The following is a 57,671-nucleotide window of genomic DNA, read 5'->3' as shown; positions in this document are numbered from 1 at the left end:
ATCAGTTAATGAAATAAGCCAAGCTTCCTCTAAAATCACGGAACAAGACTTAGTGACTGCAAACAAATCTGCATATTTTTCCTTGATCTGTCTTGTCAATGGATTTTTAGACAGAATGCCGTAGGTTTTACGAAATAGTAGAGCTTTGCAATGCGTCAATAAATTCCGCAACAAATCTTCTTTATTTTCAATTTCAAAGTGCGAACTAACTTCAAAACGCCAGATAAACTCATCAATCGCTTCTTTTAATTGGACAAAATCTTGACTGGTTGCATGAATATCCCGATCTTTCCGGTAAGAAAGCAAAAGAACAGTTAAGAGTGAAATCTCAATATCATTTAGTTTCAAGCCAAATGTCGCCCCTAAATTGTTATTCAAATGTTTAGCTGCTTGATATTCAATCCGCTTGCGAATCAAGGTAAACTCACGCTTCAAATCTTCCTGTTCTTCTTCACTTAAAGCCATATTTCGACAACTCAACAGAAGATATGGCAAGACTTGCAACATAAATTTGATTTCATGGCGATTGATTTTCTTACCTAAATCTTGCTCTACATCTTGTACCCTTTGGTTAAGAAAGTCTTGTAAATCATCCGACAGAAGAATCTCATCACCAACAAAATTCCTTATCTTCTTTGTTAAAATCGTAACAAAACTATGATTCCCCTCTGCAAAAATGTGATACAAGAGAGAATGTACATATTGGATTTTATTGAGCGGATGACATTTCAAAAGATATCCTTGCGCTTTTGTGGATGTAAGGTTGACTTGATACTGCTCTGAAGCTAACTGATTGCGGATTTCGTTCAAATCATTAAGAACGGTATTCCGAGACACCTCGGTCAATTCCATCAGTTTTTCAATGGTGACACGCTTGTTTGCAACACAAATATACAGAACGGTCAACTGCATGCGCTCGGTCATGCTCATGACATAACTATAAGAATCGACTCCTTCCAGCAAGGATTGGCATAATTCCTTTTGCTGTGCAGTTAACACAATCCCTACTCTCGGACGACTGCTAATCATTTCACCAACCTCTGCCAAAGCGTCATTGATTTTTTCCAAATGATAATAAATCTTCCTCCGCGATTGATTGGTTGCCCGTGAAATCGTCATAATCGTTTCTGGCTCTTTCAACTGAATGAAGTATCTTAGTAAGTCACAACTTGTTTGGTCCAATAATATCATCATTTACTCCTTGAAAGGGATTGTAAATTATTATAACATCTTTTCACACATCTTCCTACGCAATTGAAACACCTCGTTATTATTTGGCTATCTTGAGTTTTTACGGAGACAAAATGAGAAAAGGAAGGCGTGGAACTGACCAGCATGACACTTTGCAATCATGGTGATCGTTCCACTCCTTAAGATATTTCTTATCATTGTTCTTATTATTCTTACTTTTTCTGTCCATAGTAAGCGTTTGGACCATGTTTACGCAAGTAATGTTTATCCATAATGTATTTTGGTGCTGGTTCGACACGTGGATTGATTTGTTCTGTGAGACGATTCATTTTCGCTACTTCTTCAAGCACAACTGCATGGTAAACAGCCTGTTCTGGATTTTTACCCCAAGTAAATGGTCCGTGATTGCGAACGACAATACCAGGAACGGCTACTGGATCCAATCCACGATTGGTAAATTCTTCAATAATAACTGTCCCAGTTTCTTTTTCATAGGCAGTATCAACTTCAGCTGCTGTCAAGGAACGTGCGCAAGGTACCGGACCATAGAAATAGTCTGCGTGTGTTGTCCCATAGAAAGGAATATCGCGCCCAGCTTGCGCCCAACCAACAGCTTCTGTTGAGTGCGTATGAACAATACCACCAACTTCCGGCCAAGCCTTATAAAGCTCAACATGTGTTGGTAAATCCGAAGATGGATTGAGATCACCTTCGACAATATTTCCATCCAAGTCCGTTACCACCATATTTTCAGGTGTCAATTTGTCATAGTCAACACCAGAAGGTTTAATAACAATAAGCCCTGCTTCACGGTCAACCTCGGAAACATTCCCCCAAGTAAATTTGACGAGTCCATGTACTGGCAGTGATTTATTAGCATCACAGACACGTTGGCGCATTTCTGATAATAATTTTGCCATTTCTATTTTAACCCCGCTTTCTCCATTAAAGGATAGAGGAACTCTTGTGCTTCTTTAATGGCCGCACGCGTTTCTTCTACCGTTTCACAATTTTCAGACCACATTTCAATTAAAAATGGGCCATTATAATTTGTTTTCTTCAAAACATCAAACATGGCTTCCCAATCTACACAGCCTTGACCAAATGGCACATCACGAAATTGACCTTTTGAACTTTCTGTGACGGCATAAGTATCTTTTAAGTGAATAGCTGCGATAGATTTGTGCCCAATGTAGAATTCACTCCAGAGATCATTGCCCCAAGCTGAGACATTTCCTGTATCAGGATAGACAAAAAGATAAGGAGAGTCAATTTCTTTTTCGACAGCTAGATATTTTTCGATCGAATTGATAAAAGGATCATCCATGATTTCAATTGATAGGATAACTTGCGCTTCTTCAGCCCAAGTACAGGCCTGACGTAAATTTTTGAGGAAACGTGCACGTGTTTTAGGAGACTTCTCTTCGTAGTAAACATCGTAGCCAGCCAGCTGGATATTACGAATACCAATGTCCTGTGCAAACTCGATACATTTTTCCATCATTTCAAGAGCACGCGCTTCTTTTTCAGGATCGTTGGATCCCAGTGGATAACGACGATGTCCGCTAAAAGTAATGGTGGGAATCCGCACCCCTGTCTCAAAAATTGCTTTAACCAGTTCTAGACGTTCTTCCTTGGACCAATCCAAACGTGCCAAACGCTCATCACTCTCATCAATGGATAATTCCACAAAATCAAAACCAAGTTCCTTGGCAAAGTTTAATCGTTCCAGCCACGTAAAATGTTTAGGCGTTGCCTTTTCATAAATACCAATTGGACGTGTCATAGGCCCTACCCCCAGATCCGTTTGATTTCATCTTTAAATGCACGTGCTGCCTCAGCAGGATTTTCTGCTTCCGTAATCCCACGTCCTGCGATAAAGGTGAAAACATCCACTCCTTCAAAGAGTTTCAAAGTATCAACACTAAGTCCACCAGTTACAGACACACGGAAGCCCATTTCAATGAGTTTTTTAACCTTGTTAAGGTCTTTTTCACCCCACGTTTCACCTGCAAGCAGAGCGTCACGTGATTGGTGATAAATAGCTTGAGAAATACCAGCATCAAGCCATTGCTGTGCTTGCTTAAAAGTCCAATCTCCATAGAGTTCTACTTGAATTTCGCCACGGTCACTACGTTCTTCTTTAATAGCTTTAAGAGCTGCTTTCATGGTAGGAATCGTAGCACAACAGATACAAGTCATCCAGTCAGCACCGCGTACGGCATTATTTTTAGCAACTGTCCCACCAGCATCAGCACATTTCGTATCGGCAACGATGATTTTATCTGGAAAAAGACTGCGTAAGACTTCTACCAACTCGCTACCCACCTGCAAGAGACAAACCGTCCCTGCTTCAATGACATCTACTTCATGGCCAACTGACACAGCCGCTTTAATGGCTCCTTGCAAATCAGAATGATCCAGTGCTACTTGTAAATTCGGTAATCGTTTTGTCATAATTTTTCTCTTTCTATTTTCTAATGGCTTAAATCAAACCAGTTACTAACTATCTAAATCTAATCCTTCTAAATATGGATTATTTTTTGATTCATCAATCATGGCGAACACTTCTTTCTCACTTTTACAGGCCTCTAGCCGCGCGATTGAATTTTCTAATTCAAACAAGGCAATAATCTGCGGAATAGCCACGCTAGTATGGATTTGTGAACTAGTTGCTGCAAGAGCCAACAAGACACTCACCCCTTTCCCATCCGAGAAAGTTACAGGCTCCTTCAACGTCACCAAAGAGAACGCATCTCTTTGAACACCAGCTTCTGGTCGTGCGTGCGGCATAGCCATACCTGGCATCAATATATAATAAGGACCGTACCCTTCTGTCGATTCGATGATAGCATCATAATATTCAGGCTTAACAGCTCCGCTTTCAATTAACGGGTCAACAGCAAGTTTGACCGCTTCTTGCCAAGTTGAAGCCGAAAGACCTAAACGAATGGAGTTGTTTTCAATCAATGCTTGCTTTAAATTCATTGCTTCTTCCTTTCGTAGAAAATGGGAACTTCAAACAGACTGCAAAGTAGAAAGCTAGCGCTAATAAAAGAGCACCCTGACTCCCATTTTTCTACGTTTTTAGTCCCACATATCTTTTTTAAGTGAATGAGGCTTGGACAATTGTCCAAAGCCTCTATATCAATTTCTTAAGCGATGAGACTGAGATAAATCTCAGCCACATCATTCCAGTACCTGTGATAGTTTTTCAGTAATTTCTTTATCGTCCATCAAATTATCTAGACCAATCAATTGACCGTTTGTCCGCCCATCCAATTCATGAATCAGATGCAGAGAAGCGATGACGATATCATAACCTGAAGCAAGGCTTTTTGCTTCACCTACACTGCATGAATTGACAGTAAAATCTGTTTGCCCCAGTTTACGTAGAGCATTTTCTACTTTCATCTTAATCACCATAGATGAACCCATGCCATTTCCGCATGCTGTTAATACCTTAACCATATTATTTTCCTCCGTTAATTAAATCTATTTTTATTCTTCTTCCGCTTGGACAGCACCACGGTAGTATGCTTCCTTGTCTTTTGCTTTGGCAAATTGCAACTGCGGAATAATCAGCAAGAATACACAAACAAGAATGTAACCTACAATGCCAAGATATTTGAAAAGATAACCAAAACCAAGCCAAGGGAATTCAAAGTCAATATTTCCATGGTAACCACCGTAAGAAGCCAGACCGAGAAGTGCCACACAGAGAGCACCAAGCGCTACTTGCAATACACCTGAAATAAAGGACAGGATAACCGCCGCTTTCCAGCCGCCGCGCTTATCTGCATAAACTGCAATCGCTGCATTATCAAAGAATACTGGAACAAAACCAGTGATAATCAGAATTGGATTCTTAAAGATAATTAAGAGCATAATGGTAATCAATTGACCAATTAAGCCAAAAGCAAATCCTGAAAGCACCGCATTTGGTGAACCAAAACCATAAGAAGCTGCAACGTCCACAGCCGGGAATGAACCCGGAAGCAATTTGTTAGAGATACCTTGGAAGGCATTCGTCAATTCTGCTACAAACATCCGCACCCCTTGCATCAAGACAAAGAGATAAACTGAGAAAGTAAAGGCTGTTTGAATGATATACATGAAAAAATCTTGCTTAGCAGGGTTGTAAACTGTACCTGATGTAATGACTTTTGCATTGGACATGATATCTGGCCCCAAGATTAGGAGGATTGATCCAAAGAAGACTAGCATCAAAGTTGCAGATGCAACCACTGTATCATGGAAAATAGACAGGAATTTTGGTAATTTCAAGTTATCAAGATTTTCTTCCTTCTTACCAAACTTACCTGCAACTTTATCCACAAACCAAATCGCAAATTGTTGTTGGTGACCAATCGCAAAACCGCCACCACCCGTTAAACGTTGTGTTGCTTCCACCGTCATATTGGAACTAACAGCCCAGTAAAGTCCACAGATAACACCGATTGCCAGCACACCCCAACTATTGCGCAATTGAGGAACAAGGAGAAGAACCATCAATGAAACAGTCGCTGCCTGCTGTACCATGATATGACCTGTAATGAACAGCGTCCGCACTTTTGTAATTTTCCGAAGAGCAACGAGCAGAATATTGACACCAAAACCAATCAACAGCGCCGTTGTTGCTGCTCCAACAAAGTTTGGAAATTCCTCTGCAATCTTTGTATTTGCCGCTGTTAATCCAAAGTAAGGGTCAATTACCGCTGCACCAATCTTAAACTTAAAGTTCAGAGCCGCTAAAATCGGACGGAAAGTTGTTACCAAACCTCCAGCCCCAACGTTCAGCAGCATATAACCAACTGTTGCTTTGATGAAACCGGCATAGACATCATGCGCTGGTTTTTTCAACAGAGCATAGCCAATTAGAACTAAAAGACCTACAAAGAAGGCCGGATTCTGCAAAATGTTTTGCGAGAACCAGTTCAGAATGTTTAAAATGATGTTCATTTTAACTCTCCTTTTTCTATTTTATTTGTTCTTTCTAAGTCTATTATAAGAGATGTAAGCGGTAACAAAAAGACCAAGAATTACACAAGCAACTGTTCACTCTTGGACCTGAAAATTAAGCACACTTAAAAAACGCCGGAAATCCGCTCCGGCGTTACCCTTCTGTTTATTTTTTAGTTTGATGCTCTTTCGCTTCTTTGATAACTAATTCATCATCTTTCAAATCTGCAAGAAGATGTTTCGCATCTAAATGATCAAGATGATAGTCTGTTACCTTATCACGGATTTGTTGCTCAATCACACGACGAAGCGGACGAACACCCATAACTTCATCATATCCCTCTTCTGCTAGATAATGTTTGGCCGCATCTGTTACTGTTAGCATAATGTCTTTCTTAGCAAGTGTTTGGTTGACCTCATCCAACATCAAGTCGACGATTTCAGCTAAATCTTCTTTACCAAGATGAGAGAATTCAATGACTGCATTGAAGCGATTCAAGAATTCTGGACGGAAGTATGGTTTTAAGCGATCGATAATCTTCCTATCCTTTTCCTCATCACCAGTAAAGCTTTCATACCCAAATCCAGCATTTGATGTAGCAATAATAACTGTATTCTTAAAGTTGACAGTATTTCCTTGTCCATCTGTCAGACGTCCATCATCTAAAACTTGTAGTAACAGCGTGATGACTTGCGGATCGGCTTTTTCAATTTCGTCCAGCAAGATGATAGAGTAAGGATTCCGACGAACACGTTCTGTCAACGTGTTACTATTGTCATCATACCCCACATAACCAGCTGTTGTACCAATCAATTTCGACACAGCTGTGCGGTCAGAGTATTCAGACATGTCCAAACGGATAATAGCTTCTTTAGTACCAAACATATCAAGCGCCAATTGCTTCGCTAGCTCTGTTTTTCCAACACCAGTTGGGCCAACAAAGAGAAAGCTACCAATCGGACGATTTCCTTCATCAAAACCTGCACGATTCCGACGAATAGCGCGCGCCACTGCTTCAACTGCTTCGTTTTGTCCAATGACTTTTGTCTTCAATCGCGCATTCATCTCTTTCAACCGTTCAATATCACTAGTCCCCATTTGGGAAACAGGAATGCCCGTCATACGTTCTACAGATTCTGCTACATCATTGACAGTTGCAGTCACCTTCATGTCTTCCGTATGATTTTCAATCTTTTTTTCTAGCTCTTCAATACGCATCTTGGCATTCAAAGCAGTTTCAAAGTCTTCTTTTTCAACCGCAGCTTCTTGCTTTTTCTTTTGCTCTGCAATTTCACGTTCCACTGTATGCACATCTGTAACAGGATGTTGAGCTGCTAAATGAGCCGCTGTCACATCCACCAGGTCAATCGCTTTATCCGGCAAGCTACGTTGCGGAATGTATTGAATAGAGAAATCCACGGCAGCTTTTAACACGTCATCTGGCAAGATGACATTGTGGTGTTTTTCGTATAAATCACGAATTCCTTGCAAAATCTTGTAAGTATCTTCTGCAGATGGGGCATTGACTTTTACTTCATTGAAGCGACGAGCTAGAGCTGCATTCTTCAAAATGGTATTTCGATATTCATCCTGAGTCGTCGCACCGATAACTGTCAGTTCACCACGAGATAAAGCCGGTTTCAAAATATCTGCTAAACCTTTTGATCCACTATCACCGCCTGTGCTTCCAGCACCGAGAATTTGATGAATTTCATCAAAGAAGAGAATGATATTGCCAGCCTCTTTCACTTCAGATACTAAATTTTGAATATTTTCTTCAAAACTACCACGATACTGTGTCCCTGCTTCTAAACCAGAAATATCAATAGAAACAATCTCTTTATTCTTAATGGCTGCAGGAACATCTCCATTAACAATCGCTTGCGCTAAACCTTCGACAACTGCAGTCTTACCAACTCCAGCGTCTCCGACTAATACTGGATTGTTTTTCGTCCGCCGAGAAAGAATTTCAGCCGTTTCTTGAATTTCCTTATTGCGTCCAATAACAGGATCTAACATATCTTGACGTGCTTCTTCTGTCAAATTACGCCCTAACTTCATTAAAATACCATCTTGTTTAAGCTCACCTGCTTGTCCTTGCATTTGTGATGCCTGACCTTCCGCTACTTGCTTCGGTAATTTACCTGTTGCACGATATTGTGCAAATTCTTCCGGTGTCACTTCACGTCCATTGATAAGATAACGCCGATTTTCACTGTTAAAACCGCCCATCCTTCCCATCAATTGATTGAAAAGATCATCCATATTATCAAAGTTGTTATAATTATTATTCATATCTGCACCTCGCTTATGTTTTACATAATTTTTGAAACTGCTTAAAATATAAGACAAAGTGAGCAACTCTATCTTTTGGATTTATATTTATCAAAGGCAGTTTAATAGTTTACATAATTTTTATTGTCTCCCAAAATAGAGATGAAATTCTTTTAGCAAAATACCTCTAGAAATTCATCTTGTTTTGGCGAGTGTAACGGATTTTGTCTCTTTCCGTTTACAATTGTAATTATACAGTGTTCCAAACAAAAAGTCAATAGATTTTTGTAAAAAATTACATAATTTTTGATATTTTGAACTATAATCTTAATAATAGTTTTTCTAATTTCATTTTCCACAATTTCACAAAAATTAACTTTTTAACTTTATGTCAATACTACAAAAAATCATCAAGTACTGTACTTGATGATTCTTTTCTCTATTCTACGGTAACAGACTTAGCTAAGTTCCGTGGTTTATCCACATCTAGTCCGCGTTGTAGTGTAGCAAAATAAGCTATCAATTGCGTTGGAACAACCATAGAAATCGGTGACAAATATGGATGAACAGACATCAAAATAATATCGTCTCCTTCTTTTGCTACATTTTCTTCTACAATGGTCAAGACATTTGCACCACGCGCCCCAACTTCTGATACATTCCCACGAGTATGCCGAGCCAATTGCTCATCAGAAGAAATCAAGGCTAGCACTGGTGTGCCATCTTCGATCAAAGAAATCGTACCATGTTTTAATTCTCCCGCAGCAAATCCTTCACACTGAATATAGGAAATTTCTTTTAACTTTAGACTAGCCTCCATGGCAACATAATAATCTTGGCCACGCCCGATATAAAAAGCATTACGTGTAGTAGCAAGTAAAGCACGCACTTTGTCATCAATACTATCCTTTTCAGATAGCGTAGCCTCAATAGCTTGCGCTACAATGGATAATTCGTGTACTAAATCAAATTGCTTTGCTTTTTCATTGCCGTTGGCATCTCCAACTGCTTTTGCTAGAAAAGCCAGAGTCGCAATCTGTGCCGTATAAGCCTTAGTTGAAGCAACAGCAATTTCTGGTCCAGCATGCAGCAACATTGTATGAGTCGCTTCACGAGACAAAGTGGAACCTGGTACATTGGTTACAGTCAAGCTTGGGATTCCCATAGCATTCGCTTTGACCAAAACCTGACGGCTATCAGCTGTTTCACCAGATTGGCTAATCAGGATAAACATTGGTTTCTTGCTCAGTAATGGCCATCTATAGCCCCATTCTGAAGAAATCCCTAATTCCACAGGTGTGTCCGTCAATTCTTCTAGCATCCGCTTGGTTGCAAATCCAGCATGATAAGAAGTTCCAGCCGCTAAAATATACAAGCGATCAGCCTCTTGAACAGCGTTTATAATAGCTGGATCGACAACTACTTGATCATTATCGTCTGTATATGCCTGAATCAGTTTACGCATCACTGTTGGCTGCTCATCAATTTCTTTCAACATATAGTAAGGATAGGTTCCCTTACCGATGTCGGACAAATCAAGCTCTGCCGTATAACTTTCGCGCTCAATAACATGACCATCATAATCTTGTACTTGAACACTGTCTTTTGTCACAATGACCAATTCTTTATCATGAATTTCCATGAATTCACTTGTTTCACGAATCATTGCCATAGCATCTGAGCAGACCATATTATAGCCTTCTCCTAAGCCAATCAAAAGAGGTGATTTATTTTTGGCAACATAAACTGTATCCGCATCTTCTGCATTCATTAAAGCAAAAGCATAGGAACCCTCAATGATGTGCAGTGCTTTTTTAAACGCATCTAATACTGTGAATCCGTCCTCTTCAACGAATTTTCCAATCAAGTGAACAGCAATTTCTGTATCTGTTTGACCTTTCAAATCATGTCCAGCAAGATACGTATTCTTAATATCTAGGTAATTTTCGATGACGCCATTATGCACTAAAACAAAGCGCCCAGTTTGAGAAGTATGCGGATGCGCGTTGCTTTCACTTGGCTTTCCGTGCGTTGCCCAACGCGTATGCCCAATACCAGCTGTTCCAGAGACATCAATGCCGATTTTTGAGTGAAGGTCAGCAATACGACCAACCGATTTGACTAAGCTGGATGTTTTCCCATTTGTCACAAAAATTCCCGCTGAATCATAGCCACGATATTCTAATTTTTCTAAACCTTGCATTAAAATATCTGTTGCATTTCGATTTCCAACTACTCCGACAATTCCACACATACTAATACTTATAACAATTAAAAATTGCTATATCCTCCTTTATTTTATAAATTGGTATAGGCTAATATAAGCTATACAAAACAAGCTAAGTCAGTATATACTTTTATTGTGAATTTGTCAACAACAAAATTGGTATAGTTCAAAAAAGAAGGGCGGTACAAGCAAAAGGCTTCAAAAGCAAATTTAGTTATCTTCTGTAAATAATGAAGCAATCTGCTCTATATGTTTTCTGTACAAGATCAAAGTATACTTTTACCATCGTCTCTTGAACATTCAATCTATGATCTAAATAATCTGCTACTTCATAACTAGAAATAAAAAGACTGGATAAAACCAGCCTTTTCTGCTATATGATTGCTCTAAGTTCAATCTTTTAACATTTCATTTTTTATTTTTAAATCGTTCAACATCACGAGCAATAACCAATTCTTCATCCGTTGGAATAACCAACACTCGAACCTTGGAATCTGGCATTGAAATATCTCCATAGTTACCAAAGACATTCTTTTCTGGGTCAAGTTCACAGCCAAACCAAGAAATTCCCTCAATAACTAATCGACGAATCGTCACAGAATTCTCACCAATTCCAGCAGTAAAGATAATGGCGTCTGCTCCGTTTAAAACAGCCAAATATTGACCAATATATTTTTGAATACGATCAACAAAGATGTCATTCGCCAACTGTGCTTTGGCATCACCAGCTCGCATAGCGGCATGAATATCACGCATGTCGCTGGATTTCTCAGATACCCCTAAGAGGCCTGACTCACGATTTAAAATACGATTAATATCTTCTGGTGTGTTAAAATCCTCTGTATGCTCTATCAAATAAGGAATAATCGCTGGATCAATATCTCCTGTGCGGCTTCCCATCATTACTCCCCCTAGCGGTGTAAAGCCCATTGAAGTATCAACAGATTTACCTTCTTTAACCGCTGTAATAGAAGCCCCATTCCCAATATGACAAGTAATCAACTTCAGCTCTTCTAGCGGCTTACCAAGTACTTTAGCAGCTTCCTTCGCAACATACTGATGACTTGTACCATGCGCTCCATATTTACGTACCTTATTTTCAGTATAATATTTAGTTGGTAATGGATAACGATAAGCTTTTTCAGGCATCGTCGTATGGAATGATGTGTCAAATACAATAACACTTGTAATATCCGGCAACAACTCTTTAAAGGCACGAATACCTGCTGCATTTGCTTTGTTATGAAGGGGCGCAAGAAGTGCTAACTCTTCAACTTTTTGAATCACTTCTTCGCTGTCAACAAGTGCAGATTCTTTAAAATATTCACCACCTGCAACAACACGATGACCAACACCCGTGATTTCATCATAAGATCGAATAATGTCAAAGCGCATCAAGTCGTCTAATAAAATTTTTACAGCTTGTGTGTGATCATCAATATCTAGAATTTGTTTCTCTGCTCGACCATCAAATTTGACCGTTGAAATAGAATCTTTGAGACCAATCCGTTCAATCAGCCCTTTGGCAATGACTTTTTCAGCTGGCATTTCGTATAATTGCCATTTTAAACTGGAACTTCCAGCATTGATTGAAATTGTTTTTGACATAAGTTACCTCTTTTAAGCGTTTTCATTTATTATATCAAAAACTTGTTTAAATTTCACTTTCTTGCCTCCAATTTTGGAATTTTTCGCTAAAAGTCAATAAGGCAGCTTGATTTTGTAAATCAGTCAAAGCATAAACAAATGACTGAATAGCTTGTTCGTCTTGCTTTTTGAGCACAAAAATTGTTTTGGCATACGCTGCATTTCCAAAAAGGGATTCCGGCAACGCAATCATTGCAACTATCTGAACATACTTTTGCAACCAATTTTTCAATAATTGACTCTGCCTACTAGTTAATAAATTATTTGGCGCAAGAAATATCGCATAACCGCCTGGTTTCAGATACTTGAGCGATTGTTCCATTAACAAATGATGGGCATAGGTATGCTCTTGCGTACTAGCCACTTCATAGCGCGATGCAATGTAATCATCCGGATAATAGCCAATCGGCAAATCGCTAACAATCACATCACTTTCTTTTAATACTTGTGGGCGCACTGCATCACCTTGTACAAAACTAACCTTTGCATCCATCACATCTGCTATGCTAGCTGATACATCAATTAACAAATCGTCCAATTCTAGTCCTAGGTAATCCACATTTTTCTTTGTATTATTGAGAATGGTCTCTGATAAATTCCCCATTCCGCTACCAATTTCCAAAACATCAATATGTTCTTTATTACTCAATTGGTCAATGAGAAATGTTACGATAAAACCAATAGAATCCGGAGTAAATTGATGATTGGCTTGCAAAGGCTCCGTTTGAGCCGCTTTCATCAGTAAAAATTGGTAGCTCCTGCGCCATTCTTCTTTACTTAATTTCAAAGAGTTTAGTATTTCATTATTTTTTTTGACAGTGGCTAGCTCTGTCTTTCCATCCAGATAAATCCCGTTTTGCTCTACCAAGGCATCATAAAAATTCGTTAAAAGATCATTTTGGATTTCTTGGATATTTTCTAACAGGAGCGTATAGGCCTGTTCAATTTTTTCAAAATTCATAGCATCCTCCGCTCCCTATCATACCAAAATTTCATTCTTTTGGCGAGCGAATCCCTAGTTGCTCACTAGTAGCTCCTGTCCCATTCTCGATTATTTGTCTCGGTTGTCATTGGTTAGTTTGGTCTTCTCAAACGGAAGACGAAATTGATAATGGCGACCTGTCTTCATTGTTACTGTCAGGATGAGCTCTTTCTCACCTTGTTGCTCTTGGACATGTCCTTTATCAAATTCTCTGTGTCTAGAATCTTCGTTTGCGATAACTGCCATTGCATACGCCTGTAGGCGTTCTCGGTTTAGAGTAAAATTTCTATGACTAGCGGTCTGACGATGAAGATAAAATTGCAAAAGCAAGCTAAAGACAGCTGTCATAAAAAGGGCATGGAGCATAATACCTGCTTTAACTTTTTGTTTCCACACGATAGATGAATTCCCTTTCCAATCCTCTCTTAAACAGTAATCGAATACGAACCAGCTCATTTTCCTGTGAAATTTCTGCTTTTTTCACATCATAAACCATGGGCTGATAACCTTTCCCATTCGCATTGGTTTTCCTGAAATCTTGTCCACTTGCTTTTCCAAATGCAATTACCTTACCATCTTGCTTCATGTATAAACGATTATTCTCCACTTTTTCAAATGAAGAACGCGTCAACTCCACTTCTAGTTGATCGGCAAACAAAAGCCATTCTCGCTGTTCACTGTGTTGTCGAGTTTGGACTTCAGAAGCCAGAAGACGCGTCATAGATTGAAATAGCAACACACTTCCACTGAGTACGAATAGGGCAATCAGAGCCTCTAAAAGTGTAAAAGCTTTTACTTTATTTGCTTTGAACACCAAAAATCAGCTCCTTCCCATGATAAACCCGAATATCTTGTTGGCTTTTTTCGACACGTACTTCAATACCGTTCATTGTTAAATGCCTTTGATTTGTTTGCAAGGCCATCTTCGCTACCCTTAAGACTTCTTCTTTTTTCAATAACTCATTTTCTAGTTTTCGAGACTGGTGAATTTGTCCCAACAACAGGGTTACAATTGTCGCAAAAATAGCTAACGCAAGCAGTGCTTCTAATAAAATTGTCCCTCTAACATATTGTTTTCTTAAATTTTCCATTTCCTAGATATAATTGATACATAATTGTCTGTCTTTTCGTCTGAAATACAATCTTACCAAGCGAGGAATTACCACCTGCCTTATCAAAACGAAGTGTTAAATCATCTGGAGCGTGAACCGAGCGAGGAATTGATAAAGAATTGTACCCATTAGAAATTCGCGCACGAGAAAAATTCATGTCCAATTGCCTTTGAGTAGCATTACTCAACTTCTGACTTTCTCGGTAAAAATGCTCAAACTCAAGAAAGAAAATCTGCTCTTCCACTTGTTCAAAAGAGGAACGGACAGCCCCTGACACAGCAAGTAATAAAAAACTCGCTACAAACAAAGTCAGCAAACTTTCCAAAATTGTAAATCCCTTAATCTGCAACAGAACGAGTTTCTTTTGTATGTTTCGCATAGTAAGCCTTATATGACGCTGCCTGCTTATCTGTAATCGTGCCTTCAGTGACTAATTTTGAAAGCGTTGCTTTTTCATTGCTATGATTGACCTCGAAAAGTTCCGCTTGGCTCTCTACAACTTTGACCACAGCTGCATTTCCTTTTTCTGTTACTGCTTCCTTTTGCTTGGTCAAATTCGGCACAAATAAGAGCATTAAAACACTAATGATTAAAAGCACAACCAACATTTCCACTAAAGTAAAAGCTTTAACCTTCAAATTTTTAATTTTTTTCACAATTGAACCTCCATATTTTGATAAATTGGCAGCAACATGGCTGCATACAACAATACAATCATCAACGCCACAAAGACAAATACTAATGGCTGAATGATATTCATCGCTTGATGAACACGTTTAAAAAACACCTCCCACGTTTTTTGAGCATAAACTTCTAATTCGCACCCCAATTTGGATTTCACTTCCCCATATTCGATCATCAAGCCCAATTCTTTTTTAAAAAATGGATAATGTTTAACTACTTGTGAAAATTCCTGACCATTTTGCAGTGCTACTTCTAAATCTTTTCCAATTTCTTGAAACATAGCAGAGCGCTGTCCTTGCATCATCCGGAAAATCTGACTGAGTTCTAAGCCTTGACCAATCATATTCCCCCATTCTCTCGCATAATAAGCTGTCAAATAGGTTTGAACAAAAGTGCCCCAAAAAGGAAGTCGAGACAACAAACTAAATACTCTTATTTGTGAGCTTTTTCTAAACCAATAAAAACCTATCGCAAACAAAACAAAAACAACTCCTACTGAACCCAGAAAAATTTGTGGTAAACGACTAATCAGTTGTGTTGCAATATTCTGACTCTCCAACTGCGGTAACAAATAATTGCGCAGCCCTAACATAATAAACACTAGAAAAATGAATAAAATAAATGGATAAGTCGCCACTTCAATTAACTTTTTCTTGACTTTTGAGATATTTTCCAAATACTCTTCAATTTTACTCAAACTGAGCGATAAATTTCCATGCAATTCTGCCAATGAAAGCTGTGTTACTACATTATCCGAAAAACCTAAACTTGCCATGATGTCTGAAAAAGGCTTTCCGGTTGCCAACCCCTCTTTCATCTTTTCCACATAGGCTTTTTCTAACAAAGCACTCCGTTTCAAAAAATCAATAATTTCTGCCAAGTGAAAACCACTAGAAAAAAGATTATTTAGTAACTCTACGACTTTTTTCTGCTTAACTGTGGATAATTTTTTCCGCTTTTGCCTGTTCAAGATTGATATGTCCTGCTGCATAAAGTTGATCAATTTGCCTATTCCATTCGCTTGGATCGTGTTCTTGATACCTTTCACTGACAAAATCCACTATTCCTCCTTTCGCAATTAGACGTTGGTAACAAATACCTTGCAAGACAATTTTCAGCTCTGCTTCTGTCACTCCCAACTCTAGCAATCGTTCATAAACGCCTCGCACACTTTTAGCATGAATCGTTGAAAAGACCGTCACTCCTGTCAAGCTGGCTCGTACAACCGCCCGTGCTGTTTCTGTATCTCGAATTTCTCCAATAATCAATAAATCTGGACGATGTCGAAGAGAAAGTTTAATCAAACTTTCATAAGTTAAGCCAATCGCTTCATTCAATTGCAATTGCAACATTCTGTCTTGCTTAATTTCAACAGGATCTTCGATAGACATGATTTGCTCATCGGCAAAACGTTCTTGAGCCAGCTGATGCATAAGAGTGGTTTTGCCACTCCCTACCGGTCCTGAAAAAAGATAAAGTCCACGTTGCTTGAGTCGTCCTTTCAACTCTGGAATTTGAGCAAACCAAAACTTCAACTCTGCTTTTTCATCATGCAATAAACGAATCACAAGACTTTCATATCCGCGATAATCCCCTACTGTTGACAACCGCAGTGACGTTTTCTTATCCCTGTATTGATAATCACAAGACCCTAGTTGGCTTCTACGTTTTTCACCAACATTCATCCCAGCGGTAAATTTGAAATGACTAATCACCGCTGCCATCTTTTCAAATGCATACTGTTGTATAAAACGTCGCTCATCACCAATTCTCATGTACAGTTCATAACTATTTTCCTTTGGGATAAAATAAATATCTTGAGCCTGTTTTTCCTTAGCTTGGCAAATAATATCTTGTGCAATGTTTTGAACCATATCCCCTCCTCACTTTATACTATTCGCAGAAGACAATAAAAAATGGTGAAAAATCACCATTTTTTAAATTATTTAAAAGTTATAGGACAAGCACAAGGAGCTCCTACATGATTTTGTTTATTATAGCCCGGTCGCAATTTCTCTTTCGGAATAACGTCATCGTTTTCTAACAGAGCAAGAGAATGATATTGCTGGATAGAATCGCCACATTCTTCACACCAGCGCAAATCTCCTACATTCCAAAAAATAGACATCAAATCACTTCGACTTTTATAAAAAGGAAAAGCAGCTGCCAACTTCAGCCATTGGTGCTTATAATACTTTAAAGCAGTATAATAGTTATCAAAATGTTGTATAGATACAATATTAGCTTCCCAGCCATCAAAAAACCACCAAGGCTCATCTTTACCATACATTTCAATCACACAATACATCTGCTTCGCCTCCCTTTGTCCTATTTATTATATCGAAAATCTTAAATTTTTTAAACAGATTTGCTCCATGTATAAAATTGTTCAGCATGATACTCTAAAGCAAGACAAGCTTTCGACTATCAGACTCACTTGCCATAATATAACGAAAAGCTACCTTGAAAGATGAAATTAGATTGACCACAAAAGAGGCTGAGAACTGTTTCCCAACCTCTTTTTCAATATTAATACAAATCAAGATAATTATCTACTTCCCATTGGGAAACAAAGGTTGCATAACTTGCCCATTCAATGCGTTTGGCTTCTACAAAACTTGTATAGATATGACTACCCAGTGCATTTTTTACAACTTCATCTTCTGTTAGTGCCTTCACCGCATTATGCAGAGTAGACGGAAGATCCGTAATACCTGCTTCTTTGCGTTCTTCTGCTGTCATCACATAGATATTTTCTTCAATTGGATCAGGAGCCTCAATTTTATTTTCAATCCCATGAAGTCCAACTTCAAGAAGGACAGCCATAGCAATATAAGGGTTTGCCATTGGGTCAACCGAACGCAATTCCAAACGAGTCCCCATACCGCGTGAAGCTGGCACACGAACAAGCGGAGAACGGTTCCGTCCAGCCCAAGCAATATAAACAGGCGCTTCATATCCCGGAACCAGACGTTTGTATGAGTTAACAGTTGGGTTCATAATCGCTGTATAATTGTAGGCATGTTTAATCAAGCCGCCAAGAAAATAATAAGCTGTTTGTGATAATTGCATCCCGTTTGGATCTGCTAGATCAAAAAATGCATTTTGACCATCTTGATCAAAAAGTGACATATTACAGTGCATACCTGAACCTGCAATACCAAATTTTGGTTTTGCCATGAACGTTGCGTACAGGCCATGCTTACGAGCAATTGTTTTAACAACCAGTTTAAACAACTGAATCTTATCACAGGCACGAAGTACTTCATCATATTTGAAGTCAATTTCATGCTGGCCAATAGCTACTTCATGATGACTAGCTTCTACTTCAAAGCCCATTGTCGTTAAAACATTGACAATTTCACGACGTGTGTTATCCGCAAGATCCGTCGGAGCAAGGTCAAAATAGCCCCCCTTATCATTTACCTCAAGAGTCGGATCACCATTTTCATCCAATTTGAAGAGGAAAAATTCTGGTTCAGGGCCCAAATTAAAGGATTTGAAACCAAGTTCTTCCATATGTCTCAAAGCACGCTTCAAGTTTCCACGCGGATCACCTTTAAAGGGAGTTCCTTCTGTTGTATAAACATCGCAAATTAGTCCTGCGACACTGCCATTTTCATCTCCCCAAGGGAAAACAGTCCATGTATCCAAGTCAGGATAAAGGTACATATCTGACTCATTGATACGCACAAAACCCTCGATAGAAGAACCATCGAACATCACTTTGTTGGACAAAACTTTATTCAGCTGTTCATCTGTCGCCGGAATTTCGACATTTTTCATCGTTCCTAAAACATCCGAAAACATCAAACGGATAAAGGTAACATTTTTTTCTTTCACTTCGCGACGAATGTCAGCTACTGTAATTGGCATGAGTATCTCCTTATAAAATCTTTAAAAATTGATGTTGGTCAATGCATACGACCAAATGGTGGAAGGGAAGAAGCAAAGCGACCTTGTTGCAAAATATCGTTATGAAGGGCCCGACGAACGTCTTTCTCACTCACCGGCTTCTTGTATTTCGCTTCGCGCTCAGCATATTTCCGTTTAATAGCAGCAATATTGTAACCTTCTGAAATGTAATCTTTAATTTCCAACAAGCGATCCATATCATTTAATGAATACATGCGCCGATTTCCTTCATTTCGGTCAGGCTTAATCAATGCTTGATCTTCATAATAACGAATCTGACGTGCCGTCAAATCTGTTAATTTCATAACGCTACCAATGGGAAAAACAGCCATATTGCGACGAAATTCCTTTTCCTTCATTGCAAATTCCTTTCTCATGCTCTATTATAGTCCGAAAAAATTTCTATGTCAAGGGCTTATGTTATATTTTCTAACATTATTTTTTGCTTTTTAATTTCACTACTTTTCGCAGGCGATCAACATCAGAATTAACCATCATGGCAACAAAAACCCCCATAAAGGTTTCAAATACTCTCGCAAATACATACAAAACAGTTTCTCCTGTCGGAATCGATAAGGTAATAATTAACATAGCAGAAACACCACCAATCACACCTGCTTTATTGTTCATCGCAACATTTGTCATAATCGTTAACATGGTACAAATAGGGACAATCAATAATGTTACCCAAAACTGTTCATGAAAAAGATAATTGATAAGAAAGAACAACAAGGCATAGAAACCACCAATACTATTCCCCAAAATACGAGAAGTTCCAAAATGAACACTCTTATCAAAGTCTTCACGCAAACTAAAAACAGCCGTCAAAGCACCAATCTGCAATCCTTTCCAGCCAAAAAGACCAAAGACCAGAAGAACAATAAAAACAGCGACACCCGTCTTAAAGGTTCGCAAGCCTAATTTAAATTTCGATTTATCAAATTTATACTTCTTGAAATAACCCATTCACATCTTTCCTTTTATCATTATTTTAACATATTTTCTCTAAAATTAGATATAAATATCTAGTTAATTGCTTTAAACAAAACAAAAAGAGTCGCAAAGGACTCTTAATTTTAAACTCACATATAAAGGTTATACTGGAATATAATCTTTCCTATACATTGCTACTTGAAAAGCTTAATTAGGATAAATGTAAGTCACCTTTCCATAAAATGTCGTTGGATCAAACCATCCACGATAATTATTAATTTGTTTTTGACGTTTGTAATTGGACTCTAAAACTTGGATAGCACGATTATTGGCTACAGCAGTTACATAGGCAACGTGACCATACTGGCCTCCATTCCAAACAGCGATAGCGCCAACTTGAGGAGTTGTTCCTATACGGAAGCCTGAATATGCAGCATTTGTAGCCCAGTCTTTTGCATTCCCCCACCAATTACTAGCCCAAGGTGCCAAGGATTTCACTCCCCACGTACATTGCCCAATTGGATAAGAATTTCCTGTTGCTGTAGGTGTATTTAAGACAACATTCTCTGTATCAGAATCCGCCCCAGAATTTGCATTTGTTGCTTGTGCAGTTGTGGCTTGATTGGATACTTGATATGTATTAGCTCTAGCTCCATTTACTTGCAGAACATCTCCTGGAAGAATGGTATCATAAATTGTTTTTCCATTTTTAGCTGCCAAATCATATGGACTCATCCCATATTTTGTTGCAATAGCATAAAATGAATCACCATACTGAACAGTATAAGTGTCAGCATTGGCTTGCTGGCTAAAAAAAGCTAATAAAGTAGCTGAAGAAAGACCTATAGCTAATTTTCCTAAATGACGATTTAATTGATTTGTTTTCATAAAGTACCCCTTCTTCTTTCCTAGTCTATAATACTTTATTTTTGTTGCAAGTATTTTAAACACGTATTTTAAACTTGTTACAAATTTAATATTAAACAAATAATAATCTAATTTTCTACTAAAGAAAACACTAGAAGAGAAATGTATCTTAACATTTTTTTATTTACTACTCTTCTCATCTTTGAGATTAAGCAAAAATCTCTCTTACTTTACTATACTACAATTATTGGCCCTATCATCTCAAACTACAATCTCCACCTATCCATTTAATATATCTGATTGGATTCATGATTGACTAGAGTTTTTAACAATTAGTCGCTCCAATAAGAATTGGTTTAACAAAAAGAGACTAAGATCCAATTTTCTTAGCCTCTTTTATTCTAATGTAGATAAATACTATTAATCTACTATTTTTCGTTACGTTTTAATTGACCTAAACCAAGCACACTAAGAAGAGCAATGACTCCTAAATATGGCATATAAGAACTATCAGTTGTTCCTGTTTGAGGAAGGGTAGCAGGTGCTGATGATAGCTTGTTAGTTAAGTAGCTCACTGGAGTTGGTCTTTTTGGAACTTCTGACCGAGGAGCTTGAGGAGTTGTAGTCCGAACAGTATTAGACGCATAGGCAACTTTATTTACTGTATTCACATAAGTATTTTCAAAAGTACCAGCTGCAATACGTTTCATTTGGATATAACTTTCAGCTTGGAAAGCTGAATCAATTGAAACAGAACGTAAAAAGTCTTCTTTGAACTTAATTGTGAGAGCACCTTTAGTTGCATCAACTTCCGCCGTCGTATGCTGAGTTAAATCAGTACCTGACTTGATAACAGAACCGTCTTTAAGAGTGATATCCACCTTGGCAAAAACTTTATACTGCCCAGTATAACGATCTCCTGTTTGATCGTAGTCATCATAGAAATTGTATTCAAAAAGTTCTTCTGAGTGATCTGCAGGAATAATGCCACCAATCAAACGGTAATTAAAGACTGTATTAAGTGGAATAGTCTGACCATCAACATTATTTGTATCAGCTGGATCAAGTGTTAAGGTCACATCTTTCTTAGGGTTAATCTTTGGAACATTATTGATAACGATATTAGACGCATAGCCATTACCAAAGTCAATTTGGTAAGCTTGATTTTCATAACTACCACCTGTTTGTCCCATTTGTTTTTTTACAACCATTGGTGATACAATCTTCAAATCAATTCCATTTTTGACATAGGTATCATAAAATTCTCTTGGATTATCGGCACGGAAAATTTGGAAAGCACCTTTAGGTCTAATTCCTGCCTTAGAAAGAACATCTCTAACTTCTTGAGGAGCTGCTTCCAAACTAGTATAATGATCCACACTAACACCAGTAACTTTATTGCCATTAGCATCTGTAATCTTCACCAAATCCTGACGCAATTCAAGCGCTTCTTCTGGATAATCATCTACATAGTAAAATCCTTTTTGAATGGTATCTGCTGAAGAGCGGTCATTCTTGTATTGATCCAAATCCCAAGTCAATTCATAATAATTCGTTGAACCGGCAAGAACTGTTTTACCATCAATAACAACGCCATTTTCATTCTTATTAACCTTAGTTGGTTTAATGTAATTATTATTTGGGTTATCTGGATCATTTGGCTTACCAGGAGTTGTCACCCGAACAACATTGGACTTAATACCATAAGCATCATTGACCGTGAGTGTGAAATTATTCTTATAAGTTGCACCATCATTAAGAACTTGTCCGACAACTGTTGGATAAATCGTTGCCACTGACTTAGTCAAATCAGCATTAAACGTAGCTAAAGTAGCTGCAGTTGCCTTGAAGGTGACTGTATTAGTTGCTTTATCATAAGAAACATCAAAGCCAGGACTGGCAGCTTTTGTAGCTTCAAGATTAAATTGATAACCAGATGGCAGGGGATCTACCAACACAAAGGAAGTCGTTTTAGCACGTCCAGCAGGGAGATCTGCTGTCTTCAGCTGGAACTTAACAACAGATTGTTTAGCCACCAGAGTTTTATCAATATCAACATCATTATTATTTTTAATTTCCTTGTTAACCTGTGGCTGTACAGCTAGTTTATAGTAACGAAAATGAACAGTTGGTACAGCTGGAGGTGTTGGAAGATTTTGATAAACAGGGTCAGTCGGCGGTGTTGGAATGGCCTCATAAGTTGGTTCAACAGGCTTATTTGGCTCTGGTTGATCTGGTGTTGGTGTCGGCGGTGTTGGTTCCTTTTCATAATTTGGAGCTACTGGTGCCGGGTTTAATGGTTTTTCCACTTCATAAGTAGGAGCTTGTGGAGCAGTTGGTTCAACTGGTGGTGTAGGATTTTCTTTGGTGATTTTCGGAACGTTGACGGCACGAATCTTACCATTAAGTGAGTACCAGATATTCGGTTTTTTACCAGTTTCTACTGCCATAACTGAATCAGAAGGAACTACCAAAGTAGCAGAAATAGCTCCTAATGTAATTGAATTATGTTGGCCTGAAATTTTAACCGCTCCCGCACCATACCAAGAATTTGGAGCATCTGAAGAATCCCATCCAGATCCTTCTTGCCCGTTTGGATACATTGTCCAACGTGATCCACCCTGTCCTTTTTTGAAGTTGAGTGTTTTAGTAGCATAAATTTTGCCATCTTTTTCATCAATAGATGAGCCTGAAATCCTAACAAACTTACCAGTATAATCCTTGGCCATCTCTATAGAATTATTTTCTCTATTTAGAGAAGCAACTGAGAGAAGGGCGTTGTCAAAGTTGATTGGTTGATCATTTTCGTCGTAGAAAGTGAACTCATTTTTAATAAAAATAGAAGTATCTTTCTCTACCTGTCCAGTATAAGCGGAAGCAAAAACACCTAAAGTTGGATCGCTAAAGACGCCAAGCCATACATTTCCACTAGGATTTTGGAATTTTGAATCTTTATCTACAGTATATTTATAGACAATCTTAGAAACTTTCTTACCATTGTAGTACGTTTTTTGAAGGTTAGTATAGGTGGCAGTTACACTTTGTCCACGCTTCAAAAGCACTGAACCCCATTTAACCTCCGTATTATTTCCCACGTTGGTGGTCCAAGTTGATTTATTTCCAATATTTCCATACAACTCGACAGTTGAAGTAGCTGAATCAGCTTTCTCTAACCCTCTAATATCTAAGTCATCTAGTTGTAGGATTTTTTGATCATATTTAGCTTTCGATGTACTTTTACTAAAAGCTTCATCAACCACAGAGGATTTTAGAAGTGTACCATCTTCTGTCGTCAAAGATAATTTAGCATCTGGCTCCGAATCATACACTAAACTTTGAGCAGATGGCTCCGTCAAGTGGCCATCTTTGTTTTTATCTTGCTCAAGTTTTTTTAGAGCTTCTTTGATTTTTGCCTGTTCTTCATTGTACTCTTTGAGTTTCTGCGGATACTCTGCTAAATCTTTTTGATATTTAGCAAGATCTGCTTGATACTTAGCAAGTTTTGCTTCGTAATCAGCTTTAGCATCTGCATTGCGCTTCTTAATTGCAGTATTTTCAGCTGTGAGCGCTGCATTTGCGGCATTATTTGCTGCTACAGCTGCTTCATAGGCCGCTTTAGCATCCGCATTGGCCTTTTGAACGCGAGCAAGCTCTGTTTTATAAGCAGTCAATTTAGCTTGATAGTTTGCTTCGTTCGTAGCATTAGCTTCCTGAACACGCTTTAGTTCAGCCTGATATTGAGCTAATTTAGTTTCATAGGCTGCTTTACTGGCAGCATTTGCAGCATTAATGCGTTCAACCTCTGCTTTATGAGCTGCCATATCTTTTTCATACTGTTCTTTAGTTGCCTGATTTTTAGCTTTGATTTTAGCAACTTCTGCCTCATGAGCAGCTACATCCGATTTATATTGATCTGTTGTCTTCTTAATATCCTCAGCTTGTTTTGTGTAATCTTCTTTAATTTCAGTTTCTTTTTGGGCTGCTTCTCCAGCTGTTTTAACTGTTCCTTTATTAACATCGGCATCTTGGACAACATTGACACCAGCAGACTTAGCCTCCTTTGCGGCTTGATCAAGATCAGTTTTAGGTACTTCAACTGGTATTGAACCATTTGTCTCTCCAGCTTGGTTTTGACTTTGTTCAGCTTCCTTACTCGCACTCCCTTGAGCCTCTGGTAAATTGGTCGCTGGATTTCCAGTTGCTGTAACCGCTACATTTGTTGTGCTATTTGATTTTGTAGTTTCTTCAGCTGCAACTTGCTGATCTACCATAGCAAGTAAAGCTGCCCCTAAGACAGCTCCACATAAAGTTTTAGCAACCTTACTTTTACGAAAACCAAAAACTTCTTTTCTTTTCTTCATTTTAATCCTCCCTTACGTATAATTAATTTCATACATTTGTATATAATATCAGTTTTATGAACCATATGCAACTATTTCATCTGTTTTTTTCTATAAAAATAAATGGAAACCTTTTCCCTACAAAATTCAGTCAGAGCATGAGATAAAAAGGTGGCTTATAGCCATCCATACTATCTTCTTTTTCTGTCAATGCTCCAAATCTTGGAGGTTTTTTACCTTCAAAAAATTTCACAGCTGCATTGCCACCGCATCACAAATACCTCCGCTAACACAAAAAGGTGACATAGCCACCTTTTTGTTAACATTCAGTTTTGATCCCTTTCTGCAAAATTATAATTTTATAGAGACTAATGGATCAAAATTATTTTTCTGTAAGTGCAGCCAATCCTGGCAACACTTTACCTTCAAGGAGTTCCATTGAGGCACCACCACCAGTAGAAATCCATGAGAACTTATCCGCACGGCCAAGGTTGATAGCTGCGGCAGCTGAGTCACCACCACCGATGATTGATTTTACGCCAGGTTGTTTCACGATAGCGTCCATGACACCGATTGTACCAGCTTGGAAGTCAGGGTTTTCAAATACACCCATAGGACCATTCCAGACAACAGTTTTCGCACCAGTCAATTCTTGATCAAATTTAGCGATAGATTTTGGACCGATATCCAAACCAAGGAAGCCTGGATCCACTGCTTCACCTTCAGTATCTTTCACTTCAGTGTAGTCAGCAAATGCGTTTGCTTCTTTTGAGTCAACTGGCAAGATCAATTTGCCGTTTGCTTTTTCAAGAAGAGCTTTCGCTATATCCAATTTATCTTCTTCTACAAGTGAGTTACCGATTTCGATACCTTGTGCTTTGTAGAATGTGTAAGTCATACCACCACCGATAAGAACTTTATCAGCTTTTTCAAGCAAGTTTTCGATAACACCGATCTTGTCTGAAACTTTTGAACCACCAAGAATGGCTACGAATGGGCGTTCTGGAGCTTCAACTGCTTCTTGGATGTAGGCAATTTCGTTTTCAAGAAGGAATCCAGCAACTGCTTTTTCAACGTTTGCTGAGATACCTACGTTAGATGCGTGTGCACGGTGAGCTGTACCGAATGCATCGTTTACGAAGATGCCATCTCCAAGTGATGCCCAATATTTACCAAGTTCTGGATCATTTTTAGATTCTTTTTTACCGTCAACATCTTCAAAACGAGTGTTTTCAACCAAAAGAACTTGTCCATCTTCAAGAGCATTGATAGCTGCCTCCAATTTTTCACCACGTGTTACACCTGGAAAAACAACTTCTTGACCTAATTTTTTGGCCAAATCAGCTGCTACTGGAGCAAGTGATTTGCCTTCTTTGTCTGCTTCTTCTTTAACACGTCCAAGGTGAGAGAAAAGAACAGCACGTCCACCATGTTCGATGATATATTTAATAGTAGGAAGAGCTGCAGTGATACGGTTATCGTTAGTGATTACTCCATCTTTCAATGGTACATTAAAATCTACACGAACGAGGACTTTTTTTCCTTTTAAGTCAACGTCTTTAACAGTAAGTTTTGCCATGTTACAAAAACTCCTTTTTCTATTTTATACGGAACTATTATATCATATTTTCTAGAAATTTTCTTGATATAAGGAAAGTTTTCACAAATAATTTGAAGAAGAAAAGAGCCGAGAAATTCGACTCTTTCTGCTTATTCTGCTGGAGTAGTCTCTTCCACAGTTTCTGTTGCCGTTGTATCTTCTATAATTTCAACTTCATTGACAGCTTGCGGTTCGAGATTACGGTAACGAGCCATACCTGTACCAGCTGGAATGATTTTACCAATGATAACATTTTCCTTCAGACCAAGCAGGTGATCTTTCTTACCGCGGATAGCAGCATCCGTCAAGACACGAGTAGTTTCTTGGAAGGAAGCTGCAGACAGGAAGCTGTTAGTTTCCAGAGAAGCTTTGGTAATCCCCATAAGGACTGGACGAGCCGTTGCAGGAACACCACCTGAGATAACCACATCACGGTTAGCATCCGTAAAGTCTGTGATATCCATTAGAGTGCCCATAAGAAGATCTGTATCCCCAGGATCCATGATGCGCACCTTGCGAATCATTTGACGAACCATTACCTCAATGTGTTTGTCTCCAATTTCTACCCCTTGGCTGCGATAAACTTTTTGTACTTCAGCAAGCAGGTAAGTTTCAACAGACAAAACATCACGAACAGCCAATAAATGCTTCGGTTGGATAGAACCTTCTGTTAATGCTGCACCGCGAGAAACTTGGTCGCCTACAGCCACTTTCATACGGGCTGTAAATGGCACTACATATTCGCCTTCACCAGTTGCACCTTTAACAAAGACCTTCTTCGTCCGAGTAGAAGCATCTTCTTCAATAGCGGTAACTTCACCCTTCACTTCTGTGATGACTGCTTCCCCTTTTGGATTGCGAGCCTCAAAAATTTCTTGAACACGAGGGAGACCTTGTGTGATATCAGTGTTAGAAGCAACACCACCCGTGTGGAAGGTTCTCATGGTCAACTGTGTACCTGGTTCACCGATTGATTGGGCAGCAATAGTTCCAACTGCTTCACCTACCTCAACTGCATCACCCGTTGCCAAGTTAATACCATAACAACGGCGGCAGACACCATGACGCGTATTACATGTAAAGACAGATCGGATAGTGACTTCTTCGACACCAGCGTTTACAATCTCACGTGCCATATCCTCAGTAATCAATACATCTGGACCAACGATGGTTTCACCCGTTTCAGGATGTTTGACAGATTTTTTCGTATAACGACCAATTAAGCGTTCTTCTAGTGGCTCTATCATTTCCTTACCATCAGTAATAGAGCGAATCACAAGACCGCGATCTGTACCACAGTCATCCTCACGAATGATAACGTCTTGGGCAACGTCAACTAGACGACGAGTCAAATAACCTGAGTCAGCTGTCTTAAGGGCTGTATCAGTCATCCCTTTACGCGCTCCGTGAGTTGAGAAGAACATTTCCAGAACAGATAAACCTTCACGGAAGTTAGACAAGATTGGCAACTCCATGATACGTCCATTTGGCGCAGCCATCAGACCACGCATGCCGGCCAACTGGGAGAAGTTGGAGATGTTACCACGGGCTCCAGAATCCATCATCATAACAATTGGGTTCTTAGGATCTTGATTGGCAACTAACCGTTTTTCCAATTTTTCACGAGCTGCACGCCATTCTGCAGTAACCGCGTTATAGCGCTCATCGTCTGTAATCATCCCACGACGGAATTGTTTCGTGATTTGTTCAACACGTTTATGTGACTCTTCGATGATTTCAGCCTTATCTTCAACAACTGGAATATCGGCAATCCCTACTGTCAAACCAGCAAGCGTTGAATGATGATAGCCGAGATCTTTCAGGCGGTCAAGGAAAGCCGATGTTTCAGTTGTACGGAAACGCTTGAAGATTTCCGCAATGATATTTCCAAGATTTTTCTTCTTGAACGGTACATTTAAGTCAAGTTTACTGATTGCTTCTTTAACATCTTGCCCAGGTTCTAAGAAATACTTAGCAGGCACACCTTCTGCCATATTTGAAGCAGATGGCTCTTGTAAATATGGCAATTCATCTGGCATGATGTCATTGAAAAGAATCTTACCAACTGTTGTCAAGAGAATTTTATGTTTTTGATTTTCAGTCCATGGTTTGTTTAAACTATCCGTCGCAATCCCAACACGCGTATGCAAGTGAACATAACCATTGCGAAGAGCCATTACAGCTTCATCACGATCTTTAAAGACCATACCTTCGCCTTCACGACCGGCTTCTTCCATCGTTAGGTAGTAGTTCCCTAATACCATATCTTGTGAAGGTGTAACAACTGGCTTACCATCTTTCGGATTGAGGATGTGCTCAGCAGCTAACATAAGAATCCGTGCTTCTGCCTGAGCTTCTTCAGACAATGGTACGTGAATAGCCATTTGGTCTCCGTCAAAGTCGGCGTTGTAGGCTTCACAGACTAATGGGTGCAAACGAAGAGCTTTACCATCGATTAAGACCGGCTCAAATGCTTGGATCCCCAAACGATGAAGAGTCGGTGCGCGGTTAAGAAGTACTGGGTGTTCTTTGATAACGTCTTCCAAGACATCCCAGATACGCTCATCGCCGCGCTCTACCATGCGCTTAGCAGCTTTCACATTTTGCGCATAATCACGAGCAACAATTTCCCGCATCACAAACGGTTTAAAAAGCTCAATCGCCATTTCACGCGGCACACCACATTGGTACATCTTGAGGGTTGGCCCTACCGCAATAACCGAACGTCCGGAGAAGTCAACCCGTTTACCCAGCAAGTTTTGACGGAAACGTCCTTGTTTCCCTTTAAGCATGTGGCTCAACGATTTGAGCGGACGGCTACCTGGCCCAGTAATTGGACGACCGCGACGACCATTGTCAATCAGAGCATCAACCGCTTCTTGTAGCATCCGCTTTTCATTTTGCACGATGATTCCCGGAGCATTCAATTCCAAAAGACGTGCCAAACGATTATTCCGGTTGATAACACGACGGTAAAGGTCGTTCAAGTCAGATGAGGCAAAACGTCCACCGTCCAACTGAAGCATTGGGCGTAAATCTGGTGGAATAACTGGTAAGATATTTAATACCATCCATTCTGGCTTGTTACCAGATTTTTGAAAGGCATCTAAAACATCCAAACGGCGAATAGCTTTTACCCGTTTTTGCCCAGTTGCCGTTTTTAATTCTTCTTTGAGGTCAACAATTTCTTTCTCTAAATCTACTTGTTTCAAAAGATCTTGAATTGCTTCAGCTCCCATTTTTGCAACAAATGACCCTTGACCATATTCACGTAAACGTTCACGATATTCACGTTCTGTCATAATGGATTTGTGTTCAAGCGGTGTATCTTTTGGATCAATTACCACATAAGCTGCAAAATAGATGACTTCTTCAAGTGCACGAGGACTCATATCTAACGTCAAGCCCATTCGGCTCGGGATTCCTTTAAAATACCAAATATGGGAAACAGGAGCCTTTAACTCAATATGTCCCATACGCTCACGACGCACTTTTGTACGAGTGACTTCAACACCACAACGGTCACAAATGATTCCTTTATAACGAATCCGTTTATACTTTCCACACGCACATTCCCAATCTTTCGTAGGACCAAAAATGACTTCATCAAAAAGTCCTTCACGTTCTGGCTTTAGTGTACGGTAGTTAATTGTTTCAGGTTTCTTCACTTCCCCATAAGACCAAGAGCGGACTTTACTCGGTGAAGCTAGGGTGATTTGCATACTTTGAAAACGATTTACATCAACCACTATTTCTTACCTTTCTTTATTATCTATTGAATCAGTTCTTATTCTTTTCCTTCAGCTTCAAAAGCTGCTCTCGCTTCTTGAGCTGCCTTTTCACGCGCTTTTTCAAGGTCATCTACGTGAATCACATCGTCATCCATACCTTCATCCAAGTCACGAAGTTCTACTTCATTGTCATCTTCATCTAGGACGCGCATGTCAAGACAAAGTGACTGCAATTCTTTCACAAGGACACGGAAGGATTCTGGGACACCTGGTTTTGGAATTGGTTTACCTTTAGTAATAGCTTCATAAGCTCTCAAACGGCCATTGATATCATCTGACTTGTAGGTCAAGATTTCTTGAAGGACGTTAGAAGCACCGTAAGCTTCCAAAGCCCAAACTTCCATCTCTCCAAAACGTTGTCCACCAAATTGTGCTTTACCACCAAGAGGTTGTTGCGTAACGGTTGAATAAGGACCAACTGAACGAGCATGAAGCTTATCATCTACCATGTGGTGAAGCTTAATCATGTACATGACACCAACGGACACACGGTTATCAAACGGTTCGCCAGTACGTCCATCATAAAGGATTGTCTTAGCATCGCTATCCATACCTGCTTCACGAACGGTTTCCCAAAGATCATCTGAGCTAGCTCCGTCAAAGACTGGCGTTGCAATGTGGATACCAAGGTTGCGAGCAGCCATACCGAGGTGCAATTCCATAACTTGTCCGATATTCATACGTGACGGCACCCCAAGAGGATTCAACATGATATCAACTGGTGTCCCGTCTGGAAGATACGGCATATCCTCAACTGGAACAATGCGGGAAACAACCCCTTTGTTTCCGTGGCGTCCGGCCATCTTATCTCCAACGCGGATTTTCCGTTTTTGAGCGATATAAACACGTACCAACATGTTGACACCGGATTGCAATTCATCACCGTTCGCACGAGTAAAGATTTTTACATCACGGACAACACCTGCACCACCGTGTGGTACACGAAGGGAGGTATCACGCACTTCACGAGACTTATCACCAAAAATTGCATGAAGCAGGCGTTCTTCAGCGGATAAATCTTTTTCACCTTTCGGCGTTACTTTACCGACAAGAATGTCGCCTTCTTTTACCTCAGCACCAATGCGGATAATTCCCATCTCGTCAAGGTCTCTCAAAGCATCTTCCCCGACGTTTGGAATTTCGCGCGTGATTTCTTCAGGTCCGAGCTTTGTATCACGTGTTTCTGATTCAAATTCTTCCAAGTGAACAGATGTGTAAACATCGTCTTTCACTAAACGTTCACTCATGATAACGGCATCTTCAAAGTTGTAACCTTCCCATGTCATATAAGCAACGATTGGATTTTGTCCAAGTGCCATTTCACCTTTTTCCATAGAAGGTCCGTCTGCGATAAAATCACCTTTTTCAACTGTATCGCCAACTTTTACCAGCGTGCGTTGGTTGTAAGAAGTGCCTGAGTTAGAACGGCGGAATTTCGTAATATGATAAACATCAAGGGAACCGTCTTCACGGCGAACTTCAACTTTAGCAGCATCAGAATAGACAACTTTACCATCGTGCTGTGCAATAATCGCTGCTCCAGAATCATGAGCTGCTTGGTACTCCATTCCTGTCCCAACATATGGTGCATGTGGGTCAATCAATGGAACAGCTTGCCGCTGCATGTTAGCACCCATGAGGGCACGGTTTGAGTCATCATTTTCAAGGAAAGGAATACATGCTGTCGCCACCGCAACTACCTGCTTAGGTGATACATCCATGAAATCTACTTGATCTGAAGGAAATTCTTGGTTATTCCCTTGGTGGCGTCCCATAACAATCGCCTCTGCAAAGCGACCATCTTCTGTTAATTTAGAATTTGCTTGTGCAACGATGTATTCATCTTCTTCATCCGCTGTTAGCCAAACGATTTCATTGGTTACTATGCCAGCTTTACGGTCTACCTTACGGTAAGGTGTTTGGATAAATCCATATTTATTTAGATGCCCATAAGAAGACAAGTTATTAATCAGACCGATGTTTGGTCCTTCTGGTGTTTCAATTGGACACATACGACCATAGTGAGTGTAGTGCACGTCCCGCACTTCATAACCAGCACGGTCACGTGTTAAACCACCAGGTCCTAAAGCTGACAAACGACGTTTGTGAGAAAGCTCAGACAACGGATTATGTTGGTCCATGAACTGAGACAACTGGGAAGACCCAAAGAATTCTTTAATAGCTGCAGTTACTGGACGGATGTTAATGATCTGTTGTGGTGTCAATACTTCATTGTCTTGTACACTCATCCGTTCGCGGACATTACGCTCCATCCGAGAAAGACCAAGACGAACTTGGTTAGCAAGCAATTCACCTACCGCACGAATCCGACGATTTCCCAAGTGGTCAATATCATCTACACGGCCGATGCCTTCTGCTAAGTTGAGGAAGTAGCTCATCTCAGCCAAGATATCCGCTGGTGTAATAGTATGAATTCGGTCATCTGGATTAGCATTCCCAATAATAGTCACTACACGATCTGGATCAGTTGGTGCCACAACCTTGAACTTCTGCAGCTCTACAGAGTTCGTCAAGACAGCTGAGTCGTTTGGAATATAAGTGATTTTGTTCAAACCATTATCCAACTGCTCTGCAATGCTGTCAATGACACTGCGGGTCATAACTGTTCCAGCTTCTACTAAGATTTCCCCCGTTTCTGGGTCTACCAAAGGTTCCGCAATCGTTTGATTCAATAAACGGTTTTTAATATTCAGCTTTTTATTGATTTTGTAACGACCAACAGCTGCCAGATCGTAACGACGAGCATCAAAGAATCGCGCGATTAAAAGACTACGTGAGGAATCTGCCGTTTTAGGCTCACCTGGACGAAGGCGCTCATAGATTTCTTTGAGTGCTTCATCTGTACGTGAGTCCATCGGATTTTTATGAATATCTTTTTCAATCGTATTACGAACAAGTTCGCTATCTCCAAAAATGTCAAAGATTTCATCATCACCAGAGAAACCAAGTGCACGAACAAGCGTCGTAAATGGAATCTTACGAGTACGATCAATTCGAGTGTAAGCAATATCTTTTGAATCAGTTTCCAGTTCTAACCAAGCTCCACGATTCGGAATAACAGTTGAACCATAACCAACTTTCCCATTTTTGTCTACTTTATCATTAAAGTAAACACCTGGCGAACGAACAAGTTGAGATACGATAATCCGCTCACCACCATTGATAATAAAGGTTCCCATTTCTGTCATGATTGGAAAATCACCAAAGAACACTTCTTGCGTCTTGATTTCACCCGTTTCTTTGTTGATTAAACGGAAAGTCACAAAAATAGGTGCAGAATAGCTAGCATCATGAATGCGTGCTTCTTCTAAGGTGTATTTAGATTCTTTGATTTCATAACCAACAAACTCCAACTCCATTGTATCTGTAAAGTTCGAGATAGGAAGTACATCTTCAAATACTTCTTTCAAACCATGGTCAAGAAAATCTTTGAACGAATCCGTCTGGATTTCAATCAAATTTGGTAAATCAAGAACTTCCTTGATTCTTGAAAAACTACGACGAGTACGGTGTTTCCCGTATTGAACTTCATGTCCTGCCAAGTTTTTTACTCCTTCTTTCTACATTCTCTATCACTAGGATAAAGTAGCAATTTCATTTGTCCTTTCTGCTGAATTTTTAGAATTTTTAAATTTTGATGACAAAACACAAAATTCCTAAAAATAGGCACAAAAAGAGCAGCTAAATCTGACTCTAAAAGTATGATTTAACTGCTGTAAGCTTTATATGGACAATATTTCAAATAAAGCAGACGACAAATTATTAATAATATTATACCTTAATTTACTCCGCTTTTCAAGCTCCTTTATTTATGAAAGTGTTTTTATTTTATATCAATAGCAAAGCTAGCCAGCTAATGCAACACTTTTATAATATTGTTTGTCCAGTGATTAAGATGGATTTAACATTGCATTTCTCCAATTAATTAAATAGATAATATCTGTGACGTCACTCTATATGATTTAAATCTATGATTCGATCAAAATATTGTAATAGATGTTTATCGTGTGTCACAATAATAATTGCTACTCCCTTATCTCTCAATCCTTGCAATGCTTTAATGACAAACAAACCATTTTCTTCATCCAATGAAGCTGTGGGTTCATCTGCAAAAATAATTTTAGGACATTTTAATAGCATTCGTATCAATGAAATTCGCTGCTGCTCACCACCACTTAATTGAAAAATATACTTATTTAAACAATCTTTCCCTAACCCAAAATCTTCTAAATATTGGGTTATTAGTTGTCTATCTTTTGAGATAAAATTTAAATTCTTAAAAACTGTTTCGTTATCTATAAGAGCAAAATTTTGAAATAAGAAACCAAAGACTTCTTTAAAATACTTTTTTCGTTGTTGTTTATTAATCTTGTTTCCATAAATGAAGATCTCTCCAGCATCAATCTCATCCAATTGTCCTAGACAATTTAACAATGTCGTTTTCCCTTTGCCACTATCCCCAATGATACCAACTATTTCCCCTTCATTTACAACAAATGATAAATTTTGAAAAATCACTTTCTCTTTATAACTTTTAGAGATATTTCTAGCTTCAATTACGTTCATTTCAGTCTCCTTTTTTTAGTGTTGTCAAGCGTTCTCTTTTTTCAAAAAATAGAAGCAATAGAGCGTACATGGCAGTATCAATAAAAAGAATTCCACTTATAATTGAAAAAACAGTCATATTTAGCCAAAATACTATCATTAATGTCACAAATGATATGGCTAGCATAGATAGTAAAAATTGTGCATGACGTTCCAGAAAAGATTTTCCAAACAAATACCAAATTATAATTTTCTTCCTTTCAACTTCCAGATAAGTCATGATTAAAAAATAATTGATGATGGCAAAAATCACACCGCTTGCTACTACACCTACCAGCTTCAAATATAATTGTGATTGTATCATATTCAACTTACGAAGTGCTTCTTCACGACTAGAGATTAGACCCGCAAAATCTTCTTCTAAGCGATGAGTTTTGATATATTTCGCGATAGGAACAGTATCTTTGAATAAATAACGTCCTTGCGATACTTCAGCAACTAGGACATCTGAATTTTTTCCAAATAATTCAATGGCTCCTACCAAAATGACCGGATTATAAATAGTCGTTTTTGTCAAATCAGATGTGTTAAAATTAAAAATTTGTTGATTGGCTTTCGAAACAAGAACCTCTATCTCTCCTTCATAAAGCTTTTTATAGTCGGTCTTGACATTCTGGTGGAAAGTAATAATTTCTCGCATAACTTGTACAATTTGCTTTTGCTTAGAGATGAGGTTTTCAGGAACAATTACATAAAACTTATGCTTAGTAAGCTGCCCAATTCGGTCACCTTTTGGAGTATAGATTGGCACTTCCTTTAAAAATTGATGATTAACAACCATATAGTTTGAAAAAGGAGGAGTCTTATCTTCTGATTTAAGCATATTAATTTTTTTATACTCAGCAAAAAGGCCACCTGTTGCTTCACCCAGTGACAAGATATCGGCAATCGCTTTCCGAGACTTTCGGTCTCTTTCTTCACTTTCTGCTTGATTACTATACTTTCCAGAAATAAGTGTTGTATTTTCACTAAAAGTGAGCTGTGCATAATTCGGTATTTTTTGCCAAATCGCCAATGTTTTCTCTGTTGTTCTTAATGTTTTCACATCCTTAAAACCTTGAAAAAGTGTCACAGCACACACACTTAAAACAAACACTTTGATTAGTACATTAAAAACCAACAACTTTTTATAGGGTTTCTTTTCCTTTATTTTTTCTGTAATAGAAGACAGCCCTTTAGCCACAAAAACTGATACAAGGTGACTTAGTTGTAAAAGGAAGAAAACTAAAAGAGCCGCTGTCATGAAAAACGGAAGTCCTAAAGGAAAATAGATTGCTGAAAAGAGAAAGTACATAAACAACAGAAGTGCTTCAATCTTTGAAGCGCCAAATAATAGACTAAAAATATTGCGCCCATGCAATTCAAGAATTCCTATTTTTTTAGAAAGAGACAGGGAAACAAATAAATCAATCAGAAAAATGATAAAGCTAAGAAAGAATAATAGAAATCCCAACTCATTAGAAAAAAACTGAGTAAGGATGAGCCTCAGCATATTGCGCTCAATCTCAACCTTTAAGCCCAACTCTTTTAACAATTGAATAAATTTTTCAGGTATCTCTTTTTTCAAATAATAGGTACCTAAAGGGTTTTCAATCGTTAACGAACTACTTTTCTTGAATATAACCTTATCCTTGAGACGTGACGTATCATAACGATAGGCTCGATTAGATGGAAAATAATAAACATTTTTTTGAGAATGTCCTTTAGGAGATGTTCCGAAAGTAACTTTGTATATCTCAAGGTTTTGCTCGCGAGAAAATTTCTCTAATTTCTTATAAATTGTTGCTGAAGATTTAACTTTATCCCAATCCACCACCTGAATTGAGGCCTTAGCATGAGGAATAGAGAAGTGATAGGTTTCTTTGATAAGCTGACTAAGGTAAAAAAACAACGTGGCTAAAAAAGTAAAAACAACCACCCAATATATTTTTTTCATACGCCTCCAAAAATTTTGCCATTCAGTATAAAATTGGTGGAGAAAACCAAACCTTCTCTCCACCAATTCTTTTGTATATTACGAATCAACAAACGAACGTTGCATAATTAATAATAATGCCAATACGCCCTATTGCCAGATGGTATACGATCAACTTCTGTATAAGCGCTTGAGCGGTTAGAGGCATAAGACTTACTAGTTGTTTTCCCACGAGCGTATATAACAACATTATTGTTAGTTTGGGGGTGGCTATTCCATCTAGCCCAGACCTTACCAAACCAAAGATGTCCCGTCACTCCACCTGAAAAACCAAATGTTTCAGCTGCAGCCAAAAGCCCTACTGATAACATTAAAATAACCGCCGTGCGTTGAAATATCTTTTTGAACATGATATTCCTACTTATTATTTTTTTATTATTTCAGAAGCTTCCTTATAACCTAATGAATAGTAATTTGTAAAAGCACTTATTGAAAACGCTTTATCGCGTTCATAATACCATAGTTATAATTTCTTTGTCAATGGAATTTTTCTTTTTTTACACCTTCTTTACATTAAGAGAAATAATATTATTTTTATCATAACTATTGGTTTATGGGTTGCATACAACAGACTAAAAATTGCATATTTAAAAAGAACACCCCGATTTTAAAAATGAAATGTTCTTTTTACCATTCGTTATTTTCCTAAAAGTGCTTCCCAAGCTTTTTGATAATCACTGTCTGTCCCACCAATTCCAAATTTATAAGTTGTAGTCGGCGCTCCGTTTTTGGCCCAGTAACTTGTGACTGTTTGGCCAGTTGCATTAATCGTACGACCATTCACACTGACATTTCCAGATTTTTCACCAGTTGCTTTAAGGACATTTGATTTAATAACGCTAGAATCAAGATTAAACTTATCTTTAACGCCCCAAATACTTGGATCTGCTTGGTAAATTGCATTCACCAAATGAGCCATGTACTGCGCATTGTTATTGTAACCCGTTAAAGCCGCCATTGAGGCATTGTTATCATGACCAATCCAACCTCCTAATGTTAATTTAGGAGTAGATACCATGAGCCACATATCTCCATTATTGTTAGTTGTCCCAGTTTTCCCAATCCAATCGGCATTAGCCAAGCCACTATTGATCTGTGTTAAACGAGATTTGAAAGTCGTTGTAGCACCTGAACTCAGAACTCCGCGCATGAGATGTTGCATAATTGTCGCTGTTGCTTTGGAATAAACTTGAGCAGGTTTTGTTTTATGCTCATAGACAACTTTCCCGTCTTTTGCCGTAATCTTTTCAATCATATAGCGCTTTTGATATGCTCCGTTGTTAGCTAAGGTTTGAAAACCATTCGTGTGTTTAGCAACAGATACTTCAACACCACCTCCCATTGGTAGGCTTTCAATATCATAATTATCAATCTGATAACCCATTTTTTCCATATATCCTCGGACATTGACCCCTTTGTCGCGAAGTAATTTATAAGTCCAATAAGCAGGAATGTTCCAAGAAGTATTTAAAGCCTCCTGTAAATCCATCATCGCTGTTCCACGACTGTCCACATGCATAATGGGATCGCCATTAGAGAAATTTGCTGGATAATTAGACAGCATGCTGGCGCTTCCCATCAGACCTTGGTCAATGGCTATCCCATAAGCTAAAATCGGTTTAATCGTTGAACCGGGCGAGCGCTCCGTATCAAAAGCGTGGTTGTTTTGATTAGAAGCATAATTACGTCCTCCTATAAAACCCAAAACAGCTCCTGTACGATTGTCCATGAGAACATTTCCGGCTTCAACCGCACCCGTCCCATCATCTAATACACTACCAAAATTAGCAACCGCTTTTTGCATAGCATTGTGAACTTTTCTGTTAATCGTTGTAGTAACAGTATAGCCACCATCGCTTAGCTCTTTTGCTGCTAATTCTTGATAAGCCTTGACCGTTGCATCATCTTTCAATTCCTGTTGTGAAACATTATCCCGACTAATCAAATAATCATACATTGCTTTTTTCGCTTCTTTCAGAGCAACGTAATATAAGTAATCATGCGAATTTTTTGAAGAGCGATCGGCAGGTAGAAAATCCCGTTTTAAATCATAATCTTTGTACAATCGGTATTCATCTTTACTAATTGCACCAGTTCGATACATATTATAAATGACTTTTTTTGCACGATTGAGTCCCAATGTCATGTCTTTAGCACTTTTTCGACTACCATCAGCCGTGTAAGGAGAATAGACAATCGGACTTTGTGGCAGCCCAGCAATAAAAGCTGCTTGAGGAACTGTCAACTTGCTAGCAGGCACTCCAAAAATTCCTTGAGCGGCTTCTTCCACACCAGCAATATTTTGCCCTTTATTGTTACGCCCGAATGGTGCAACATTGAGATAAGATGCTAAAATATCCTCTTTACTCATATAACGCTCTAAAGCCAGAGCATCAATAATTTCAGTTGCCTTTCGCTTAAAGGTCGGCGCATCTCCCACAACCTGCTGCTTAATCAATTGCTGAGTTAAGGTAGAACCACCACTGGAAGAACCAATCTTCGCAACAGAACCTAGTGTGGCTCGCAAAACTGCTTTTGTAACCACTCCATTATGCTTGTGGAAATTTTCATCTTCAGTCGCAATGACGGCCTTTTTTACATTATCAGAAATATTCTTACTCTCTACTGCAATCCGCATTAAATCACTGTCAATGGCTGAAATAGAGCTTCCATCAGCATATTTCAATTCTGAAATAGAGGAAATATTCCGAATCTGTTTAACTAATTGATCTTTTTGCGGAACTTCTACTTTATCAAAAATTCTTACTCCGTAACCAAGAGCAATTCCTGCCCCAAACAAACCACCTAAAAAGACCAATACAAAAACAACATTCGACAACAATTTCAAAGTTCGAAGCGTAATGCCGCCAATATTCAAAAGAGTTAATTCTTTTTTTCTGATATGAAACTTTGTTTGAGACAGCTGAGACAGCCATGCAAACAGGTATTTCATCTTTTCTAACACTTGTTTAATCATTCTTTCTCCTTGAACTTTCTGTGCCTATTATAGCAAATTTATGAAACTTCTGACAACAGGAAAAGCAAGCCTTGGCTGAAATCATTGATTTTTTAATTATTTTTACGATTTTACTACCTTCTAGTATCTGTTTGTGATACAATGTTACAATAACTAGAAATTTTATAAAGGAGAGACAGATATGCACATTTTTGATGAGCTAAAAGAACGCGGTTTGGTTTTTCAAACAACTGATGAAGAAGCATTGCGCAAGGCCCTAGCGGAAGGAAATGTCAGCTTTTATTCTGGCTATGACCCAACAGCTGACAGCCTCCATCTTGGTCATCTTGTACCAATCCTTGTCATGAAACATTTACAGTTGGCTGGTCACAAACCCTATGCTCTCGTTGGCGGTGCAACTGGCTTAATTGGCGATCCATCATTTAAAGATACAGAACGGAGCTTACAAACAAAAGACACAGTTGAAGGTTGGGTCCGCAGCATTCAAGCACAAGTATCACGTTTTCTTGACTTTGAAAATGGCGACAACAAAGCTGAAATGGTCAACAACTACGACTGGTTCTCTGGTATTAGCTTTATTGACTTTCTACGCGATGTTGGAAAATATTTCACTGTCAACTACATGATGAGTAAGGAATCCGTAAAAAAACGGATTGAAACAGGCATTTCGTATACCGAGTTTGCTTACCAGATTATGCAAGGCTATGACTTTTTTGAGTTAAATCGACAATACGATGTCACTTTGCAAATCGGTGGTTCAGATCAATGGGGCAATATGACAGCTGGTACAGAGTTACTTCGCCGCAAAGCAGATAAAACAGGTCATGTTATTACAGTGCCACTCATCACAGATGCCACTGGTAAGAAATTTGGTAAGTCAGAAGGTAATGCTGTATGGCTCAATGCCGATAAAACTAGCCCTTACGAAATGTATCAATTCTGGATGAATGTCATGGACGCTGATGCCGTGCGTTTCCTAAAAATCTTTACACTTCTTCCACTTGATGAAATCGAAGAAATCGGAAAACAATTTGAAGCAGCTCCCCACGAACGGTTGGCACAAAAAATCTTAGCACGAGAAGTGGTCACGCTTGTACATGGCGAAGAAGCCTACAAAGAAGCGCTCAACATCACCGAACAACTTTTTGCTGGAAATATTAAAAATCTTTCTGTCAAAGAATTAAAACAAGGTCTTCGCGGAGTGCCAAATTATCAAGTGAAAACAGATGACAATCTCAATATTGTGGAAGTTTTGGTAGCAGCTGGCGTTGTCAATTCTAAACGCCAAGCTCGTGAAGATGTTCAAAATGGCGCTATTTATGTCAATGGCGAACGTATTCAAGACCTTAACTATACATTAACGGATGCTGACAAATTAGAAAACGAACTGACCGTTATTCGGCGCGGGAAGAAAAAATATTTTGTTTTGACTTACTAAAATAAGAAACCAATAGACCAATCAGCTACTGCATCGTGGCAGATTGCACTATGTCCTTTGAGGTTGGGGAGCTTCGTCCCAGCCTCTTTGCATTTTCACTCAGCAAAAACATATTGACTAGTGTTTATTTTGCTCTATAATTTAAAAATGTGGATTGTTTTAGCCTTCATTTTTCTTTGCCTGCTTGCCAAAGCATTTTCCACATGTTACACTAAACACAGAAATTGATGAAAGAGAAATTGCATGAAAGTCAAACTTAAACGTTTTGAAACAGCTAATCTTTTTGCTTGTCCAATTTGCCAACAAGCCTTGTTTTTGTCAGAAAATAGCCTCAAATGTCAAAACAGCCATTCCTTTGATTTGGCGAAATTTGGTTATGTTAACCTAGCACCACAGATAAAACAGTCCAAAGCCTATGATAAATCCAACTTTCAAAATCGACAATTGATTCTCGAAGCGGGATTTTACCAACCGATTTTAAATCAACTAATAAAAATTGCATCTTCCTTCTCACAGCATAGCAATATTCTGGATATCGGCTGTGGAGAGGGATACTATGCACGACATTTACAGCTGCTGCTGCCGGATAGCCGTATCTACGCATTTGATTTATCAAAGGATTCGATTCAGTTAGCAGCCAAAAGCGACCACAGCCTTGCAGTAAACTGGTTTGTTGGAGATTTGGCACGCCTTCCCATCCAGGAAACCAGTATGGATGTGATTTTAGATATTTTCTCTCCTGCCAATTACCAAGAATTTCAGCGTGTATTGCGGAAAAACGGCTTGCTGATTAAAGTTATTCCCAATAGCCAACACTTGCAAGAAATCCGAGGTATTGTAGCTGATAAATTAACAAACACGAACTATTCCAATCAAAACATCCTTGAGCACTTCAAAGAGTCCTTTACCATTATAGATTCCTATGACGTTGCTGGTACTTTTTCACTAAAGGAAAATGAAAAAAATGCTCTACTGAAGATGACCCCTCTCCTTTTCAATATAAATATTAAAAACATCGACTGGTCATCATTAGACAACATCACAATTGCTGCAAAGATTTTAATTGGCCAACAAAAATAAACGAAAAAGAGGTAGAAACAGATTGCTGCGAAATACAACAATCTATCTAGCCTCTTTTTATATGCCTCGATTAAAAGCCAGAAAAATCATCCCTAAAACTAGAATCAGATAGATAGCTAATGCTAAGATACGTTGACGTATTTGATAAGCTTTTTTGTCCACACGAACTGGGAAAATAACAGCACACAGAGCTCCTCCAACTGCTCCGCCTAAATGTCCTGCCAAACTAATTCCTGGTGTCAAACTTAATACCAAGTTCATCACTAAAAGGATTAAATATGACTGGCCGAGTTGTTGAATATAGGGATTGCGGACCGCATAGCGCAACGTAATAATAGCCCCAAAAATCCCAAACAAAGATGTAGAAGCACCCGCCGCCACAGCACTTGGAGTGAAAAAGAACACAAAGACATTTCCTAAGATACCAGACATCAAGTAAAGAAACAAAAAATTCCACGAGCCAAAAATATCCTCAGCTTGCCGCCCGATAAAATATAGCGTAATCATATTCATAGCAAAATGCTCTAAGCCGATATGAACAAAAATAGCTGAGGCCAAACGCCAAATTTGACTCGGAAAATATTGGATACTGCGTCCATGCATAGCACCAAACTCATAAATTGTTTGAGTGCTGGCGTACGCAAAGCCACGTAATAAAAACATCGTTAAAAAAAATCCTGCCGTTACAAGTAATAAGATACTTGTAACAGGATACTGTTTATCATACAGTTTATTCACAAATCAATACCTCCTGAACGGGAATATCATAATTATCTGGTTGAAAATCTGTTAATTGACAAGGATAAATTGTGCTTACTGTCTTCCCCTGAAACTCAGCCAAATAGCGATCATAATAGCCACCTCCATAACCAATACGATATCCTTTTTTGTTAAAAGCAACACCCGGAACATGAATCAAATCAATATGAGTCTGCTCTACTACTCGTTCACTTCTTGGCTCCCAGAGACCGAAAGCAGTCAATTCCAAGTCATTTGGATTATAATCCATAAATACCATGCATCCATTGCGATAAGTCTTCGGAATCAAAATCCGTTTACCATCTGTTTGAGCCTGCTTGATGAAAAGTATAGTATTAAATTCATGCGACAAAGGAAGGTAGGTCGCAATTATTTTAGCATGTTGATAAGCAAGGGTTTCCAGTAAATTTTGAGTAAGAACAGCATCTCTCTGCTGTTTTGCTATAACTTCCTGCCCCTTCATTTGTCTGATGATGTTTTTTCGCAAATTTACTTTCATTTACCTTCTCCTTACTCAGCAATATCACCAAGGTTTCCAACCATACTATTCATTAACCTTAGCCTTTAAAAGTTTTCCAAATTTATCAATAGCAAAAGGTAATGCTGCTTCATTTGGTGTCATCTGAGGGTGATGAAGAGCGTAGAGACTGTCAATTCCCAACCAGAACATAACACCCTTAACTTTACTGAGTAGATATCCAAAGTCTTCACCAGTCATAGCGGGCGAAATTTCAATCATGTGCACACCGTTCTCATTTCGGAAAAAATTCATACATTCAACGGCTAATTCAGGGTTATTTTCTACAGGAAGGTAACCGCCTTGTTTTAATTCCAAATCAAGCTCTACACCGAAAGACTGAGCCACTCCTTCGGCAATTTCCTGCAAGCGTCTCTGAGTAAGTAGATTCATCTCCTGCGTCAACGTCCGAATCGTTCCGTGGAGAAAAGCAGTTTCAGCAATCACATTATTCGTCGTTCCAGCATGTAGTTCACCAAAGGTAATGACAGCTCCTTCAATTGGATCCACATTACGACTCACAATCGTCTGAATCTGAGTAACAAAATAAGCGGCCGCTACTAAAGCATCATTAGCATCCTGCGGAAAAGCAGCGTGACCGCCCTTACCCTTAAAGGTTAATTTGACTTCACAAGTTCCCGCAAAAAGTGTTTTAGTATTGGTAGCAATCTCTCCAACCTTGAGATCAGGCCGTACATGAAGCCCATAAAATTCATCCGGCAACCAGTCACTAAAAACTCCGTCTTCATACATAAGCATGCCACCGGCTTCATTCTCCTCAGCTGGCTGGAAAAGAAAAAGCAGATTATTCTTAGGCTGCTCAGTAGTTAGTAGCTCCAACAGCCCTAGAGCAATTGTCATGTGCATATCATGTCCACAAGCATGCATCCGTCCCTCATGTTGACTAGCACAGGCAAGTCCAGTCTCTTCAACAATCGGTAAACCGTCAATATCTGTTCTCCAACCAATCGTCTTAGTAGGTGCACTTCCTTTAATAAAAACCAAAATCCCCGTATGCCAAACCCGAATCTCAACAAAATCCAAACCTGCAGTAAGTTCATCAATCACTCGCATCAGATAGGCATGGGTCTTGTACTCTTCTAATCCGATTTCTGGAATTTGGTGCAAGTCTCGACGAATTTTTTGATAATCAATCATACTATTCCTTCTTTACAGTATCCGAAGAGCATCTTCCAACGCTGTTTTCTGCTCAGTTTGTTCATCAATTTTTTTAATCACACGCGCAGGCACACCAGCTACTACGACATTTTCTGGTACATCTTTTGTCACAATAGCACCTGCAGCTACGACAGAACCGTTGCCAATCTGCACTCCCTCAATAACAACAGCATTGGCACCAATCAAGACACGATCTCCAACCCGAACTGGACTAGCACTAGCTGGCTCAATAACTCCTGCCAAAACTGCCCCGGCACCAACATGACTGTTTTTACCGACAATAGCACGACCGCCCAGGACGGCACCCATATCAATCATAGTCCCATCACCAATCTCCGCACCGATATTGATGACTGCCCCCATCATGATGACAGCATTATCTCCGATTACTACCTGATCACGAATAATAGCACCTGGCTCAATCCGAGCATTGATATTGCGTTTATCTAACAAGGGAACTGCCGAATTGCGACCATCTTGCTCTACCACATAGTCTTTATTTTCTATTAAATCAGCTAAAAGTGGCTCAATGTCTTCCCAGTCCCCAAAGAGAACATTGCCTAACTTGACAACAGAATCTGACACTTCGCCTACTAGTTTGCCTTCAAACGTCACTTTTACATTCGTACGTTTCTTGGCATCTGCGATAAACTGGATAATTTCTTGAGCAGTCATTTTAGTCGCTGTCATAGACATTCCTCGCTTTAATTTAGTATTAAGGGTTATTATAACATAAAATCAAACATTTCATCATATGAAGTAAGTAAAAACACCACAAGTTTGAAAAATGTGATGTTTTAACTGGATTTATTGAATGTTCTTTAACATATTTTCGATGTGCTCAATTGATTTCTCACGTCCAAGCAGATAGATAGTATCTGGAAGTTCTGGACCGTGCATTTCACCTGAAACAGCGATACGAATTGGCATGAAGAGATTTTTGCCTTTAATCCCCGTTTCTTTTTGAACTGCTTTGATTTGCGGGAAGATATTTTCTGATTTGAAATCTTCATCGCTCATCGCTTCCAACTTTTCTTTAAATGCTTGTAAAACAGTTGGTACTGTTTCACCTGCCATGAATTCTTTTTCAGCGTCTGTCAATTCTGGGAAATCTTCAAAGAACAAATCAGTCAATGAAACGATTTCGTCAACAGATTTCATTTGTGGTTTGTAAAGTTCAACTAATTTTTCTGCTTTATCAGTCAAACGACCAGCTTCTTCCAAGAATGGTTTCGCCATTGCAAAGATTGTCTCGAAATCTGCATTCTTGATGTATTCGTTGCTCATCCAGTCCATTTTCTTTTGGTCAAAAGCTGCTGGCGACTTGCTCAAACGGTGTTCATCAAAGAGGTTAATCAATTCTTCACGGGAGAAGATTTCATCTTCACCACCTGGGTTCCAACCAAGAAGTGCGATAAAGTTAAAGACTGCTTCTGGCATGTAACCTTTTTTACGGTAGTCTTCGATAAATTGAAGTGTGTTAGTGTCACGTTTTGACAATTTTTTTCCCGTTTCAGAGTTGATAATCAATGTCATGTGGCCGAATTCTGGTGCTTCCCAACCAAGTGCTTCGTAAACCATCAATTGTTTTGGTGTGTTTGCGATGTGGTCATCCCCACGAATAACATGGGAAATTTTCATCAGATGGTCATCTACTACAACCGCAAAATTATAAGTTGGATAGCCGTCTTTTTTCTGGATAACCCAGTCACCACCGATGTTGCCACCTTCAAATTCAATCTCACCTTTGACAAGATCGTTCCACTTGTAAATACCAGATTCATTGACCACAAGACGGACTGTTGGAACAATGCCTGCTGCTTCACGCTCTGCGATATAAGCTGCTTTTTCATCTTCAGACATTCCCAGATATTCATTGATGTAACGAGGTGTTTCTCCAGCAGCTTCCTGACGCTCACGCTCTGCTGCCAGCTCTTCCTCCGTCACATATGATTTGTAAGCCAAGCCTTTTTCAAGTAACTCATTGATATAGCTTTGGTAAATGTCCAAGCGTTCAGACTGGCGATATTTTTCATGCGTTTCTGGGCTCTCATCCCAATCAATTCCTAACCAACGCAGATTTTCCAACTGCGAACGTTCCCCGTCTTCCACATGACGTTTACGGTCAGTATCTTCAATCCGAATGATAAAAGTTCCGCCGTAGTGACGAGCGTAAAGATAATTAAAGAGCGCAGTCCGCGCATTTCCAATGTGTAAAAGTCCCGTTGGACTTGGTGCGTAACGCACACGAATTTGATTCGCCAATTTCATTTCTCCTAGTATCTATCTTATAGTTCTAACAGGAAAAGCCTGTTTTTATTTTAAACGTTACCATTATACCACATAGTTGCCAAAAAGAAATAATAGAAATAATGAAACTTTATTATTCTTTCTCATTGACAAAAGATTAGAGAAAGACAAACCCTCCTTAACAATAAGGTAATACTGTCTGTCTCATCTCTTAATCCAACTCTCAGTTTTTATTTACTTCGTCAAACACCTTTTTCAAAACCTCACCAACAGTTGTCACACCAACTATCTGAATACCTTGTGGAATCGTTAAACCTGACAGGGAATTTTTGGGTACAAAAATCTTGGTAAAACCAAGCTTACTAGCTTCATTGAGACGTTGTTCGATACGATTAACACGACGAATTTCACCTGTCAAACCAATTTCACCAATATAACATTCTTGAGGGTTGGTTGGCTTTTCCTTATAACTGGAAGCAATGGCTACCGCAACCGCTAAATCAATAGCAGGCTCATCTAAGCGCACACCACCAGCTGATTTGAGATAGGCATCTTGATTTTGCAATAAAAGGCCGCAGCGCTTCTCCAAAACCGCCATAATCAAACTAACACGATTAAAGTCCAGTCCTGTTGTTGTCCGTTTAGCATTACCAAAAACAGTTGGTGTTACTAGGGCTTGTACTTCCGCTAAAATAGGCCGTGTTCCTTCCATGGTAACAACAATAGCTGAGCCTGTTGCTCCATCTAGACGCTCTTCTAAAAAAACTTGGCTGGGATTCAAAACCTCAACCAAACCACCCGACCTCATTTCAAAAATACCAATCTCATTAGTAGAACCAAAGCGATTTTTAACGGCTCGTAAGATACGAAAAGTATGCTGCCGCTCGCCTTCAAAGTAGAGCACAGTGTCCACCATGTGTTCTAACATTCGCGGTCCAGCTAAGGTTCCTTCTTTAGTCACATGTCCAACAATAAAAGTCGCAATGTTATTGGTTTTAGCTAATTGCATTAATTCTGCTGTCACTTCACGCACCTGAGAAACAGAACCTTGAACACTGGAAATTTCAGGACTCATCACTGTTTGAATAGAATCAATAATTAAAAAATCAGGCTGGATTTTTTCAATCTCAGCACGAATACTTTGCATATTAGTTTCAGCATAGAGATAAAACTCATTGTCAATATCACCAAGACGCTCGCTACGCAACTTGATCTGCTCCGCTGATTCTTCACCAGAAACATAAAAAACAGTTCCTTTATTGGCTAATTGTGTTGAAACCTGCAAAAGTAGGGTCGATTTCCCGATACCGGGATCGCCGCCAATAAGAACCAGACTGCCTGGTACAACACCACCGCCCAAAACACGGTTGAATTCTTCCATATTGGTCTTGACTCTAGTGGCTTGGCTGGAGGTGACCTGATTTAACTTGACTGGCCGTGTCTTCTCACCTGTCAGTGAAACGCGAGCATTTTTTACCTCAGCAACTTCAACCTCTTCAACAAAAGAAGACCAAGACGAGCAATTAGGACAACGTCCCAGATACTTGGGCGAATTATAACCGCACTCTTGACAGACAAAAGTTGTTTTTTTCTTAGCTATGGTAATTCTCCTTTCGTTACTATTCCAGCAATCTGCCATTGTTGCAGTGTCTTTTGAAATTTTTCCTTATTAATAACGCCAAGACAGGATAAATCAACTGAGGCTTGATAGCCCTTATGGGCTGCTGCCAGAATTGAAGCATTGACGCAGCCATTGCCATCAACACCAATAAATTCTAAACTCTCTGCACCGCTTTCCTCCAAAAATCTTGTTAAGTTTCGGTTCATAAAGCAAGATGCTTGACGCTTTTCAAAGACTTTATCAGACACCAAGGAAAGGCCAATTGCAAAATTCTTCGGTTTCCTTGTTAATTCCCAGAAAAAACGATTAACTATATAAATCACATGGTCTCTTGAATAGCTAGCAATTTTGTCATTAACAGCCGCAGTCAGCGCTTCACTATCATAAGCTTTTCCAGTAGCAACGTAGTCTGACTGCATATCTATAACTAATAAATAGTCTGCCATTTTCTTTCTCTATTCTCCAGTTGATCCAAAACCGCCTGTACGTGTGCCAGTCGCTTTATCACCATCTATTAACAGAAAAGGCATAAAAACGCCTTGAACCACACGTTCTCCAGCTTCAAGCACAACTGTTTGGTCTGTCATATTTTTCATCTGGGCAAAAATATGACCTTCATTATTAGGGTTATTGTAATAATCACCATCAATAACCCCAACTGAATTAATCAATACCAAGCCTTTTTTACGTGGATTAGATGAACGATCATAAAGATAAAGCACTTCACCAACCTGCATATAGGCCTTGACACCTGTTGGCACCAGAACAATTGCTCCCGCAGGAATTTCCGTCCGCTCTGCCACTTTCAGATCATAACCAGCTGCATGAGCTGTCTCACGTTTTGGCAATAAATTTTCATTTGTAAAGCTTGAAACAAGCTCAAAACCACGAATTCGCATATTTTTCTCTTTTCTACTTTTGCTTCCTCTATTATACTAAATTCGCAAAAAACACGCAAAATGCAGGTCATCTTTCAGCTTGCACTTTTTAATTTATTCTGGCTCATTCAAAAATCGAATCACTTGCTCGTTGGCATCCACTTCAGCTTTCATACCAAAAGGAACAATCGCTCTTGGAGTGGCATGCCCAACATTTACATTATACAAGATTGGAATATCTGTATCAATGACATCAAGCAGGATTTGCTTGTACTCATCATAGTAGGTTTCATCTATTGGTTTTCCAACAAGGATACCATTTAAAACAGAAAAAATTCCTGTCGTTTTTAAGGTTTCTAGCATTTTTCGATATAAAGTTGGTTCTGATTTTTCTTCACTGGTTTCCAACAAAAGAATTTTTCCTTTCCAAGCTTTCAGCGTAGGAAATAGTTCATATTTGGCACACAATTCAGTAGTGTCCGCATATCGTGAATGAGCAAATATATCATAGATGGATTCCAAGCAACCACCTAAAATTTCTCCAGCAAAGATTGCTCTGCCTTTTAGCAATTCAAATCCTTGATTTTCATGACGAGTTCGTTTCGTTCCCAGAGCTTTTTCGCTGAAATCCGTTCTCTCCTCGTACCAAACTTCGCTCGGGCGGATTTCTGAGATACTGCCTGTCGTAATCAATTCTTTGAAATAAGAAAATGTGTAAGGGAGCATATCTGTCTCTAGTTCACAAACATCAGCAAGAAAAGATTGCCCATAAAAAGTCTTGATTCCTAACTTGTGCAGCATAAGATGATTGATCGTAGTATCAGAAAAACCTAAGAATACTTTCTGATGTACAACTTTTTTTAGCTCATCATTCTCAAACAAATAAGGCAGCAACCGATAAGTATCATCTCCACCAATAGCACATAAAATCATATCAATTGAAGAATCCTTGAAAGCCTGAATCAAATCTTGCGCTCTGGACTCAGGATGATCTGCCAGATAACCCATTCCTTTTTGTGCATGCTCTAAAAACTTCACTTCAAGGCCCAAGTCTCTCAAGCGCTTTACTCCCAAGTTCACTTCATGTTTAACAGCACTTTCTCCAATGATTCCACTTGATAAACTAACGATTCCAACGATCTTTATCATCTTCTCTCCTCCTTAATCAATGATTTGAAACATTATAACATAAATCATCCAAAACCAACGACAAAAATATAAAACAAAAAGACCACCTTTTGGTGATCTTTATAGGGAGATTATTATGAAAAAGTTTAGGATTTCATCAAATAAAGTTAGGAGGTCTTCATTTGATAGTTTTATTATAGAATGATTTTCTTAAATGAAGCTTAAGATTCATTTTAAATTTATAATGCATACAGAAAGGTACCGAAAAAGTTCTAGCTGGCTGTTTTCTTTATTGACTAAAATGCTGGGTAGCCTCGAATTCCAATGATACGACTATCATCTGCTACCATTGTTTAGACTCTAAAATTAGAAGCTGTTGGCCAAAGACTTGAAGGGCATTTTGATACTTCTGTAGCTGAGGTCGAGCTGGCTAGCACGATTAACAATATTCCCTTTCTCAGTTTGAATAACTCAAGAAACCCTAACAGGTAATAGCTATCAATGTGCTGAGTGAGAGCCCAAAATGAAACATTGAATAACTGCAACCCCTGATAAATTATTATCATTGATTTTTCTTAGTGAAACATTTTTGCCATTATATCCCATCCTAATTCGTCTCGCGTCATATTGTAGGTCTCACTAATCATCTCTTTTTCATTCCTCGTAAAACCAAAGATGCCTATGTTGTCTCCCACACAAAATCAACTCATCAATACTCTCAACATAATCTTTCGTCAAATGGTTATCACAAGAGGAAACATCATAGGCAATTCTACAGTAACTTTAATACTCTTATTGTGTTTACAAGAAACAGAAGAATCAATTTTTCCCATCTTACCGGTAAGGCAAAGAGTAATGGTTGCTACAACAAGTGGCCTGCTTGTACGATTTCTTCCCTAACAGTTATTCTCTCTTCTTGCATCTTCTTCAAGAGAAACTACTTCTAACACATCTCTAAATAAGCATTCCAGATAGAAAGACTTACCAACATTCATCTGCCAAGCAATCCACCCCCAACATTAGACAAGAAATTTATCGCTTTCTATGGTAAAATAAAACTAGAAAACTCTACAAGGAGAAGAACATGGAAAAACAAACAGTTGCTGTTTTAGGCCCTGGTTCATGGGGTACTGCTTTGGCACAAGTATTAAATGATAATGGACATGAAGTTCGTATTTGGGGTAATATTGCCGAGCAAATCACTGAAATCAACGAACACCATACCAATAAACGCTATTTCAAGGATATCGTTCTCGATGAAAAGATTACTGCCTATTATGACTTAAAAGAAACTCTTGACGGTGTTGATGCCATTCTTTTCGTTGTTCCAACAAAAGTTACACGTCTTGTAGCCAAACAAGTCGCTCAAGTACTTGATCATCCAGTTAAGGTGATGCACGCTTCAAAAGGACTCGAACCCGATACTCATAAACGACTTTCCATGATTTTAGAAGAAGAATTGTCTCCAAATTTACGAAGCGAAGTGATTGTTGTATCTGGACCAAGTCATGCTGAAGAAACTATCGTTCGTGATATTACTCTTATCACAGCAGCCTCAAAAGACTTAGAAGCAGCAAAATATGTTCAAGAACTTTTCAGCAATCACTACTTCCGCCTCTATACTAATACAGATGTCATTGGCGTAGAAACAGCCGGTGCACTAAAAAATATCATTGCTGTCGGAGCAGGTGCTCTTCATGGTCTCGGTTACGGTGACAATGCCAAAGCTGCCATTATCACACGCGGCTTAGCGGAAATTACTCGTCTTGGCGTCAAACTCGGTGCTAGTCCCTTAACATATAGTGGTTTATCTGGAGTAGGAGATTTAATTGTCACAGGAACCTCCGTTCACTCACGTAATTGGCGTGCTGGTGATGCTCTTGGTCGTGGCGAAAAGTTAGAAGATATTGAAGCCAACATGGGCATGGTTATCGAAGGAATTTCCACCACCAAAGCTGCTTACGAACTCGCACAAGAACTGGGTGTCTATATGCCAATTACTCAAGCAATCTATCACGTGATTTATGAAAGCCTTAACATAAAAGACGCCATTTATGATATAATGAATAATGAATTTAAAGCTGAAAACGAATGGTCGTAATTAGCTACTAAAAAAGGAGTGTCATATGACTCAAGTAAGAAAAGCTGTTATTCCTGCTGCTGGACTTGGAACTCGTTTCTTGCCAGCCACAAAAGCGCTCGCCAAAGAAATGCTACCTATTGTTGACAAACCAACTATTCAATTTATTGTCGAAGAAGCATTAAAATCTGGTATCAAAGACATCTTGGTTGTAACCGGAAAATCTAAACGATCTATTGAAGACCACTTTGATTCAAACTTTGAATTGGAGTATAACCTCAAAGAAAAAGGGAAATCTGACCTTTTAAAACTCGTAGATGAAACAACTGGTATCGGCCTTCATTTCATTCGCCAAAGCCATCCACGCGGTCTTGGAGATGCCGTTTTACAAGCCAAAGCTTTCGTTGGGAATGAACCCTTTGTCGTTATGTTAGGTGATGATCTGATGGACATTACAAACGACAAAGCAGTTCCGCTAACCAAACAGTTAATGAATGATTACAAAGAAACACATGCATCAACCATTGCTGTCATGAAAGTACCACACGATGACGTTTCGTCTTATGGTGTTATTGACCCGCAAGGTGAAGGAGTAAATGGACTCTACAGCGTGGAGACCTTTGTTGAAAAACCAAAACCAGAAGACGCACCAAGTGACCTTGCGATTATTGGTCGCTACCTTTTGACACCAGAAATCTTCTCCATTTTGGAAACACAAGCTCCAGGTGCTGGAAATGAAATCCAACTGACAGATGCCATTGATACTCTCAATAAAACACAAAGAGTATTTGCCCGTGAATTCACAGGTGATCGTTATGACGTTGGTGACAAATTTGGCTTTATGAAAACATCTATTGATTACGCCCTCAAACATCCCCAAGTAAAAGATGACATGAAACAATATATCATCGATTTGGGTAAAAAATTAGATAAGAAAAACTAACAAATCACATTTATAGTTGATATTAGCATCAAAAATTCTCTAGTATCACCACATTTTTCTGTCACAATCTCGTCAACTGTAGTAGGGTGGCTAGATTTAATCTGTGGAGAGGACTGTTTTGGTCTTCTCCTTTTTGATATTCAAAACACTGAAAATACATATTTTATAGCTTTCAAATTTTTGAAAGCTATAAGTATAGCGCTTACTTCCTTTTAGAAGGTTGTTGGCAACTGCTAATTTTGCATTGGAATAAAGAAACTCCAGTACATTGATAATTTTCTTCTTATCTTTGATGAAAGTCATAAAGGCAATCTGCAAAATGGGACTGAACACGTCCATGGTAGCACCCTTAACTTGGTGCTTGACCTTTCGAAGATAGTGTAGGGAACGATTCGGATGATAATTTGAGCTCTCCATTCGAGGCTTTTTTAGAGTCAAAATCTGGCGCAGCAGAACTCATCTTTGCCTTTTTAAAAGTAGCCTCGTCCCAACTCATAATTGGGAGCAAATAGGAAAACTCTATTTTGAATGATAAATGAAGGAGAGACCACCGACTGAACGACAGTGGTCTTCATAGAAACCTTGGTGATTTGTTTTTGAACCATTTTCTGGTGAATACTGTGAAAAATTTAGTGCTTCTTTTTTACTAAAAAGGTCTCCACAATAGCCATTCCTCGCAGGCTTGAGATGTGAAGCGTTGCTTTTTAAGTAGATCAAGATCAAAATCTTATAGGCAACTGTTCCCAGATTAAGGGATTTTAGAAGGCTTTCGGAAATCCTCTTCAGCCATTTTTACAGAGCAATAGACAAGGAATCTGCCTTTCTTAGAATTATCTGATGAGTCTTAGCCTGTTCTACATTTATAAAAATGATACTAGAATCTTCAATTCCCAGTAAGTTTGTGCCAAAATGAAGCTGTTCCATATAGTGGTTTTCTAATGATGGTTTGGATGCTTTTCATCGCAGTTCTTATGGGAATTTTCTTCCACATTCAAAAAGCCCCATCACCTCTGCGACGAATTCCCCTTACTACAAACTTAAACATAAGGTTGACCAAATAGGTGACCAAAAATAATAACAATATAAACTTAGCCACTAATTTATAACAAAATGCAACAGAAAGTACGATTGCTTTACACTTAATCTAAACGCCTCATTTTTATGATCCAAAAAACTCTTGATGTCAAGGTTACTTATTTAATACCAACTTCCTAAAAAGTGCCTACTTTACAAAGTATTTAAGGAATTATACAATTAATATATAAAGAGAGAGTCTAAAAGGAGGTACAAACTATATGATTGATTTCCATTCAATTTTAAAAAAGAACCTTTATGGTGTATTTGCAACAACAGCTAACGGAAAACCTCAAACAAGAATTTTTCAATATCTCTTTTCTGTTGATGATAAGGTATATTTTGGAACAACTAATGATAAACCCACTTATAGGCAATTAATAGAGAATCCCTATATATCATTTTGTTCACACACACCAGATTATATGAATGTATTGTCAATTAACGGAAAAATTAACTTTGTTGATGATTTATCGTTAAAAACTCGAGCAATGGAAGAATACCCAGCTATAAAAGAGCTATACAAATTCCCAGAAAATCCAATATTTGAAATTTTTTATGTAGATATTGAGACAGTAAAAACTTTTGATTTTGAACATGGAGCAAAAGAATATACATTATCTAATTAATCTACAACTAACTTAATAACTCTCTCTTTTTATTTATTATTTACTTTTTTATATGTGTCCCCCCCAATCTCTTAAAGCATATAAAATTGGCTTTAAACTAAGACCTAAGTCGGTTAGATAATATTCTACTTTAATGGGCTTTCCACAATAAACTTTTCTACCAATTAAAGAACTTTCTTCTAATTCGTGTAAATTTTCACTTAATACTTTTTTCGTTATAGGATTAAGAGACCGTTCTAATTGACCATAACGTTTCTTTCCACTAAGCAACTCATGAATTATAAGAACTTTCCATTTATTGGATATTAGCGATAATGTAAGTTTTACAGGACATATATTGTTAACCAAAAAAAATTCCCCTTACTTAATAATTATTATTAAATTTTATTTTTATTCTAACATTAAATCAAATAGAAGTACATTTAAACCAGTATTATAAAACTAATATAGCAAAGAAAGAAAAGTAGAACACCATTATTTATATACACATAGAAGGTATAACACTACAACATGGAAGTAGACAAAACCTAAAAATGATACCTCAATACGAGCAATACCAATAGATAACAAAACCATTAAGATTCTGACAAAACTAAAAAAAGAGCAAGCTCGTATCAATGCTATTCTAGTGCGGACAAATAACGAGAAATTTCTCTTTTTCCATTATGGATTAGAGCATGATATACCATCTGTTGCGACAGCAAATAAAGCCCTTAAGAATAATATTTTAAAAGAACTAAATATTCAACCAATAATAACTACAAAAGGTTTACGCCATACCTACGGCTCATATTTATTACACAACAATGTTGATATGGGAGTAGTTGCAAAAATACTAGGTCATAAAGATATCCAAATGTTGATAAAGGTGTATGGTCATACTATGACACAAAGAATTGATAAAGAGTTCAAAGACGTATAATCTATCATGGATAGATTATAATTGGTGTACAATTTGGGATACGATAAACAAAAACATCAAAAAAAGCCCAGTAGAATAAGCTTTCTACTGAGCTAGTTTTATACCGGCGGCCGGGGTCGAACCGGCACGTCCTTGCGGACACTGGATTTTGAGTCCAGCGCGTCTGCCAATTCCGCCACGCCGGCAAGTTAAACTGGGGTAGCTGGATTCGAACCAACGCATGAGGGAGTCAAAGTCCCTTGCCTTACCGCTTGGCTATACCCCAATACTATAAAATTAAAATAGGCGAGTGATGGGGATCGAACCCACGCATGCCAGAGCCACAATCTGGTGTGTTAACCACTTCACCACACCCGCCATAATTCTATACACGGGCAGTAGGAATTGAACCCACACTGAAGGTTTTGGAGACCTTAGTTCTACCTTTAAACTATGCCCGTACAAGATGGAAGGGGAGGGATTCGAACCCCCGAACCCGAAGGAGCGGATTTACAGTCCGCCGCGTTTAGCCTCTTCGCTACCCTTCCTAATATCAAACAAATGGCGCGAGACGGAATCGAACCGCCGACACATGGAGCTTCAATCCATTGCTCTACCAACTGAGCTACCGAGCCAACCTATTGCGGGAGCAGGATTTGAACCTACGACCTTCGGGTTATGAGCCCGACGAGCTACCTAGCTGCTCCATCCCGCGCTATTCCTACTAAGGAGGATGTGGGATTCGAACCCACGCACGCTTTTACACGCCTGACGGTTTTCAAGACCGTTCCCTTCAGCCGGACTTGGGTAATCCTCCGATAAATATAGTCCGTACGGGATTCGAACCCGTGTTACCGCCGTGAAAAGGCGGTGTCTTAACCCCTTGACCAACGGACCATGTTATTCCCAAAATGGGCACGAGTGGACTCGAACCACCGACCTCACGCTTATCAGGCGTGCGCTCTAACCACCTGAGCTACGCGCCCAAGTTCAAAAACTTGGTATGAACACCTCTGTTCAAAGCGGGTGACGAGAATCGAACTCGCGACAACAGCTTGGAAGGCTGTAGTTTTACCACTAAACTACACCC

Annotated in this window: 46 protein-coding genes, 11 tRNA genes and 2 pseudogenes (1 of these 59 running past the window's edge); 6 read left to right on the top strand and 53 right to left on the bottom strand. The window is 38.8% G+C overall.

Going from position 1 to position 57,671, the window contains the following annotated elements; all coding sequences use genetic code 11:
- The 31 genes from HMPREF1654_RS06960 to pbp1b form a co-directional block, all read right to left on the bottom strand.
- Window positions 1–1,191, bottom strand: partial view of a BglG family transcription antiterminator gene (locus HMPREF1654_RS06960; protein ID WP_003074032.1) — the 5' portion only. The gene continues 480 nt to the left of window position 1, outside the view; 1,191 of the gene's 1,671 nt are visible here — the first part of the coding sequence; its start codon is at window positions 1,189–1,191; its stop codon lies off the left edge, out of view.
- A 212-nt stretch (window positions 1,192–1,403) separates the two neighbouring features.
- On the bottom strand, window positions 1,404–2,111 hold the full coding sequence (locus HMPREF1654_RS06955) for an L-ribulose-5-phosphate 4-epimerase (protein WP_003075831.1): 708 nt from the start codon (window positions 2,109–2,111) through the stop codon (window positions 1,404–1,406).
- Window positions 2,112–2,113: 2 nt separating this feature from the next.
- Complete coding sequence (locus HMPREF1654_RS06950; protein ID WP_003076035.1) at window positions 2,114–2,977, bottom strand: L-ribulose-5-phosphate 3-epimerase; 864 nt, start codon at window positions 2,975–2,977, stop codon at window positions 2,114–2,116.
- Window positions 2,978–2,982: 5 nt separating this feature from the next.
- A complete protein-coding gene (locus HMPREF1654_RS06945; protein WP_003075923.1) occupies window positions 2,983–3,648 on the bottom strand; it encodes a 3-keto-L-gulonate-6-phosphate decarboxylase UlaD in 666 nt (221 codons plus the stop codon).
- A gap of 45 nt (window positions 3,649–3,693) precedes the next feature.
- On the bottom strand, window positions 3,694–4,179 hold the full coding sequence (locus tag HMPREF1654_RS06940) for a PTS sugar transporter subunit IIA (RefSeq protein WP_003076136.1): 486 nt from the start codon (window positions 4,177–4,179) through the stop codon (window positions 3,694–3,696).
- Window positions 4,180–4,380: 201 nt separating this feature from the next.
- The gene (locus HMPREF1654_RS06935; RefSeq protein WP_003074022.1) at window positions 4,381–4,662 is read right to left on the bottom strand and encodes a PTS sugar transporter subunit IIB; all 282 of its coding nucleotides are present in this window, start codon (window positions 4,660–4,662) and stop codon (window positions 4,381–4,383) included.
- A gap of 30 nt (window positions 4,663–4,692) precedes the next feature.
- A complete protein-coding gene (locus tag HMPREF1654_RS06930; RefSeq protein ID WP_003075927.1) occupies window positions 4,693–6,153 on the bottom strand; it encodes a PTS ascorbate transporter subunit IIC in 1,461 nt (486 codons plus the stop codon).
- A gap of 166 nt (window positions 6,154–6,319) precedes the next feature.
- Window positions 6,320–8,449, bottom strand: coding sequence for an AAA family ATPase (locus tag HMPREF1654_RS06925; RefSeq protein ID WP_003075813.1), 2,130 nt, complete (start codon window positions 8,447–8,449; stop codon window positions 6,320–6,322).
- Window positions 8,450–8,867: 418 nt separating this feature from the next.
- Entirely contained in the window at window positions 8,868–10,682 is a 1,815-nt protein-coding gene (gene glmS, locus HMPREF1654_RS06920) for a glutamine--fructose-6-phosphate transaminase (isomerizing) (RefSeq protein ID WP_003076077.1), read from the bottom strand.
- 381 nt (window positions 10,683–11,063) lie between these two features.
- On the bottom strand, window positions 11,064–12,263 hold the full coding sequence (locus tag HMPREF1654_RS06915; protein WP_003076127.1) for an acetate kinase: 1,200 nt from the start codon (window positions 12,261–12,263) through the stop codon (window positions 11,064–11,066).
- A gap of 46 nt (window positions 12,264–12,309) precedes the next feature.
- The gene (locus HMPREF1654_RS06910; protein ID WP_003075742.1) at window positions 12,310–13,263 is read right to left on the bottom strand and encodes a class I SAM-dependent methyltransferase; all 954 of its coding nucleotides are present in this window, start codon (window positions 13,261–13,263) and stop codon (window positions 12,310–12,312) included.
- 90 nt (window positions 13,264–13,353) lie between these two features.
- A complete protein-coding gene (comGG, locus tag HMPREF1654_RS06905) occupies window positions 13,354–13,680 on the bottom strand; it encodes a competence type IV pilus minor pilin ComGG (protein WP_014829817.1) in 327 nt (108 codons plus the stop codon).
- On the bottom strand, window positions 13,661–14,098 hold the full coding sequence (gene comGF, locus HMPREF1654_RS06900) for a competence type IV pilus minor pilin ComGF (RefSeq protein WP_003073990.1): 438 nt from the start codon (window positions 14,096–14,098) through the stop codon (window positions 13,661–13,663). Before comGF ends, comGG begins: the two co-directional genes overlap by 20 nt.
- Entirely contained in the window at window positions 14,082–14,375 is a 294-nt protein-coding gene (gene comGE / locus HMPREF1654_RS06895; RefSeq protein ID WP_003073987.1) for a competence type IV pilus minor pilin ComGE, read from the bottom strand. Before comGE ends, comGF begins: the two co-directional genes overlap by 17 nt.
- The gene (gene comGD / locus HMPREF1654_RS06890; RefSeq protein WP_014829819.1) at window positions 14,347–14,775 is read right to left on the bottom strand and encodes a competence type IV pilus minor pilin ComGD; all 429 of its coding nucleotides are present in this window, start codon (window positions 14,773–14,775) and stop codon (window positions 14,347–14,349) included. The genes comGE and comGD overlap by 29 nt, the downstream gene beginning before the upstream one ends.
- Entirely contained in the window at window positions 14,735–15,052 is a 318-nt protein-coding gene (comGC, locus tag HMPREF1654_RS06885) for a competence type IV pilus major pilin ComGC (RefSeq protein ID WP_003075998.1), read from the bottom strand. Before comGC ends, comGD begins: the two co-directional genes overlap by 41 nt.
- Window positions 15,049–16,071 carry a competence type IV pilus assembly protein ComGB gene (comGB, locus tag HMPREF1654_RS06880; protein ID WP_172634362.1) on the bottom strand — a complete coding sequence of 341 codons (1,023 nt, stop codon included), beginning with the start codon at window positions 16,069–16,071 and terminating at the stop codon, window positions 15,049–15,051. The genes comGC and comGB overlap by 4 nt, the downstream gene beginning before the upstream one ends.
- Window positions 16,013–16,954 carry a competence type IV pilus ATPase ComGA gene (comGA, locus tag HMPREF1654_RS06875; RefSeq protein ID WP_003073980.1) on the bottom strand — a complete coding sequence of 314 codons (942 nt, stop codon included), beginning with the start codon at window positions 16,952–16,954 and terminating at the stop codon, window positions 16,013–16,015. The genes comGB and comGA overlap by 59 nt, the downstream gene beginning before the upstream one ends.
- A 68-nt stretch (window positions 16,955–17,022) precedes the next feature.
- Entirely contained in the window at window positions 17,023–17,388 is a 366-nt protein-coding gene (locus HMPREF1654_RS06870) for a DUF1033 family protein (protein WP_003075933.1), read from the bottom strand.
- Window positions 17,389–17,609: 221 nt separating this feature from the next.
- On the bottom strand, window positions 17,610–18,956 hold the full coding sequence (glnA, locus tag HMPREF1654_RS06865) for a type I glutamate--ammonia ligase (RefSeq protein ID WP_003076201.1): 1,347 nt from the start codon (window positions 18,954–18,956) through the stop codon (window positions 17,610–17,612).
- 38 nt (window positions 18,957–18,994) lie between these two features.
- Window positions 18,995–19,354, bottom strand: a complete 360-nt coding sequence (locus tag HMPREF1654_RS06860; RefSeq protein WP_003073972.1) for a MerR family transcriptional regulator — start codon at window positions 19,352–19,354, stop codon at window positions 18,995–18,997.
- Window positions 19,355–19,430: 76 nt separating this feature from the next.
- Complete coding sequence (locus HMPREF1654_RS06855; RefSeq protein WP_003073971.1) at window positions 19,431–19,961, bottom strand: FUSC family protein; 531 nt, start codon at window positions 19,959–19,961, stop codon at window positions 19,431–19,433.
- A 174-nt stretch (window positions 19,962–20,135) separates the two neighbouring features.
- Window positions 20,136–20,816: a COG3942 and LysM peptidoglycan-binding domain-containing protein gene (locus tag HMPREF1654_RS06850; protein ID WP_003075761.1), complete on the bottom strand. Its 681-nt coding sequence runs from the start codon at window positions 20,814–20,816 to the stop codon at window positions 20,136–20,138.
- Window positions 20,817–21,223: 407 nt separating this feature from the next.
- On the bottom strand, window positions 21,224–25,156 hold the full coding sequence (locus tag HMPREF1654_RS06845) for an antigen I/II family LPXTG-anchored adhesin (protein WP_003075937.1): 3,933 nt from the start codon (window positions 25,154–25,156) through the stop codon (window positions 21,224–21,226).
- 361 nt (window positions 25,157–25,517) lie between these two features.
- Entirely contained in the window at window positions 25,518–26,714 is a 1,197-nt protein-coding gene (locus HMPREF1654_RS06840; RefSeq protein WP_003075822.1) for a phosphoglycerate kinase, read from the bottom strand.
- Window positions 26,715–26,845: 131 nt separating this feature from the next.
- On the bottom strand, window positions 26,846–30,484 hold the full coding sequence (gene rpoC, locus HMPREF1654_RS06835; RefSeq protein WP_003076153.1) for a DNA-directed RNA polymerase subunit beta': 3,639 nt from the start codon (window positions 30,482–30,484) through the stop codon (window positions 26,846–26,848).
- Between the two features lie 38 nt (window positions 30,485–30,522).
- A complete protein-coding gene (rpoB, locus tag HMPREF1654_RS06830) occupies window positions 30,523–34,089 on the bottom strand; it encodes a DNA-directed RNA polymerase subunit beta (protein WP_003076046.1) in 3,567 nt (1,188 codons plus the stop codon).
- A gap of 406 nt (window positions 34,090–34,495) precedes the next feature.
- Window positions 34,496–35,113, bottom strand: coding sequence for an ABC transporter ATP-binding protein (locus HMPREF1654_RS06825; RefSeq protein WP_003075912.1), 618 nt, complete (start codon window positions 35,111–35,113; stop codon window positions 34,496–34,498).
- 1 nt (window position 35,114) lies between these two features.
- Window positions 35,115–37,088 carry a hypothetical protein gene (locus HMPREF1654_RS06820; RefSeq protein ID WP_003075824.1) on the bottom strand — a complete coding sequence of 658 codons (1,974 nt, stop codon included), beginning with the start codon at window positions 37,086–37,088 and terminating at the stop codon, window positions 35,115–35,117.
- 107 nt (window positions 37,089–37,195) lie between these two features.
- Entirely contained in the window at window positions 37,196–37,477 is a 282-nt protein-coding gene (locus HMPREF1654_RS06815) for a hypothetical protein (protein WP_016670407.1), read from the bottom strand.
- A 287-nt stretch (window positions 37,478–37,764) separates the two neighbouring features.
- The gene (pbp1b, locus tag HMPREF1654_RS06810; protein WP_003076047.1) at window positions 37,765–40,104 is read right to left on the bottom strand and encodes a penicillin-binding protein PBP1B; all 2,340 of its coding nucleotides are present in this window, start codon (window positions 40,102–40,104) and stop codon (window positions 37,765–37,767) included.
- 181 nt (window positions 40,105–40,285) lie between these two features.
- On the opposite strand from pbp1b, the gene tyrS reads away from it, so the two are divergent.
- Both tyrS and HMPREF1654_RS06800 read left to right on the top strand, forming a co-directional pair.
- Window positions 40,286–41,542: a tyrosine--tRNA ligase gene (tyrS, locus tag HMPREF1654_RS06805; RefSeq protein WP_003073956.1), complete on the top strand. Its 1,257-nt coding sequence runs from the start codon at window positions 40,286–40,288 to the stop codon at window positions 41,540–41,542.
- A 243-nt stretch (window positions 41,543–41,785) separates the two neighbouring features.
- A complete protein-coding gene (locus tag HMPREF1654_RS06800) occupies window positions 41,786–42,622 on the top strand; it encodes a putative RNA methyltransferase (protein WP_003073953.1) in 837 nt (278 codons plus the stop codon).
- 57 nt (window positions 42,623–42,679) lie between these two features.
- On the opposite strand, the gene HMPREF1654_RS06795 is transcribed toward HMPREF1654_RS06800, so the two are convergent.
- The 9 genes from HMPREF1654_RS06795 to HMPREF1654_RS06755 all read right to left on the bottom strand — a co-directional run bounded on the left by HMPREF1654_RS06795 (window position 42,680) and on the right by HMPREF1654_RS06755 (window position 50,975).
- A complete protein-coding gene (locus tag HMPREF1654_RS06795; protein WP_003073952.1) occupies window positions 42,680–43,360 on the bottom strand; it encodes a rhomboid family intramembrane serine protease in 681 nt (226 codons plus the stop codon).
- Window positions 43,353–43,880 (bottom strand): 5-formyltetrahydrofolate cyclo-ligase, encoded by a 528-nt coding sequence (locus HMPREF1654_RS06790; RefSeq protein WP_003075962.1) that lies wholly within the window; start codon window positions 43,878–43,880, stop codon window positions 43,353–43,355. Before HMPREF1654_RS06790 ends, HMPREF1654_RS06795 begins: the two co-directional genes overlap by 8 nt.
- Window positions 43,881–43,925: 45 nt before the next feature.
- Window positions 43,926–45,056 (bottom strand): N-acetyldiaminopimelate deacetylase, encoded by a 1,131-nt coding sequence (locus HMPREF1654_RS06785; RefSeq protein WP_003076069.1) that lies wholly within the window; start codon window positions 45,054–45,056, stop codon window positions 43,926–43,928.
- 12 nt (window positions 45,057–45,068) lie between these two features.
- Window positions 45,069–45,767, bottom strand: a complete 699-nt coding sequence (dapD, locus tag HMPREF1654_RS06780; RefSeq protein ID WP_003075982.1) for a 2,3,4,5-tetrahydropyridine-2,6-dicarboxylate N-acetyltransferase — start codon at window positions 45,765–45,767, stop codon at window positions 45,069–45,071.
- Between the two features lie 117 nt (window positions 45,768–45,884).
- Window positions 45,885–47,342, bottom strand: a complete 1,458-nt coding sequence (gene gltX, locus HMPREF1654_RS06775; protein WP_003075851.1) for a glutamate--tRNA ligase — start codon at window positions 47,340–47,342, stop codon at window positions 45,885–45,887.
- Between the two features lie 208 nt (window positions 47,343–47,550).
- On the bottom strand, window positions 47,551–48,966 hold the full coding sequence (gene radA / locus HMPREF1654_RS06770; RefSeq protein ID WP_003076150.1) for a DNA repair protein RadA: 1,416 nt from the start codon (window positions 48,964–48,966) through the stop codon (window positions 47,551–47,553).
- A complete protein-coding gene (locus HMPREF1654_RS06765; RefSeq protein ID WP_003075964.1) occupies window positions 48,924–49,394 on the bottom strand; it encodes a cysteine hydrolase family protein in 471 nt (156 codons plus the stop codon). Before HMPREF1654_RS06765 ends, radA begins: the two co-directional genes overlap by 43 nt.
- 9 nt (window positions 49,395–49,403) lie before the next feature.
- Window positions 49,404–49,847 carry a dUTP diphosphatase gene (locus HMPREF1654_RS06760; RefSeq protein ID WP_003075842.1) on the bottom strand — a complete coding sequence of 148 codons (444 nt, stop codon included), beginning with the start codon at window positions 49,845–49,847 and terminating at the stop codon, window positions 49,404–49,406.
- 93 nt (window positions 49,848–49,940) lie between these two features.
- Window positions 49,941–50,975, bottom strand: a complete 1,035-nt coding sequence (locus HMPREF1654_RS06755; protein ID WP_003076122.1) for a S66 family peptidase — start codon at window positions 50,973–50,975, stop codon at window positions 49,941–49,943.
- Between the two features lie 1,063 nt (window positions 50,976–52,038).
- On the opposite strand from HMPREF1654_RS06755, the gene HMPREF1654_RS06750 reads away from it, so the two are divergent.
- Window positions 52,039–53,055: an NAD(P)H-dependent glycerol-3-phosphate dehydrogenase gene (locus HMPREF1654_RS06750; protein WP_003076007.1), complete on the top strand. Its 1,017-nt coding sequence runs from the start codon at window positions 52,039–52,041 to the stop codon at window positions 53,053–53,055.
- 25 nt (window positions 53,056–53,080) lie between these two features.
- Window positions 53,081–53,977: a UTP--glucose-1-phosphate uridylyltransferase GalU gene (galU, locus tag HMPREF1654_RS06745; protein WP_003076182.1), complete on the top strand. Its 897-nt coding sequence runs from the start codon at window positions 53,081–53,083 to the stop codon at window positions 53,975–53,977.
- A 96-nt stretch (window positions 53,978–54,073) separates the two neighbouring features.
- On the opposite strand, the gene HMPREF1654_RS06740 is transcribed toward galU, so the two are convergent.
- On the bottom strand, window positions 54,074–54,394 hold the full coding sequence (locus HMPREF1654_RS06740) for a hypothetical protein (protein WP_080568623.1): 321 nt from the start codon (window positions 54,392–54,394) through the stop codon (window positions 54,074–54,076).
- Window positions 54,395–55,272: 878 nt separating this feature from the next.
- On the opposite strand from HMPREF1654_RS06740, the gene HMPREF1654_RS06730 reads away from it, so the two are divergent.
- Window positions 55,273–55,680, top strand: coding sequence for a pyridoxamine 5'-phosphate oxidase family protein (locus HMPREF1654_RS06730; protein ID WP_003073927.1), 408 nt, complete (start codon window positions 55,273–55,275; stop codon window positions 55,678–55,680).
- Window positions 55,681–55,709: 29 nt separating this feature from the next.
- Here the strand turns inward: HMPREF1654_RS06730 and HMPREF1654_RS06725 are convergent.
- Window positions 55,710–56,028, bottom strand: a pseudogene (locus HMPREF1654_RS06725) (winged helix-turn-helix transcriptional regulator).
- 112 nt (window positions 56,029–56,140) lie between these two features.
- Between HMPREF1654_RS06725 and HMPREF1654_RS06720 the strand changes: the two are divergent.
- A pseudogene (locus tag HMPREF1654_RS06720) lies at window positions 56,141–56,602 on the top strand (tyrosine-type recombinase/integrase); the annotation flags it as partial.
- Between the two features lie 101 nt (window positions 56,603–56,703).
- Here HMPREF1654_RS06720 and HMPREF1654_RS06715 read toward each other — a convergent pair.
- The 11 genes from HMPREF1654_RS06715 to HMPREF1654_RS06665 all read right to left on the bottom strand — a co-directional run bounded on the left by HMPREF1654_RS06715 (window position 56,704) and on the right by HMPREF1654_RS06665 (window position 57,671).
- A tRNA-Leu gene (locus HMPREF1654_RS06715) sits at window positions 56,704–56,787 on the bottom strand.
- A gap of 8 nt (window positions 56,788–56,795) precedes the next feature.
- Window positions 56,796–56,867 (bottom strand) — tRNA-Gln (locus tag HMPREF1654_RS06710).
- A 19-nt stretch (window positions 56,868–56,886) separates the two neighbouring features.
- A tRNA-His gene (locus tag HMPREF1654_RS06705) sits at window positions 56,887–56,959 on the bottom strand.
- Between the two features lie 12 nt (window positions 56,960–56,971).
- Window positions 56,972–57,042, bottom strand: a tRNA-Trp gene (locus tag HMPREF1654_RS06700).
- Between the two features lie 6 nt (window positions 57,043–57,048).
- Window positions 57,049–57,129: transfer RNA gene (locus HMPREF1654_RS06695), tRNA-Tyr, on the bottom strand.
- 14 nt (window positions 57,130–57,143) lie between these two features.
- Window positions 57,144–57,216 (bottom strand) — tRNA-Phe (locus tag HMPREF1654_RS06690).
- Window positions 57,217–57,222: 6 nt separating this feature from the next.
- Window positions 57,223–57,296, bottom strand: a tRNA-Met gene (locus HMPREF1654_RS06685).
- A 12-nt stretch (window positions 57,297–57,308) separates the two neighbouring features.
- A tRNA-Ser gene (locus HMPREF1654_RS06680) sits at window positions 57,309–57,398 on the bottom strand.
- Between the two features lie 8 nt (window positions 57,399–57,406).
- Window positions 57,407–57,478 (bottom strand) — tRNA-Glu (locus HMPREF1654_RS06675).
- A 15-nt stretch (window positions 57,479–57,493) separates the two neighbouring features.
- Window positions 57,494–57,567, bottom strand: a tRNA-Ile gene (locus HMPREF1654_RS06670).
- A gap of 35 nt (window positions 57,568–57,602) precedes the next feature.
- Window positions 57,603–57,671: transfer RNA gene (locus HMPREF1654_RS06665), tRNA-Gly, on the bottom strand.

The sequence above is a fragment of the Streptococcus intermedius SK54 = ATCC 27335 genome, from assembly GCF_000413475.1.
Lineage (GTDB): Bacteria > Bacillota > Bacilli > Lactobacillales > Streptococcaceae > Streptococcus > Streptococcus intermedius.
The sequence above is the reverse complement of the archived record's forward strand: the minus strand, read 5'-3'. Positions and strand labels throughout refer to the sequence as shown.

Excerpts from the sequence above, each read along its gene's own strand:
- HMPREF1654_RS06955 (WP_003075831.1), bottom strand. The coding sequence starts at position 2,111 with ATGGCAAAATTATTATCAGAAATGCGCCAACGTGTCTGTGATGCTAAT.
- HMPREF1654_RS06950 (WP_003076035.1), bottom strand. The coding sequence starts at position 2,977 with ATGACACGTCCAATTGGTATTTATGAAAAGGCAACGCCTAAACATTTT.
- HMPREF1654_RS06945 (WP_003075923.1), bottom strand. The coding sequence starts at position 3,648 with ATGACAAAACGATTACCGAATTTACAAGTAGCACTGGATCATTCTGAT.
- HMPREF1654_RS06940 (WP_003076136.1), bottom strand. The coding sequence starts at position 4,179 with ATGAATTTAAAGCAAGCATTGATTGAAAACAACTCCATTCGTTTAGGT.
- HMPREF1654_RS06935 (WP_003074022.1), bottom strand. The coding sequence starts at position 4,662 with ATGGTTAAGGTATTAACAGCATGCGGAAATGGCATGGGTTCATCTATG.
- HMPREF1654_RS06930 (WP_003075927.1), bottom strand. The coding sequence starts at position 6,153 with ATGAACATCATTTTAAACATTCTGAACTGGTTCTCGCAAAACATTTTG.
- HMPREF1654_RS06925 (WP_003075813.1), bottom strand. The coding sequence starts at position 8,449 with ATGAATAATAATTATAACAACTTTGATAATATGGATGATCTTTTCAAT.
- glmS (WP_003076077.1), bottom strand. The coding sequence starts at position 10,682 with ATGTGTGGAATTGTCGGAGTAGTTGGAAATCGAAATGCAACAGATATT.
- HMPREF1654_RS06915 (WP_003076127.1), bottom strand. The coding sequence starts at position 12,263 with ATGTCAAAAACAATTTCAATCAATGCTGGAAGTTCCAGTTTAAAATGG.
- HMPREF1654_RS06910 (WP_003075742.1), bottom strand. The coding sequence starts at position 13,263 with ATGAATTTTGAAAAAATTGAACAGGCCTATACGCTCCTGTTAGAAAAT.
- comGE (WP_003073987.1), bottom strand. The coding sequence starts at position 14,375 with ATGGAAAATTTAAGAAAACAATATGTTAGAGGGACAATTTTATTAGAA.
- comGD (WP_014829819.1), bottom strand. The coding sequence starts at position 14,775 with ATGCGAAACATACAAAAGAAACTCGTTCTGTTGCAGATTAAGGGATTT.
- comGB (WP_172634362.1), bottom strand. The coding sequence starts at position 16,071 with ATGCAGCAGGACATATCAATCTTGAACAGGCAAAAGCGGAAAAAATTA.
- comGA (WP_003073980.1), bottom strand. The coding sequence starts at position 16,954 with ATGGTTCAAAACATTGCACAAGATATTATTTGCCAAGCTAAGGAAAAA.
- HMPREF1654_RS06870 (WP_003075933.1), bottom strand. The coding sequence starts at position 17,388 with ATGTATTGTGTGATTGAAATGTATGGTAAAGATGAGCCTTGGTGGTTT.
- glnA (WP_003076201.1), bottom strand. The coding sequence starts at position 18,956 with ATGCCAATTACAGTAGCTGACATTCGTCGCGAAGTGAAAGAAAAAAAT.
- HMPREF1654_RS06860 (WP_003073972.1), bottom strand. The coding sequence starts at position 19,354 with ATGAAGGAAAAGGAATTTCGTCGCAATATGGCTGTTTTTCCCATTGGT.
- HMPREF1654_RS06855 (WP_003073971.1), bottom strand. The coding sequence starts at position 19,961 with ATGGGTTATTTCAAGAAGTATAAATTTGATAAATCGAAATTTAAATTA.
- HMPREF1654_RS06850 (WP_003075761.1), bottom strand. The coding sequence starts at position 20,816 with ATGAAAACAAATCAATTAAATCGTCATTTAGGAAAATTAGCTATAGGT.
- HMPREF1654_RS06845 (WP_003075937.1), bottom strand. The coding sequence starts at position 25,156 with ATGAAGAAAAGAAAAGAAGTTTTTGGTTTTCGTAAAAGTAAGGTTGCT.
- HMPREF1654_RS06840 (WP_003075822.1), bottom strand. The coding sequence starts at position 26,714 with ATGGCAAAACTTACTGTTAAAGACGTTGACTTAAAAGGAAAAAAAGTC.
- HMPREF1654_RS06825 (WP_003075912.1), bottom strand. The coding sequence starts at position 35,113 with ATGAACGTAATTGAAGCTAGAAATATCTCTAAAAGTTATAAAGAGAAA.
- HMPREF1654_RS06820 (WP_003075824.1), bottom strand. The coding sequence starts at position 37,088 with ATGAAAAAAATATATTGGGTGGTTGTTTTTACTTTTTTAGCCACGTTG.
- HMPREF1654_RS06815 (WP_016670407.1), bottom strand. The coding sequence starts at position 37,477 with ATGTTCAAAAAGATATTTCAACGCACGGCGGTTATTTTAATGTTATCA.
- pbp1b (WP_003076047.1), bottom strand. The coding sequence starts at position 40,104 with ATGATTAAACAAGTGTTAGAAAAGATGAAATACCTGTTTGCATGGCTG.
- tyrS (WP_003073956.1), top strand. The coding sequence starts at position 40,286 with ATGCACATTTTTGATGAGCTAAAAGAACGCGGTTTGGTTTTTCAAACA.
- HMPREF1654_RS06800 (WP_003073953.1), top strand. The coding sequence starts at position 41,786 with ATGAAAGTCAAACTTAAACGTTTTGAAACAGCTAATCTTTTTGCTTGT.
- HMPREF1654_RS06790 (WP_003075962.1), bottom strand. The coding sequence starts at position 43,880 with ATGAAAGTAAATTTGCGAAAAAACATCATCAGACAAATGAAGGGGCAG.
- HMPREF1654_RS06785 (WP_003076069.1), bottom strand. The coding sequence starts at position 45,056 with ATGATTGATTATCAAAAAATTCGTCGAGACTTGCACCAAATTCCAGAA.
- dapD (WP_003075982.1), bottom strand. The coding sequence starts at position 45,767 with ATGACAGCGACTAAAATGACTGCTCAAGAAATTATCCAGTTTATCGCA.
- radA (WP_003076150.1), bottom strand. The coding sequence starts at position 48,966 with ATGGCAGATTGCTGGAATAGTAACGAAAGGAGAATTACCATAGCTAAG.
- HMPREF1654_RS06765 (WP_003075964.1), bottom strand. The coding sequence starts at position 49,394 with ATGGCAGACTATTTATTAGTTATAGATATGCAGTCAGACTACGTTGCT.
- HMPREF1654_RS06760 (WP_003075842.1), bottom strand. The coding sequence starts at position 49,847 with ATGCGAATTCGTGGTTTTGAGCTTGTTTCAAGCTTTACAAATGAAAAT.
- HMPREF1654_RS06755 (WP_003076122.1), bottom strand. The coding sequence starts at position 50,975 with ATGATAAAGATCGTTGGAATCGTTAGTTTATCAAGTGGAATCATTGGA.
- HMPREF1654_RS06750 (WP_003076007.1), top strand. The coding sequence starts at position 52,039 with ATGGAAAAACAAACAGTTGCTGTTTTAGGCCCTGGTTCATGGGGTACT.
- galU (WP_003076182.1), top strand. The coding sequence starts at position 53,081 with ATGACTCAAGTAAGAAAAGCTGTTATTCCTGCTGCTGGACTTGGAACT.
- HMPREF1654_RS06740 (WP_080568623.1), bottom strand. The coding sequence starts at position 54,394 with ATGGAGAGCTCAAATTATCATCCGAATCGTTCCCTACACTATCTTCGA.
- HMPREF1654_RS06730 (WP_003073927.1), top strand. The coding sequence starts at position 55,273 with ATGATTGATTTCCATTCAATTTTAAAAAAGAACCTTTATGGTGTATTT.